Here is a 42,703-nt window from a genome sequence, read left to right as displayed (position 1 = left end):
TCCACTACACCCGAAGTGATTCGAGACGCACTGGCGACGGTTTCTACCACACAAGTCCGGCAGTGGTGCCAGCAGCACCTGGGGCCGTCGCTCCAGGCCCAACGCCAACAGGCCTTCCGCCAGCTCACGCTAGCGGAAGAAAAGCAGGTCCACTTTCAACAGGCAGCGTGAGGCGTCTTTGCACCAGGCCAGTCTGTGGGTGGCAAAAACCACGATATGCGCACGTTCCATCAGCGCGTTCATCCGTCGGCGTGCGCTGTCGATAAACGCGGCGTCTCCTGCTGCCATCACTTCATCCAAGAGGAGAATTTGAGGGTCGACCGCTGTCGAGGTAGCGAACGCGAGCCGTAGTAACATGCCAGAAGAATAACACCGCACTGGCAAGTCAAGAAACTCGCCAAGCCCGGTAAATTGGGCAATATCATCAAGCTTGGTTTCAATCTCGCGGGACGCCATCCCTAGCAACAAGGCACGAGTTCGAATGTTGTCCCAGCCAGTGGCTTCCATCTCGAATCCCGTGGCAAACTCAAAGAGCGGACACACATGCCCTGAGACCTGCACCTCTCCATGCTGCGGTGGATAAATCCTGGCTAACACCTTCAGCAGCGTACTTTTCCCAGCCCCATTGTGTCCGATTAACCCTACGCGTTCACCCGCAGCAATGGAAAAAGTGACCCCACGGAGTGCGTGAATCACACGGGCAGTGCTACGGCGAGGGCGAAAAAGCCGTGCGGCTGCTGACTTGAGCGTCCGCGAAGCTTCAACATCAACCTTGAAGTCAACACCAACATCACGAAGAACGATCTGCGCCATGCTGAGACTCATTCACTTAAAGGAAATACACCACGCGCTGGTGATAATGCCGCGCACATTGCCAGGAGACAAGAGCGAGCCCAAGGATAAAGCCACCTACCACGAGGTAGTTCATCGCCGTAGCCGGTTCAGAGCGGAGCAACGGCTGCCGGACAACTTCGAGGAGATGATAAAAAGGGTTGCAGTCTATCACCCAGGGCATCCCTTTATCACGCAAGGCTTCTGGCGGCCAAATGACCGGAGTCACATAAAATAAGACCTGCAAGACAGCACCGGCAAGATGAACCGCATCACGGAAACGCGCGTTGAGGTACGCGAACGTGGCGACAAAGAGCAGGGCAACACATCCGACTAGTAACAATCCTGGCACCGCCCACAACGCGCCAAGCGAGAAACTCACGTTATATACCACTGCCACGACAAAATAGGCCAGTAAACTCAAGAACATGACCACTGATATACTGACAAAGGAGCGCAGGACATAGATGGGAATCGGCAGTCCAATTTGCTTAATATATCCTTCTGCCGAGATAAAGGCATTTCCTCCTTCGACGATCGAAGCGGTCAAATATCCCCAAGTAATCACGCCAACCGTCAGAAATGGTAAGAACTCATGAAGTTCCTGGCCAAGCAGGTGACTGTAGACGAGCCCTACCGCTCCAATCATGACCGCGAGATTCAAGAAGATCCACGCGACGCCTAGTGTCGAGCGACGAAATCGCAATCTCACATCTTGTATCCCTAGTCGCACCCACACTGGCCAGAGTTGCACCGTGCGGATCATATCAGTCAAGAGCGCTCGGTTTGATCCCCCGGGAAGCGAGGGTTCCACCGTAGCGCGGCTCTTGTCTACCGAAACTGTATTAAGCATGCAGTAGCCCTGTTCCTTACCAGAAAGTGACGAGCTGCGCAGGGGGGCAAGAGCAGGTGAAAGACGAATCGGGGCAACGGAGAGCGCGCAAATCAGAGAAGACAGACCTCAGCTCTTGAGAGAATGAGGTAGGTTGCGTACTCTCACGTCTGAGAGTGAAGAAAAGAGGACACGCTATGCTCCGTACCGGTATCGTTTTAGATTCTCGCTATCAAGATCATAACCCCGGTCGCAACCATCCAGAGCGGCCCGCACGCATTACGACGTTACTTGACCCCATCAGCCAAGCTCAACGTCTGGGACTCCAGCGTATGGCTCCTCGACTCGCGACCCCGGAAGAAGTCGCCCTGATCCATGATACGGCGCATGTGGGTCACGTCGCAGCAACTGCAGAACATGAGCGCTTCTCTTTCGATGCGGATACTCCAGTCTCTTCACAATCCTATGCCACGGCCTTGCTCGCCACTGGTGGCCTCCTTACGCTTCTTGACGCCGTGATGGACCACGAGATCGACAATGGCTTTGCCTTGGTTCGCCCGCCTGGCCATCATGCCGACCGGAATCGTGCGATGGGCTTTTGTCTGTTCAACAGTGCCGCCATCGGTGCGCAATATCTCCGTGAACGCTTTGGCTTGAAACGGGTGTTAGTCATGGATTGGGATGTGCATCATGGCAATGGCACCCAACATAGCTTCGATGACGACCCGGGAGTACTATACGTCTCTACTCACCAATATCCATACTATCCAGGGACAGGGGCCCTCAATGAGGTGGGCCACGGGCAGGGAGAAGGGTATACGCTCAATCTGCCACTTTCATCCGGGTGTGGGGATGCAGAGTATCAAGAAGTCTTCGAGTTCGCTATTGAGCCAATTTGTCGCCAGTTTGATCCCGAATTTGTCATCATTTCTGCAGGGTTTGATGCGCACGTGCGCGACCCTTTGGGTGGAATGCAAGTCACTGAAGCGGGATTCGGCACTATGGCACGGATACTTTTACGTATCGCCCAGGACCATGCGCGAGGCCGATGTGTTGCCCTGCTGGAAGGCGGCTATGATCTAGAGGGTCTGCAAAAGTCGGTCTTTCACGTCATCGAGGAGCTGGGAGGAGAAAATCTCACAGCGAGTGTACCTTCCTACACTCCTCAAGGCATCACTGCACCGGTCCAGAAAGTACACGATCGCTATTGGGAATTGCCAAAGCTCTAACCAAAGACATAGACGTTAGGCTCTAGTGATTCGCCACAGAGATTCTGACAGGTTGAGATTGCTTCGTCGCTCCGCTCCTCGCAATGACGAGGGTGGGAGTCATTGCGAGCGCAGCGCAGCAATCTCGTTGCACCCTTGACTGTTCACCTGTCAAAATTGCTGTGGTCATCTATTAGTCCACAGGCGACAGGAAAAACTTTAAGCAACTGAGGCTTCCACCTAATGAAGGCGTGGGCAGGAGCTGTTTCCCTAGCGCCTATCACTCTTTTCTCATTAGTCAGTTCGCGTTCGGCACTGGCTCCTGGTCACTATCACTGTTTTCGGGCGGAGTCGTGTCGACAACACTTGCCCCTACGTCAGCATTCGCTTCTGGTACGATCGTATCTGGTGTTGCCGTTGTCTCAATAGTCTCTTCCGTCTCAGAGGTCGCATCAGGTTCAGGTGCTTCCACCACAGAGGGTTCAGGTTGTCGCAGAGCGGGCTCGCTTCGTCTCACAACTGTGGCAGAGGGCATTTGCACCTCTGGAGTGATTGACGGAGCTGTCACCACTGCGGGTTCTTGTATCGGACGAGGGGAAGCTGTCCCAATTGGGAAAGGACTATTCGCATCGGCAATTGCCACTGGTGGTGGGGGCGGTTGTGGGAGTTGTGGCTCAGTCCCGCGCGCGAAGATCTCTAAGATCGCCTTCGAGGATGTCGCCGTTGCTCGCTTGCCCGTTGCTGGATTGATATGTGCGAAAGTAATTTCATCCGGCATGTGGAAATCATTAACTGGATGATCAGTCAGCGCTTCTTTCATGAATGCAGTCCAAATAGGTGCGGCGACTTTTCCTCCGGTTTCTCCAGACCCGAGGGGGCGTTTTTGATCAAAGCCAACCCATACTCCACACAGCATCTCAGGAGTATAGCCAACGAACCACGCATCTTCGTAATCGTTTGTCGTTCCCGTCTTGCCAGCAGCAGGGCGTTCAAGTGCAAGTGCCGCTTTTCCGGTTCCCCGCTCAATCACACTCTTGAGCATGCTGGTAACGAGATACGCAGTTTCTTGGGAAATGACCGGGGTTCGAGTAAAGGTCCCTTCATTGACGACAGTACCATTACTATCTGTGATCTTCGAGATAAAGATCGGATCAAAGAGCGTCCCCCCAGTGGCAAACACCCCGTAGGCACGAGCCATTTCCAGCAAAGATACTTCGCCAGTGCCGAGTGCAGCCGATAAATTGGGCGCTAACGGTGTAGTGATACCGATTTTATGGGCATAGGACAGAAGATAGGGGAGACCGATATTGTCGGCGATCCGCACAGTTGGCACATTACGCGAGAACGTTAACGCTTCTCGTAAACGAATTGGCCCCCGATAGGCGCGGTCAGCGTTTGCCGGAGACCAGCGTTTGCCACGACCATCACGAAAACTGACCGGAGCATCTTTGACGATCGATGCTGGAGTATAGCCGTGATCTAGCGCCGCAGCATAGACGATCGGCTTGAAGACTGAACCAGGCTGACGTTTTGACTGTGTGGCGCGGTTGTACTGACTACGATTAAAATCATACCCCCCAACCATCGCTTTTACTTGCCCGGTGGTCAGATCAACCGCAAGCATTCCACCATCAACTCGATTGCCATCTTTCCGTCGACATATCCCTTCTCGTTTACACAACGCGTCGATTCCATTGCGAAAAGCTTTTTCTGCCAGCCGTTGTAAGCTGAGGTCGACGGTAGTGAACACCTCAAGTCCCAGCTTTTCAGGAGCATCAGCTCCATAGCGGCGTTCGAGAATTTGTCGCACATGCTCAACGTAATAGGGCGCCAGTCCAGTATACGAAGGTGGCGGTGCCTGTGTTGGAGTCACCTGTTCTTGCCAAGCAGTCATCCCTTGGGCGTAGGAAACGTACCGCTCTTCCATCATCCGTTCGAGCACATAGCGTTGCCGATGTTTCGCACCTTCCAGGTTCTTGAATGGGTCGTACACACTTGGCGCAGGAGCAAGACCAGCAATCAGGGCAATTTCTGGCAGCGTCAGGTCACCTACACCTTTATTAAAATACTCACGCGCTGCAGCCTCGACGCCATAGGCGCCGCTGCCAAGATAAATCTGGTTGAGGTAGAGTTCGAGGATTTGTTCTTTGTTGAGTTTGCGCTCCAATCGCAGTGCAAGAATCATTTCCTGAATTTTCCGACGATAACTCCGCTCGGGCGTGAGGAGGACGGTTTTCACAATTTGTTGAGTAATGGTGCTGCCGCCCTGCACCGTTTTCCCTTCGTTCCAGTTGGTCAGAAACGCACGGGTGATTGCCGAAAAGTTCACCCCCCGATGTTGGTAAAATTCTTTGTCCTCTGCCGCAATGAATGCCCGTTGCAGCAGGATCGGAATTTTTCCCAGCGCGAGCGGGTAGCGTTTCTGCAGATAGAATTCACCAAGAAGGGTGGCATTATCACACGCATACACACGGGTCACCGCTGGTGGCGCATAACTCGCCAATCCCTCGATCGACGGTAATTCACCGGTAAGATCCTGATAAAATATCCACGCAGCGAATGTCCCGCCAATCAAAGTGACAAGGGCAAGAGAGCGAAACAAGAGACGAAAAAAGCGCCGAAGGCGTCCAGGAGACGGCGCCGATGGAGAAACCGACGAATTTTCCTTAGCCATGGAACAACATGTAAGGAACGCTCAGACCCACCAAGGGAGATAGCAACCTGACACCAGACGTGCGTTCTTTACAAACTTCTCCTTCCTCTTAATACAGGAATAACGCTAAGGTCGCATTGTAGCGACTCTCGCGAGCACATCCAAGGGAGTGTGACATCTCTCCCAAACGGCGGATCATTTACTATACTTCACGGAGGAATTGACCCACGATGCGATTAAATTCGGTGGGACATTCAAAATAGGCGGAATGACCGGCCTGGGGAATTTTTACAAACCGCGCGTGCGGAATTCGCTCAGTCATCCCCTCCATAACCTGCGGGGGAGCAAGCACGTCTTCTTCGCCCACCACAAGGAGTGTCGGAGTCTTGTGCTTTACGATCGGGCTCACATCATGTTTCAGGCTAAAGAGCATAGGCACCAAATTGGAGGCGACATGCGTATTGAGCGCAGAAATCTGTTGATACAGAAAACACAGCGCAGGCTGGCGCTCGGGAAAACTCTTGGCATAGGCATTCGCCAGAATCTGCTTGAGGTTCCCCTGAGAACGCTCTCGGATATTGGCGTGGGACTTCACCGTAGCGGTCGTCTCTACCCCACCAGTCGTATCACAGAGGATCAACGCGGTGGTACGCTCTGGGTGCTTTGCGGCAAAACCACAAACCGTCCAACCACCCATCGATTGCCCTGCGACTGCCGCTTTCTGGATACCGAGATGATCGAGAAGCCCAGTGAGATCATCAACAAAAGCGTTCGGCCCTGGACCGTTCGGAATATCACGAGATTGACCAAAGCTACGATGATCAAAGGTGATAACCGTGTAATGGGAGGAAAAAACTGGCACTTGCTGCCACCAACTCAGATGGCTTCCGCCTCCCCCATGCGCAAATACCAAAGCTGGCCCGCTACCGTGCGTTTCATAGTACAGCTCAATTCCGTTAATTTTTGCGAAAGGCATAGAACCTCCTTTTTTAGGTTACTGGTAACAAGTGACGGGCAAGGGTTCAAGGAACCGCCTGATCTTCACTTCTCACTTCTCATTTTTCCGCTGTTCCCTGTACCCTGTCACCCGTAACCTAAAATGAAACCTGTCATCTACGACGTTTGTCGTTCTGCCATAATCTCCGCATTCGATGCTACCACTCGGTCAGCTTTCAGTTTCTCGATATCAGCAACAGAGTAGCCCAAAAGGTGATGGAGCACTGATTCCGTGTGTTCTCCAAGTAGTGGACCAGGAGCGGCAATGTACCCTGGGGTCACCGAGCATTTTATCGGTGGACCATCAAGAACAACTTCCTCACCTTCAGGAGTTTTGACATGAGCCCAATAGCCACGTGCGCGGAGTTGCGGATCGAGGTCCATGTCCTCAGCATTGGCGACAATACCAGCCGGAACTCCTGCTTGTTGAAGCAGCGTCATGACTTCTTCGGCAGGATGCAGCGTTGCCCAGGCTTCAACATAGCGATCTAAACTTTCTTGATGCAGGATGCGTGAAGGAAGTGTGGCGAATCGTGCATCATGCGTCCACTCGGGGTTTCCCAAGGCGCGACAAAAACTCTGCCACTGCTCTTCCGTAAAAATCGTAATCGCACACCAGCGATCGTCACCAGCACAACGATACACCCCATGCGGCGCGGCGGGTGCTTCCTGAGAGCGATTAGCAAAGGGAGCACTCGCGGTTTTATTGACAAGCATATCGAGCAATGACGGGCCAACTACACTGGAGATAGTCTCAAATTGTGAGAGGTCAACGAATTGGCCTTGTCCGGTGCGTCGGCGATACCACAACGCCATCAACACAGCGAGCGCACCACTATACCCGCCGGACATGTCAGCATACGAATACCCCCATCCAGCAGGTTCTTTGCCTTCATGACGCATGAGCAATGTATAGCCGGACATCCCCTGCAATGTTGGTCCATAGCTGACGTAGTCCTTATGCGGACCAGTATGGCCAAAGCCCGACATGCTGACAGCAATAATGTCCGGCTTTATTTGCTTGAGGCTCTCGTAATCCATGCCCCAGTTGCGCATGACCCGCGCACTGAAGTTGTCGATCACGACATCAGAGACGTTGACCAGTTGCTGAGCGATGTCACGTCCGCGCGGATCGGACATATTGATGACCGTGCTCTGCTTACCACGGAAAAGATTGCCGGTGAATCCACCACGGCGAGAGCCCAGATCAAGCGAATCTCGCCGTTCGATCTTGATGACCTCTGCGCCTTGGTCGGCCAGAATGCGAGTCGCAACCGGCCCCGCGACGACCCAAGTAAAATCAAGAATGCGGATGCCGTCTAAGGCGCGGCGGTTCATCATTTTCCCATCAACCGCGCCGCAATCTCCTGATACCGCGCTGCGGCTTGCGCAATAATCTCCGGCGGCAGATGCGGTGCAGGTGGCTTGCGATTCCAACCTAACGAGATGAGATAGTTGCGAATAATTTGCTTATCGTAACTCTCTTGCGCCGCTCCAGGCTGATAGACATCTGCTCGCCAAAAGCGCGATGAGTCTGGAGTAAACGCTTCATCAATTAACAACACTTTGCCATCGCGCATCCCGAACTCAAACTTGGTGTCTGCCAGGAAGAACCCTTTGGTCTCAGCGTACGCGTGTGCAGCACGATACAAAGCAAGGCTAAGATCACGGACTTGCGCAGCTAACTGTGCACCGACGAGCCGTTCAACTTCAGAGAACGGTATGTTCTCATCATGTGCGCCCGCTTCGGCTTTCGTCGACGGCGTAAAAATGGGTTCAGGAAGTCGCTCACTTTCGCGTAATCCTTTCGGCAACGGAATACTACAGACCGTGCCGCTCGCGCGATATTCTTGCCAGCCAGAGCCAGCCAGATAGCCACGCACGATACACTCGACTGGCAATGGCTGGGCTTTTTTCACCAGCATCGAGCGCCCTTCGAGCATCTCGCGATACGAGCGAAACGGCGCGGGAAAATCCTGCACTTCAGTTGTCACAAGATGGTTAGGAACAATATGCGACAACTGATTGCACCAAAACCGTGAGACCTGCGTCAGTACTCTTCCCTTGTGTGGAATGCCGTCAGGCAAAACCACATCAAACGTAGACACACGATCGGTGGCAACAATGAGGAGGGAATCCTCTAGTTCATAAATATCACGCACTTTGCCGCGACGTGGTGGAGCAAGGCCCTCAATAGCAGTAGACAAAACAACTGACGTACTCATGGATAGCTACTCTCCATTTCTATTTTTGACTTTTTTCGTTCCTTGTACTCACTATTAGTGTAACGCCGTAGACGCAGCCACCCGGGAAGCTGGAGTCGTCTGCGCTGCAATCTCTCGCAGTTCATCACCAGTGATGACTTCTTTCTGCAGCAAGACTTCTGCGGCATCACGAAGAATCTGCTCTTGCGCAGTCAGCAGAGTTGTCACTCGGCTATACTGCTCTTCGATGATCCGTCGCATTTCGGCATCAATAGCTTGGGCTGTGGACTCGCTATAGTCGCCATTACTGGGTGCTGGATTGGTGCGCAAAAAAAGCGGCTGACGTTCCCCATCAAAACTCACTTTTCCGAGCTTCTCGCTCATGCCGTATGCTTTGATCATACTTTTGGCGATCTCTGTGGCTTTAAGCAAATCATCGCGCGCACCCGTAGAAACCTCACGATAAATAATCTCCTCAGCAACACGTCCACCCAAGAGTACGGCAATGCGGTTCTCCAATTCTGATCGCGTCATCAGAAAGCGATCTTCAGTGGGTAATTGCAAGGTGTACCCCAACGCCGCGACTCCACGCGGAATGATCGATATTTTCTGTACCGTATCAGAGCCAGGAATGGCCAGTGCCACCAGCGCATGTCCAACCTCATGATGTGCCACCCGTTCTTTTTCTTTTTTGTTGAGTACACGATTCTTTTTTTCCAAACCAGCGATCACGCGCTCAACTGCTTCTTGCAACTCAGAAAGGCTCACTTTGTCCTTCCCTCGTCGTACGGCCAGCAGCGCCGCTTCGTTGACGATATTCGCTAGATCAGCTCCGGCAAACCCCGGCGTCATTGCGGCAATCACGTCGAGGTCTTCTTCAGAGACCAAGGGTACCTCGCGAGCATGCAACTTGAGAATCGCCAAGCGACCAATTTTATCGGGACGATCAACAAGGACTTGGCGATCAAAGCGACCAGCGCGTAACAGGGCAGGATCAAGAATTTCAGGGCGATTGGTGGCTGCCATGAGGATGACACCGGTACGTGCATCGAACCCGTCCATCTCAACCAGCAGTTGGTTCAATGTCTGTTCACGCTCCTCATGTCCCATTGGACCAACACCCCGCGCTTTGCCTAATGCGTCAAGTTCATCAATGAAGATGATACAAGGCGCTTTCTGTTTCGCTTGCACGAACAGGTCACGGACCCGTGCCGCACCGACGCCAACAAACATTTCGACAAATTCCGAACCACTGATAGAAAAGAATGGAACTGCCGCTTCTCCAGCGACCGCTTTTGCTAGCAGCGTTTTCCCTGTTCCTGGAGGACCGACCAACAAAATACCCTTGGGAATCTTGCCGCCTAAACGGCGGAATTTCTCTGGAGTTTTCAGGAATTCGATAACCTCTTGCAATTCTGTCTTGGCCTCATCCACGCCAGCAACATCACCGAAAGTGACTTTAACATCCTTCTCCATGTAAATTTTGGCTTTGCTCTTGCCAATAGCGAGAAACCCACCTCCCAATCCTTCACGTTGCGCAAAGCGGCGCATGAGGAAGATCCACAAGCCAAAGAACAGGAGTGTCGGCAACACCCACGAAAGCAGGTCGTGAAGGAAGGTATCTTCAATTTCGCCGGAGAACTTGACCTTGTGCGTCGCGAGTTTGTCGGCAAGATTCGGATCTACACGGACAGTAACAAACTGTTTCGGGTGCCCTTCGGGAGCTTCGGTCAGCTTGCCACGGATCGAGTCAGGTCCGATACGGATCTCTTCGATTTTCCCTTGGTCAAGATATGTTTGAAACTGGCTATAGGGAATTTGCTCAACTGGGTTCATATACTGTACCCACAAGCTGTGCAGAATCACTATTCCCCAAATCGCAATAAAGATGTACCAAAGATTAAACTTTGTCTTTTTATCCATAGGCGCGTGTCCCCATACCCAAATATCGCCTGCAAAGTAAACAGGAAAGCCCTATTGTGAACGTCTCCACGGGCTCAAGCAAGGAACCCGCACCCTTCCCTCAGATCACTTCCTCTTGCTCCAGTTCCTTCAGTCGGTCGACGCTGATACCAAGTTCTCCTCGATAAACCTCGGTATTGTGTTCTCCGAGCAAGGGAGGACGACGAGCAATACGCCACGGTGAAACGGTAAAGAAAAACGGGCCGCCAGGGTAACGAATAGTGCGACCTAATTCCGGATGATTGACCTCGGAGAAGAATCCGCGGGCATTGAGCTGTGGATCGTCAACCAGTGCTTCTGGAGGGCGGACCATGGCATAAGGAATGCGACGAAGCTGCGCTCCTTCCATCAGCTCGGCAACACTATAGTTCTTTGCCCAGTCGTCGAGCACATCAAACAGATGTTCAGCATGCTCTTTGCGATAAAACTGATCTTCCCATTGCGGCTCACCTAAGTCCCGCGCCTGGTCGTCAGATTTCACCCATTCAACCAAGGACGTCCAATCGCCCAGCGAGCAGTGCATAATGTAGCCGTCTTTGCACTGAGCGACGCGAAAATATCGGCTCCAATGCAAACTCCCCTGGCGAGTCTGCACTCCTAATCCCTGGTGATAAAATGGTGCGACGTGTTCAACCGCTGCCGCAGCGGCTTCTTGAATACTCACATCTACCCACTGTCCTTCACCGACGGTGTCACGCGCCCAGAGCGCCGACATCGTACCAATAGCCGCAAAGAATGACGCACTGTGATACGCTTGCAAGCCTAACGCCCGGAGCGGCGGATCGTCAGAGAAGCCATTCGTATAAATCATTCCCCCCAATGCCTCGGCAACTGTGTCTGAACTCTTGTAGTCACGGTATGGCCCAGTTTGGCCGAACGGAGAGATTGAAGTCAGCACGAGTTGGGGATTCTGCTGCTTCAGCGTTTCGTAACCCAATCCCCATTTTGCCAGTGTTCCTGGAGCAAAGGACTCAATGACAACATCTACCTTCGCTACAAGTTGTCGAAAGAGGTCTTGCCCAGTGGGGTCTTGCAGATCAAGGGTCACACCTCGTTTGCTGGTGTTGTAAAACCAGTAGAGCAAACTGCGATCACGATGGGGAAGGTTATCGAGGAACGGACCAATGGAACGCATCGCATCACCGCCCGGCGGTTCGATCTTAATGACATCCGCGCCCATATCACCGAACAATTTGGCACACAACGCACCTTTGAGGTCAGTAAGATCAAGCACCCGAAGATCAGCGAGTGCGCGAGGAATTTTCTCAACCATACAATGCACCACCGGGTGTCACTCGACTTCAGACAAGTAAGACTCCTGGTCAAGCTGGTATTTTTCAATCTTGCGATAGAGGCGCTGACGATCGATAGCAAGCAGTCGCGCTGCTTCGTTCTTGTTTCCCTGACTTTTTCGTAATGCCGCACCGATAAGAGACCGCTCCATCTCTTCGAGAGTAGGTAACTCAACGCGATCATGAAACTGGGGGGGCTTCTCCGCAAACCCAGCGATGGGAGCAGGAAGATCGGCAAGCGTAATCTCACTACTCCGCGAGAGCGCAAACATGCGCTCAATCACGTTCTGCAGTTCGCGAATGTTGCCGGGCCATGCGTACGCATTGAGCTTCTCTATTGCTTCTGGAACGATCTTTTTCGGTGCGACTTTATATTCTGTACTGAAGGTATTCACAAAATGTTCGATCAACAACGGAATGTCCTCTCGTCGTTCTCGTAATGGTGGAAGGTGAATGGGGACAACATTGAGACGATAGAACAAGTCTTCGCGAAACATGCCTTTACGAACAGCATCTTCTAAGTCACGGTTACTAGCAGCAATGATGCGAACATCGACCTTTATCGGGCGGCTCGATCCCAGTGGGGTCACTTCTTTTTCTTGGATTGCGCGCAAGAACTTGACTTGCAAAGAAAGCGGAATCTCGGAAATTTCGTCAAGAAAAAGAGTCCCACCATTCGCGGTTTGGAAAACCCCGTTGTGATCGGCGATTGCCCCGGTAAACGCTCCGCGCCGATGACCAAACAGCTGGCTGTCGAGTAACGTCTCAGACATCGCCCCACAGTTAATGGCAACGAATGGACGGTCTGCCCACGGTGCTTGACGATGGATGGTCCGCGCGACCAGCTCTTTACCAGTGCCGCTCTCGCCGGTCACCAACACGGTGCTCTTATTCTCACTCACTGCTGCGATGAGCAAGTAGAGGTTGCGCATCTGCGGGCTTTGACCAATCAACTCACCAAACTTTTTGAAGGCCCGCATCTCACGGCGGAGTTGCTCAACCTCCTCTCGCAAACGTTTCGTCTCTACGAGTTTATCGACCTTGAGTAACAGCTCGTCTGGGTTGCACGGCTTGGTCAGATAGTCCGCAGCCCCGTGCTGCATCGCCTCCACCGCGCTCTCGATGGTACCGTGCCCTGTAAGCACAATGACAGCACAGCCGCGCTCTTTTACATTCATCTCGCGTAGCAGTTGCATGCCATCCATAGATGGCATTTTGAGATCGGTGATCACGACATCGAAGGGATTTTCTCCCAACACACGTAGGGCCTCACGTCCATTCCCCGCCGTTTCAACTACATAGCCTTTCCGTTGCAAGATCTTCGCCTGCGTTTTGGCCATGTTGATCTCATCGTCAACCAGTAGGACCCGCGCGGCCATTATCCACCTCCTCTGGCGACATTAGAGGCGAGCCTCGCTCACCCGCTTCTCTTTCCGACGTTTCTCATTGGCACAGGGACAGGGGAGTTCAATCAAGAACGTGGAACCTTCCCCAACCTTACTACGAACAGTAATGTTCCCGTGGTAGCGCTTCAGTATCGAATGCACGACAGAAAGCCCCAAACCCGTTCCCTGTCCAGGTTCTTTCGTCGTGAAGAAGGGGTCAAAAATCCGATGGACGTGCTCTTCAGCAACCCCGACTCCGGTATCTTGAAAAGCAAGAATCACCCGTTTGTCCGAGTCTCGCTGAGTACGAATCCGCAATTCCCCACCATGCGGCATCGCTTGTACCGCATTCGTAATCAAGTTCAGAAAAACTTGGCGCAACGCGTTTTGATTAGCCGTGCAGTTGCCAATCTTTCCCAATGCCGTGACGACTTTCACGTTGTTGGTTTGGAGATATTTGCCCATGAGCTGTAACGTCTTGCGCAAGAGGTCGTTGAGGTTGACCTCTTCCATTTCGGCGCGACTCTCGTGGGAAAATTCTAACAGGTTCTTGATAATATCTTGGGCTCGCACAATCTCATCTTTGGCAATGCGCAGATCTTCATGCACTTCGGGATTATCGGAGTCGATAATTTCACTCAGGTCATAGAGGGCATTCATAATAATGCCCAACGGATTGCGGAGTTCGTGTGCGATGCCAGCCGCCAATTGACCGATAGCGGCCATTTTTTCTGATTGGATGAGCTGACTCTCCAGTCGTTTCGGTTTTGTCACATCAAGATATATTCCCTGGATAGTTTTCCGATCCCGATGTTCAATACAACCAAAATAGACTGACACAGGAACAACTCCTCCAGCCTGGGTCAACACACGCAGGTTTTCACGGCTCAGGTACCCGTGACTATTGGTCTGTTGACACAGTTGGCGCACTTCCTCTCTTTCATCTTGAGGATGTAACTCCCAGATAGGACGCCCTCTGAGTTCTTCCCGTGAAAATCCGGTTACCTTCTCGGCCTCACGATTCGCATGGAGAATCGTTCCATCATGGCAATTGATACTAAAAATGGGGGCCGGAGAATTATCCACTGCCTTGCGATGGCTCTCCTCTTCGTCACGGAGGGCTTCTTCACGAGCTTCAACGAAGAAGTCAGTGATATGCAACATTCGTTCAGAGAATTCTTGATCTAGCAAGTTGATCAGCTCTACCAAGCGCTTGCGATCTGTTGCGTAGACTTTTCGCAACCGTTCGACGATCAAGTCGCGAATCTTCATCTGACCAGACAAAAAGCGAGACGGGGGTGAATGGGAAATAAATCCATGTCGGGCATGCTCGCGCAGATACACATACGTCTCGATATCACCCGGATTCTCAATGTGCCGCGCCCAACGAAGCAAGGCATCGTATTGATTCTGTTGGGTTTCTGGAATGTGTTCAACCGGAAGAGAAAAAGTCACGGCAATCAACTGCACCCATTCATCGACGACGGCCACAGCATGTCCGCGGATAAACGCCGCAAGTTCGGTCCGTAAAAGACTACGGGTCCGCGAAAAGCGTAACAGCTCGCATCCATCCATATACCGTTCAACGCGGCTCAGATGATCTTCCAGCGATTCTTCAAACAATGGTTGCATATCGTTCCTCTTTCTCTTGTGCCTAGCGTTCGTCCCCAGTTGTGACAATCCCCCTTTTCCTCGACAGAATGACCTCTCTTGCTCTAAGCCCAGGGGTCACTTCATTTTTCGCGCTCTCCTCGATATGGTAGCGAGGGCAGCACCAAAGATTATCCCACCGAGTCAGCACAAACCCTTACGCCACGCGAGACTTTTTGCCCCTACGAGTGTTCAATGGAACAGAAAGAGCAGATTGCCCCACACGAAGATCCGGATGTACAGTTGATGTTGCGTTTCCAGCGGGGTAGTCAGGAAGCGTTTCAGCAACTCTTTCAAAAGTACACACCGTCAGTGGTCAATTTTGCCTTTCATTTTCTCGGCAATCGTGCACGCGCCGAAGAAATTACGCAGGAGGTTTTTTTACAAGTTTATCGCTGGCAACAACGTTATGAACCCAAGGCTAAGTTTTCGACGTGGTTATTCAAGATCGCCCATAACCATTGCTTGAACGAAGTTCGTAAAGGCGAGTATCGTGTCACCGTCGAATCCATTAGCCCCAAAGAAGATAGTGACGGAGATGAACGAGAACGGGAATTACCCGATACTCATCATGATAAAGGCGAAGATGTTCTTGCGGCGAAACAAGCGTCAGCAAGAATCACAAAAATTTTGCGGCGGCTGCCGGAAACCCAGCGGACCGCCTTAACCCTGAGTCGACTTGAGGGTCTGTCGTACCAAGAGGTAGCAGAGGTACTCGGTGTGACGGAGAAAGCGGTCAAAAGCCTCGTCTTTCGTGCGACCCAGAGCCTCAAGGATGGACTCAAAGACATCGTGGATGCTTATGACCTGTGAAGAAATTCGAGAAGAATTAGTCGCCTACTGTGATGGCGAATTACCGGAGGAGGACCGAACACAGATTACTGCGCATCTCAGCACGTGTTCGGCCTGCAGCCGGGAAGTTGCTCAGTTGGCACGGATTAACACATTATTCATCACGCAAGTCGAACGGGTGACACCATCGCCAGAGTTTACCGCCACGTTCTGGCAGCGACTTGAACAAGAAAAACGCCCGGCTCCGGTGCAGGAAGGTCGTCTCGTGCGATGGTGGCGTGAATGGCGTGAGTCAATGAGCGGATGGCAACTCGCCCCGGCCTTGGCTGGTGCAGCAAGCATCCTCATTTTCTTCGGCTATATCGTGTCTGATCGTGGCTCGGAGACAACCAAACCAACGACTGGAACTCAGTCGCAACCAGGACAGACACGACCAATCCTCACACCAGTCCCACCAGGACAATCAACTGATGTCCCTGCACTGGTGCAAGAGAAACTCGAGTTGTTCGTGAATTATCGCGTCATCGCTGATTTAGAGAAGCTGTCGCGCTTTGATGAAATCGCCGCGGTTCAACTTCCTGAGGACCCACCCATGAGTATTGCTGAAAGTGACATTCCTAAGGATGTATTGGACAATCCTGGTTTTTTCGCTAACTATCCGGTGTTGCAGAAGATGGAGGAGTTGAAAAATCTCGAGACCGTGCTCGATGCGCCCCCGGATGGAGATGAAAAACACCGTGGGTAAGATAGGGAGGAACATGCAGTGAGATCCATGCTGGTGAAATTATCGCTGACTGCCGTCCTCGCAGGTGGAATGTTTGCGCTGTGGCCACTCAAGCCGCTAACGCAAGCCCAGAACCTCCCCTCCGTGCATTTCATTGGGCAGGACTGGTATGAACTGTCACCACAAGAACAGTCGCGAGCGCTAGATAACTACCGCCGCTTTCAGAAGCTCCCCCCAGAGCGGAAACGAGCATTGGAAGATCGCTATCATCAATGGCAGCAACTGCCCAGTGAAGAACGAGATCGACTGCGCCGGAATTACCGACGTTATCGCGACATGAACTCTGACCAGAAAGAAGACTTTTCACGTCGCTATAAGCACTGGCGTTCTCAACCACACGAGTAGGACGTACCCCACGGTCCATCTCTGTAACCCTCTGCAAAGTAGGGGCGTCGCATGCGACGCCCCTACGAAAGACGAACCTGTTGGCGAACAATCCTACAAAGACATGCGGCATCGCTCCGAGCATTGTCACGAACATGTCATTCTGCACGAAGTGAAGAATCTCTCATACTGAAAGGGAGTGGAATGAGGAGAGATTCTTCGTCGCGACACTCCTCAGAATGACAAAGACCGGCAGCTTTTTTCCCCATCCGTAACCCAGAGCAACTTTTCCGCTTGGGTCGTGTTTTTCTCACTACTTCTCGCTACACGAGAACCCGTCGCGAGAAGGGAGGAGAAAAGAACACGATGAAACGTTCAGATACTGTGCGAACTGTCTCCGGACTGACCCTCGGTTTCATGCTGACCTCGTCGGTTCCAGTCTTTGCGCAGAGTTACGACTATGAGCGGGGAACTTCGCGCACCTCCGATCGTTATCAAGATCGAGACTATGATCGTTACGATCGGGAGGAGCGTGAAGAACAACCATCGTATCGTACGCCTGAACCTCGAACGCAGTCACCGTACAGCTCGCGCTCCCCAAACGCTTACGGCACGCCTTTTGGCATGAGTAAATCGACGATGGGAGCTATCACTGGTGCTGTTCTTGGTGCGGGAAGTGGTGCCATTATCGGCAGTCATAAAGGCAGAGCTGGTCGTGGCGCCCTCATTGGCGGCGGCCTTGGCGCTCTCGGTGGATATGTGGCGGGACGACAGGTTGAGGGACAAGACGCTACGCTCGACGAACACGATCAGGTGCTCGAAAACCAGCGGCAGGAAATTGCCCGCAACCGACAGTTGATCGAAGAACTGAAACGCAAACGCTTAGACGCCCGCGAGACTGAGCGGGGCGTCGTCGTCAACCTTCCTGACGTGCTATTTGAATATAAAAAAGCGAATCTCACAAATAGTGCACAAGATAAAGTTGCCTACATCGCCAACGTGCTGAAGAAACGTGCAAACAACCGCCGTGTATCGATCGAAGGACATGCTGATGCGATTGGTAGTGAGCCCTTCAATATGACGCTTTCTCAGAATCGCGCTCAGACTGTCGCGCACGAACTCGCGTATAACGGTGTCGCTGACAGCAAGCTCTCCGCACGTGGCTATGGCGAGAAGTACCCGGTTGCTCCGAATACTAACGCTGACGGCTCTGACAACCCCAGCGGACGCGCCAAGAACCGACGTGTGGAAGTTGTCATCGAAAACTAACGCAGACACAACAGCAGACTGATTCAGATAAGAACCGTCTCTCATAGAAAGAGGAGGATACGTCCATGAAACGATTGATTAGCGTACTTAGCCTTGCTGCCTTACTTGGTGGCTGTTCGGCTCCAATGACCCAGCGCGAGCGGTCAACCCTTACCGGTGGTGTCTTGGGTGCGGGAACCGGAGCTATCATTGGGAGTGCGCTCGGACGTCCGGGACGAGGCGCGTTAATCGGTGGTGGACTTGGAGCGCTTGGTGGTGCTGCCCTTGGTGACCAAATGGAAGGACAATATCAACGACAAGAAGCGCAAACACGCGAAGCAGAAGAGCAACGGCGCGAACTTGAGCGACAACGGCGCGAAATTGATGACCTGCGCAGAAATCGGTCGTATGATGACGATTATGATTCGCGCAGTTACGACCGATGTTCCCGTAGTTATGATCGTGACTATGACCGTTACTAACCTCTGCTAAGGGTTTTCCCTCCCTTCTACTTGCTTACACAGGGGCGTTCTAACAAACGCCCCTTTTTTTGCTCTTTATTCTCGCCGAGCGGGTCGATATGATGAGGCCTATGGCAAAATTAGTTACTACACCCTCTTCTTCTACAAGCGCCAAGGATCTGCTCTTACTCATGCGAGAGCGTATTCTTTTGTTTGATGGTGCGATGGGAACCTCCATCTTCGCGAAACATCTTACGGCTGATGACTTCGGCGGCCCGCAATACGAGAATTGTAATGAATATCTCGCTATCACGCGCCCACATATTATTGCCAACATTCACGAAAGCTTTCTCCAAGCTGGTTCTGACATCGTCGAGACCGATACGTTTGGGGCAACACGAATTGTCCTTGCCGAATTTGGCCTTCAAGACAGAGCGTTGGAAATTAACCAGGCAGCCGCTCGCCTTGCCAAAGAGGTGGCTCAACGCTACAGCACCCCAGCGAAGCCGCGCTTTGTTTGTGGATCGATGGGTCCTACCACCAAGCCAATTTCGGTGATCGGTGGTGCAACCTTTGACCAAATGCGCGAGGCTTACGCTGAGCAGGCCGAAGGGCTACTGCTTGGCGGCGCTGATTTATTAATCCTTGAAACTGCGCAGGACACCTTAAACCTGAAAGCTGGAATCATTGGCGTTCACGAGGCTTTCCACAAAACTGGTATCAGTGCGCCGTTAATTATCTCTGGCACGATCGAGACCATGGGGACAATGCTCGCAGGGCAAGGGATCGAAGCTCTCTACGTCTCGTTAGCGCACAACGATTTGCTCGCCTTTGGGCTCAACTGCGCGACTGGTCCAGATTTCATGACCGACCATATTCGCACCTTGTCACAGATTTCACGCTTCCCGGTGTTGTGTATGCCGAATGCTGGTCTGCCAGACGAGGAAGGTCGCTACAACGAAAGTCCGGAAATGATCGCGGCAAAGCTGGAGCGCTTTGTTGATCAAGGTTGGATCAACACGCTTGGTGGTTGCTGTGGCACTACGCCGGAGCATTTGCGTTTGCTCGCGCAGATGCTCGACGGCAAGAAGCCACGCATGACTCAAGCGCCTCGCCGCAGTGTGGTGACAGGCTTAGAGCCGCTCACGATTGAAGAAGACAAGCGACCAGTGCTGGTCGGTGAACGCACCAACGTCATCGGCTCACGCAAATTCAAAGAACTGATCATTGCTGGTGCTTTTGAAGAAGGCACGGAAATTGGTCGACGCCAGGTCCGCGGTGGTGCTCAAGTTGTCGATGTCTGCTTGGCTGATCCTGACCGTGACGAACTCGCTGACATGACCAAGTTTCTCGATCTGTTGGTGAAGAAGATCAAAGTGCCGCTGATGATCGACTCCACCGATGCTCGTGTGATCGAAGAGTCATTGAAACGCTCGCAGGGCAAAGCGATTATCAACTCGATTAACCTCGAAGATGGTGAAGAGCGATTTGAAAAAGTCGTGCCGTTGATTAGAAAGTACGGCGCTGCAGTCGTTGTCGGCTGTATTGATGAAGACCCTGTCCAAGGTATGGCCGTCACGCGCAAGCGTAAACTTGAAGTCGCGAAACGCAGCTACGACTTATTGACACGCAAATATGGTGTTCCCGCAGAAGACCTGATTTTTGATCCGTTGGTATTTCCGCTTGGCACCGGTGACCAGAACTACATTGGTGCTGGTGAAGAAACCATTGAAGGCGTTCGTTTGATTAAAGAGACCTTCCCGGAATGTAAAACCATTCTCGGTATTAGTAACGTCTCCTTCGGCTTGCCTCCGGCTGGACGTGAAGTGCTGAACTCGGTGTTCTTGTACCACTGCGTCAAAGCTGGCCTCGACATGGCAATCGTCAACAGCGAGAAGCTCGAACGCTACGCTTCGATTCCTGAAGAGGAACGCCATCTCTCTGAAGACCTGATCTACTGGCGCGGCAATGATCCAGTTGCTGCATTCGCGGCTCATTTTCGCCAGAAGAACACCAAGGCAAAAACCGATACGCGCAAAGACCTGCCGCTTGATGAGCGCTTAGCACGCTGTATTATCGAAGGGTCAAAGGAAGGCTTAGTTGATGATCTCAACGAAGCCCTACAAGCGCGCAGACCTCTCGAAATCATCAATGGCCCGCTCATGGCCGGGATGGATGAAGTCGGACGTCTGTTTAATAGCAACGAGTTAATCGTTGCCGAAGTGCTGCAGAGTGCCGAAGCCATGAAAGCCGCCGTCGGACATCTCGAACAGTTCATGGAGAAAACCGACGATGCCCTCAAAGGTTCGGTCCTCCTTGCTACTGTCAAAGGAGATGTCCACGACATCGGGAAGAATCTGGTCGAAATTATTCTTGGCAACAACGGCTATAAGGTCATCAACCTCGGTATCAAAGTGCCACCGGAAACGCTGATTGAGGCCTACCGAACCCATAAACCCGACATGATCGGCTTGTCTGGACTGCTGGTAAAATCTGCCCAGCAGATGGTCGTCACGGCACAAGACTTGAAGACTGCAGGAGTCAGTTGCCCGATCCTGGTTGGTGGAGCTGCACTCACTGCGCGTTTTACTGCCACCAAGATCGCCCCGGAATATGAGGGGTTGGTTTGCTATGCCAACGATGCCATGAACGGTCTCGACCTGGCTAATCAGATCGTGGTCCCTGAGAAACGCACGGCACTGAATAACAGGATTCTCACCGATCGCCAACGCCTCAGCGAACAGATACAAAAGCCCGCGGAAAACCCAGTGGTCGTAGAAGTAGTCGCACCACGAGCGTCTTCAATCACGCATGAACATGAGATCCCTCTTCCACCGGATTTACGCTCGCACGTGCTCGATAACTACGACCTGGAAGATGTGTTTGCCTACATCAATCCGACGATGTTGTATGGCAAGCACTTGGGGCTCAAAGGCAACTTAGAAACGCTACTCGAACAAGGCGACAAAAAAGCTCGCGAGTTGGATCGGCTTGTGCGCGGGTTAGAAGATGAGATTCTCGCCAAAAAACTCCTGCGCGCACGTGGTGTCTATAAATTCTTCCCGGCCAATTCCAATGGTGACCAGATCCTGATTTACAACTCAACCGGGACTGAGGTTATCGAAGTGTTCCATTTCCCACGCCAAGCGCATGGAGAAGGATTGTGCTTGAGCGATTTCGTCGCACCACAAAGTTCAGGGAAGCGTGACTACGTCGCGCTGTTCACTGTCACGTGCGGCCACGGTGTACGGGAGTTAGCGGAGCAGTATAAACAAGACGGGCAGTATCCAAAGTCCCATACCCTACAAGCAATTGCTATCGAAGGAGCTGAAGCCTTCGCTGAATTACTGCATCGGCGGCTGCGAGAAATGTGGGGATTTCCCGATGCGGCTGAACTAACCATGCGCGAGCGCTTCAAAGCTCGCTATCGTGGCGTCCGTGTCAGCTTTGGTTATCCAGCCTGCCCGCGACTAGAAGATCAAACCAAGCTCTTCAAGCTTTTGCAGGCGACAGAAACAATTGGTGTGGATCTCACTGAAGGTTTCATGATGGAACCTGAGGCATCAGTCTCTGCGCTAGTCTTCCATCACCCACAAGCAAAATACTTCAGTATCCTGGAAGAAGAGTTGACGGCCTTTGAGCGACAGTTGGCGGGATAATTCGAAAGACTGAGAGAACGGGCGAAAGGGAGACCCGGCGACCACCCCACCGGGTCTTCATCGCCCATTCACCCATTCTCCCGTTCTCCCATTCTTTTTCTCTCCTACAGGTCGTACCCCACCTCTCCATGCTCAGCTAAATCAAGTCCAGAGAATTCGTCTTCTTCATGTACACGGAGTCCCACGAGCACATCAACGATTTTCAAAATGATGAACGATGCCACTATGCTGTACACCGCAGTAAAAACCGCAGCATAAATTTGCACCCCGAGTTGCGAGGCAATGTTCAAATCTTGGACCGCACCGCCGAATGTTGACGACGCAAAAATGCCCACGAGAATCGTTCCGACCAAACCCCCAACACCGTGAACACCGACCACATCAAGTGCATCGTCGTACCCGAGCTGACGCTTCAGCACTGCAACCGCAAAATAGGCAAGGAGACTTGAGACTGCGCCAATAACCATCGCTCCAGCAGGACCAACATTGCCGGATGCGGGGGTAATCGCTGCCAAACCGGCAATTGCTCCGGTTGCCAATCCAAGAGCGCTGGGTTTGCCGATTTTTATCCATTCGATCGCACTCCACACAATCGCGGCAACGCACGGAGAAATCTGCGTTACCACTACCGCCATGCTGGCTTGACCATTCGCTGCCAACGCACTGCCACCGTTGAAGCCAAACCACCCAACCCACAACATGCCAGTGCCGGTTAATGCCATCGTCAAATTGTGCGGTGGCATCGGGGTCTCTGGATAGCCGTGACGTTTTCCCACCAGAATCGCGGCGACTAATGCGGATGCACCAGCAGTGATATGCACGACAATGCCACCGGCAAAGTCGAACACTCCCATGTCGCCGAAGTACGAACCAGCACCAGACCACACCATATGGCAAATCGGCAGATAAACGATTGTCACCCACAATGCAGAGAACAGCAGGATCGCAGCGAACTTCATTCGCTCGGCAAACGCGCCGATGATCAAGCCAGGAGTGATAATGGCAAATGTCGCCTGAAAGATAAAGAACAACACTTCCGGAATCGAGCCCCGCAAGGTGTTGGGAGTAATGCCAGCCAGAAATGTTTTTCCCATACTCCCAATAAAAGCATGCAACCCTTTCTCACCAGCCTGCATCCCGGTGGTATCGAAGGCCAAACTATAACCGTAGAAAGTCCAAATCACCGTCACAATTGCGGTCAACGCAAAACATTGCATATAGAGGGACAGAACATTCCGCTTACGAACGAGACCAGCGTAGAACATCGCTAACCCTGGAATCATCATAAACAGCACCAAAGCTGTGGAGATGAGCACCCATGCGGTATCTCCTGTATTCAACACGTCTTCCGCAAAAGCCGTTGTCGGTATCCGGTAAGGACAATCAATGCTCCGACAATCCGGGCGAATTGTCGTAACTCGCCGGTATGTTTTCCCTCCATAGTGGTTCCCCTCCTGGCAAAAGTCTGCCGACGCGATAGCAATCGCTCACCAAAAAAGCAAGGTTGGTCATCGCCTGAGGGTGAGAAACACCGGTTCTCCGGCTTTTCTGCATGATCCGGTTCAGCGAGTAAACACTCGGTTCATATCCTTGAAGGACTTAAACTCAAGCGCGTTGCCGCTGGGATCTGTGATGAACATCGTCGCCTGTTCACCGACTTCGCCTTTGAAGCGAATATGGGGAGTAATGACAAAATCAGCGTTTTGGCGTTGCAGGCGATCAGCCAGTGCCTGCCAGGTGTCCCACTCTAGGATCACACCGAAATGCCGGACTGGCACGTCGTCGCCATCTACCATATTGGCGGCTGTCGATTCATTTGCACTCTCTGTGAGGTGTGCAGTAATTTGATGGTCGAAAAAGTCAAAATCGATCCATACGTCGCTTTCACGCCCGACCCGACACCCGAGCAGGTCGACATAAAACTGGCGTGCGGATTGTAAGTCCGTGACGGGAAACGCGAGGTGAAAACGATGTCGCATAGTCCTTCTTTCCCTTGGTTACGCTTCACGGGGCGCAATCACTGCTCGCAATGATGCATACGGTTCACCGCCGTTGTCTTCAACCTCGAACCACCACACGGCACCTTTTTTGACGTCCCACTCTGCACCCTCGCCAGTCAAGAGAAATGCTGCGACTTGACCGAGTGTCGGCTGGTGACCAACGACAATCACTGTTCCTTCCGCGTTGGGGCAACCTGCTACGCGCAAGAGTCGCTGCACCGATGTACTTAAGCCCACTTCACTACTGGTTTCGAACTTACTTGTGAGCGCATTTGCAGTTTGCTGGGTGCGTACCGCAGGGCTCACGAGGATTCGTACTGGCGACTCAATCCGGTCTTTGAGCCAAGCAGCAACTTTTTGCGCTTGTTTTTCGCCTTTTGCAGTCAGCTTTCGTGCAGTATCAGGCACACCATCTTCAGCTTCGGCGTGTCGCCAGAGAATCAGGTCCATTCCATTCCCCTCTTTCTGCGATCCTTCACCTAAAGAGTTACCAGAAAATCTTTTGCTCGACAAAATTCGACCACACACGTTCCAGGTCCTTGAGCTGCGCTTGACTCTTGCCGCCAGTCCACCCGAGCACAAGACTCTGCGCTTGCGACTGTGGGAATTCTTCAATCGTCTTGACAACCTCGCTCAACAATAATCTTGCAGTTGCTGCATCATTCAATGATCCCAGGATCTCTTGCACTTCGGCTAAAGTTTCAAGGTAGCGTCGCAGGTGCTTCTGCTTTTGTGGATACAGAGAAGCAAAGAATTCGGCGGCATAGCGGAGTTTTTTCGCGACTATTCTCACCTGATGCTGCTCTTCTGGAGAACTCGTCGTCACATCTTTCCCCTTTTTTTTGAGACGCCGACGCCATTTTTTCAGAACTCGTGTAGCAAACGAGGAAATCTTTTCTTCGCCCTCCCCGCCATCAGGCGTATCGGTGTCCCGCCACGATTGTAAAGACAACCACGCACCAAGGTTCAGGAGTAAGCGTTGATAGCGACTTGACGTTATTGCCTCTCGCGCCCGCTGGGTCTGCTGCTGACGAAGCCCTTCGCTCTTCATTTTCAATGAGACTAATTCTTGGTGATCAGGAAATGCCGCAAGAATGGGTGGTAACGTATCAAGCGTAAATACATCCCAGTTCCGCACTGCATCGAATTCGCCAGTCAACCAGCGTAACTCTGCTCGGATCGATTCACTTTTTTCGCGCGGGACGAGGGCAGAAAACACGCTCAAGGCTGAACGTATGCGACGCAATGCCACCCGCATCTGATGAACAAACTCTGGGTCTTCTTCTCGCAATACGCCCTCTTCATTCGCTTGCAAGTGCATCAATTCGCTTCGCAAAATATCAACAAGCGCAGCACTCACCGGAAGATCCGGAGGCAATTCAATCGCTCGCGCTTTCACCGGGACCAGCGCGACAGGAACGAGCAGCCGATACCCACGTTCTGCTTTACTAATGTTCTCCAACTTCAGGGCAAGCGTTTCTTGCAACGCCAGCGCAAGCTCAAAAAGTCGAGCCGCATTGCCCGCCTTCAGTTCTAATTCAACTTCACAGAGCGGTACCTGTTTCCCTTCAGCGCGAATCTCGCCTTGGTCAAGAGACAGTTCGATAACCTCACCATTGGCAAACTCCAAGAGAGAACTCGTCCGCACGAACTCAGTCACAAAGACAGGGCGCAGGGTGTTACGGATTTTCTCAGCAAGAAAAAACTCACGAACCGTTGGCGCACTGATAGCAGCAAGGTCGGGGGTGCCTTCAACGGTTTCGTTTTCCCACTCTGGTCGCTCATGTAACCCACCAGCGACCTTGCCTTCTGTCTTCACCGTCTGTATCCAGCGACCATCAACGTGACGCAAACGTAGGGCGATACGATGCCTCTTCAAATCAAGGTCAGGTGTGTCGTAGTAGACACTGAGGAGTTGTTGAGGTGGCAATTCGCGACGAGCGACCGTCTCAAATACGGGGTGATGAAACAGCCGCTCGCTCTCGTCTGGAGGGACCAGCAGTTTGAGTTCAACTTCGTTAGCCATTGTCGCTAGATCACTCCGCGTTGTCGGAGTTCTTTCACCCGCTCCTCTTCAAAGAGCACGGCGGATTGCGTGAGTTGCGTAATGTGTCCTTCGTCATAGTTGAGGTAACGTTTCAGCACCTCGGCATTGTGTTGACCAAGAAACGGGGCTGGCCCTTGGATGTGACGCGGTGCTTCGGACATCGCAAAAGGTGTATTGACGATTGGCATCGTTCCATACACCGGATGTTCGATCTGCGTGACCATCCCACGCGCAAGTGTCTGTGGGTGACTGAGCGCACCACCGAGATCAAGTATAGGAGCGCAAGGAACGCGTTGCTCTGCCAGCGCATTTAGTGCCGCTTCATTATTGGGAAACGATTGTAACCAATCTTCGATGATCTTCGCTAGCTCCACTTTATTCTCCAGTCGCTTGGCGTTGGTCGCAAATTTTGCATTGGTGAGTAAATCTTCGCGTCCGATCGCTTTGGCGAATTGTGGCCATTGATGTTCAATCGCTTGCAGAACGACGTACCCGTCATTTCCCTTGAAAACACCAAGCGGAGCAACTGCGTAATGATACGCGCCAAAGCGTTTCGGATTAAATGCGCCATGAGAAAGTGCGTAATAGGGAAGGTTGCATAAGTCGAGATAGAGCAGCGAATCGACCTGCGCGATATCGATGTATTGTCCTTTGCCGGTGCGGTCGCGATAGAACAGCGACGCACAAATCGCTAGCGCAGTATGTACGCCAGCGTTGGGATCACCGATGCCATTCCCCACATATTGTGGCGGGCCATCGGGTTCGCCAGTCATGTGCATCACTCCACTCATGGCCTGACCAATAATATCAAAGCTGGTGCGATCAGCCCACGGACCAGTCTGGCCAAATCCTGAAATCGACGCCATGATGATTTTTGGATTGATCGCTTTGAGCGCAGCGTACTCCAGGCCAAGCTTCTTCATCACTCCTGGTGCAAAATTTTCGACCACAACGTCGAACGTCGCAACCAGGTCTTTGGCAATTTGCAGGCCTTCCGGTTTCTTCAAGTCCACACAGAGACTCTTCTTACCAGCGCAGGTATACAAGAACATCGCGCTCAGGTTCTCTTTGACATGAAACATGCTACGTGCAACATCACCATTTGGCGCAGACTCGATCTTCACCACTTCTGCTCCCAGGTCAGCAAGGATGCGGGTGCACGTCGGCCCAGCCAGAACATGGGTAAAATCTAACACCTTGATCCCAGCGAGTAACGAATCGCGTGGCTGTTCATCGCTCATGAGATTGGTCCTCCTGCCTGCTGCTCATAGCAGAGTCAGTCACCCCTGAGCAAATTTCTTCATTGGCGCGAAATTTGCCTTCTTGCTTCGTTCTAGCGTTTTCAGCTACAAGGGGAGCAGTTGAACTTTCAGGATACACCGTGCGCGACGGACCGCGACTCTACTTACGATTGGGCGACCGCGTTGCTCACCTTCGCTACGAAGAGTGGGGCAATGGTGTTGTAGTCGAAGAAATGACCTCGACTTTGATTGGTGGCACCTGCCTTGTACGGATTCTGTTCGATGACGGCCAACAACGGACCTTCAGCAACGACCTCGATAGTGACATTTGCTGTTATTATTTTGGCATCCGCCGACAATCACACTCGCTGTTTGGTGGCGAACGTAAACGTTCAAGCCGTTCTTCCTTGGCGAAACGGCTGCCGCACGAGTAAATCTATTTCATACGCTACGACGAATTGTCTTTTGAGGTAGCGTGCGCTGTGCGCACGATGTCGCGTCACTCTACAAGGTTCGTGCGCATAGCGCACGCTACGGACTGTCGGGGCGTGCAGCTATACGCCCCGATCACGACACAATGTCTAGTATCGTGTCTCATAACTTCGTGAGCAGTTGTAGGGCGGGCGAAGCGCGCCAACTGACTGGCGCGTGGTACGCACCCTACGATTTCACCGCTCATGAACGTGCGAGATACGGTACTAGTAGTCAGTTATGTTGATTCTGCCGGGTGAACGTAGTGGCGTCATTCCCGCGAAAGCGGGAATCCAGGGAGGTTAAGTCGCGGCCCCTGCTTGAAGATCCTGGATGCCCGCCTGCGCGGGCATGACGAAATCGACCCCTCAAATTCAGTGTGACTGACTACTAGTGCCGTAAGAGCTAAGCCTTCCTCTGCTCCGACAGCGGCTCACCTTTCGGGCCAGTTCGACGGATCTTCCGTTGTTCAAGCGTGCTGAGCGTGTCAGGATTCACCCACGGAATTCCCATAGCACAGGGTTTCGGCATGCCTTCTTCTTCGACGTCTTCGTACTGGTCAGCACCTGGTCGTGCGAAGTTAATCATCTTTCGTTTGCCCATTGCGATCAGCTCTCCTGTTTTCGAGTGGATGTCGAGTATTTTTTCATGCTCATGGCAGGGGTCAAGAGCCATTCCTCTCGCTCTTTGCCTACTAGCCAAACCGAGCCTCAATCGATAGCCTATGAAATTCTTTTGTAGTGAAAATTCATTGCTAGGGATAACAACAACATGGAAGCGGTGGCAGAAAACGTTAAACTCGCTGAGCTGGAATTAGCCGTCCTCAAATTCTGGGACGAGAAGGATATTTTCGCCAAGAGCCTGGAACACACTCGGCATCTGCCACCGTTCATTTTTTATGATGGCCCTCCGTTCGCCACTGGCCTTCCACACTACGGCCATCTCTTAGCTGGCACGATTAAAGACATCATTCCCCGCTTCTGGACCATGCGTGGTCGCTATGTGGAACGTCGCTTTGGTTGGGACTGCCACGGTCTCCCAGTCGAAATGGAAATCGAACAGTCTTTGGGATTGAACGGCAAGAGTGAAATCGAACGGTTCGGGGTTGCCAATTTCAACAGTGAATGCCGTAAGATCGTGCTGCGCTATACGCAAGAATGGGAAAAGACAGTCCGGCGTATGGGTCGCTGGGTCGACTTCCGCAACGACTATCGTACGATGGACATGTCGTTCATGGAGACGGTGTGGTGGGCATTCAAACAGTTGTGGGACAGCGGCTTGGTTTATGAAGGTCACAAAGTGTTGCCATACTCTACTCGTCTGGGCACGGTACTTTCAAACTTCGAAGCCAATCTGAACTACAAAGATGTCCAGGACCCGGCTATCACCGTGCGTTTTGCCGCTGAAGGAGAAGAAAATACCTTCTTTACCGCCTGGACAACCACTCCTTGGACGTTACCGAGTAATCTCGCGTTAGCGGTCGGGCCCGAAGTCGATTACGTCAAAGTCCGCGACCACAGCGATGGCACCCACTACATTCTCGCTGACGCACGCATAAAAGCGTATTTCCCCAAGGCTGACACCTACACAGTCGAGGCACGATACAAAGGAACCGACCTCGTCGGGCGTCGCTTTACTCCGCTCTTGCCCTATTTTGCTGACCGCAAGGACGTTGGTGCCTTTCGTGTCATTCCAGCTGATTACGTCACCACCGAGGACGGTACGGGTATCGTTCACATTGCTCCAGCATTTGGTGAAGAGGACTTCTATGCCTGTCAAAAAGCAGGCATCGACATGGTGAACCCAGTCGATGACGAAGGAAAGTTCACTGCACCAGTGAGTGATTTTCTTGGCCTGCATGTTAAAGAGGCAGATCCAAAGATCATCGAGCGACTGAAACGCGACAAAACACTGATCCGCCAAGCAACGATCGATCATAGCTACCCGTTCTGCTGGCGCAGTGACACCCCGCTGATCTATCGTGCGGTCAACACATGGTTCGTGCGTGTGGAAGCGTTTCGCGACCGCCTCGTTGCGAATAACAAACTCACAGAGTGGGTTCCTGATCATTTGCGTGATGGTCGCTTTGGCAACTGGCTTGAGGGTGCACGCGATTGGGCTATCAGCCGCAACCGTTACTGGGGCACCCCGTTGCCGATCTGGCAGAGTGACGATGGCAAAGACGTAGTCTGCCTCGGCAGTGTCGAGGAACTCGCGCAGCGCACGGGCACAAGAGTGTCAGACCTGCATCGCGAGTTTGTCGACGACCTCACATTTCCTGCCTCATCAGGCAAGGGCATGATGCGACGCGTACCACATGTCTTCGACTGTTGGTTTGAAAGTGGCTCGATGCCCTATGCACAGTTGCATTATCCGTTCGAACACAAAGAAGATTTTTCACGATCGTTTCCTGCAGATTTCATCGCCGAAGGACTCGATCAAACCCGTGGGTGGTTTTACACACTCATGGTGATGGCGTCCGGGTTGTTCGATAAGCCTGCTTTTCATCACGTTGTCGTCAACGGCCTTGTTCTTGCCGAAGACGGCAAGAAGATGAGCAAACGGCTCAAGAATTATCCCGAGCCAGAAGAAATCTTAGCCGAGCACGGGGCCGATGCGTTACGGCTTTATCTCATCAACTCACCACTTGTGCGAGCTGAAGAGTTACGGTTCAGTGAACAAGGCGTGCGCGATACCGTGCGTCGTTTGCTATTGCCGTGGTGGAATGCCTATAAATTTTTTGTCACCTACGCTCTGGTCGATCAATGGAACCTAGCCCTGACACCGGCAGGCTCCTCACCCAACATTCTTGATCGCTGGATTCTGTCGCGGCAGCAGACGTTGATTCAGCGCACCAACGCCGAGATGGAAGGATACCGGCTCTACAACGTCGTCCCAGCACTGGTTGATTTTCTTGATGAACTAACCAATTGGTACATCCGTTTCAACCGTCGCCGCTTCTGGAGTGAAGGCGCAGATGCTGACAAGTTCTACGCCTATCGTACCTTGTATGAGGTGTTGCTCGGCTACGCCAAACTGATGGCACCATTTACACCGTTTCTTGCTGACGCCATCTATCGCAATCTCGTCACCCTCCACGCCGGGCAGGGCAAGGACAGTGTCCATCTTGAGCCGTTCCCGACGTACAATGAGCAATTAGTGAATCCTGAACTCGAAGACGCCGTCGCGCGTATGCAGCGTGTTGTGCTGCTGGGACGGAGCTTACGTAATGAACGCAAAGTCAAAGTCCGCATGCCACTGCCGCAACTGACAATTCTTCATCGTCAGCAATGGGTTCTCGATGAGATCAAACCGCTGGAAACGTACATCCGTGAAGAACTCAACGTCAAAGAGGTGGTGTACAGCACAGCAGAAGAGGCAAAGGTTGCCCTCAGCGCGAAAGCTAATCCGCAACTGTTAGGTCCTCGTTTTGGCAAGAACTTTGGTACCATTGGCAAGAAGATCACCAACCTTTCGCTCGACCAAATGCTGGCAAGCGAAGAGGGCAAGTCCATCACACTCGATGCAGAGTCATTTCAACCCAACGAAATTCAGATCTTGCGTCAGGCTCGCGATGGCGCCCCTGACGTACGTTCGGATCGTTTCATTTCCATTGAATTTCCGTGTACGCTCACTGATGAATTGATTGCTGAGGGCTTAGCACGCGAAGTCGTCCATCTCATTCAACAAATGCGTAAAGATGCCGGGTATCAAGTGGAAGATCGCATTGCCGTCACCTATACAACCGAATCTGCCCTTGCATCAGCCATTGAGCGACATCAGGCGTACATTCAGCAAGAAACGCTGGCGCGGTCGCTGCGACCGGTTCAAGCCCAAGGAGATCGGGTTGATACAGTCGACATCGAAGGCATGAAACTCACGCTCGGCGTGCAACGCGAAGGATAATCGAGGGAAACCCATGTCCAACAGAATACTGCTCGCGGCTGTTATCGCAGGAATCATTCTTTTTCTCGATCAATTGACCAAGACCTTGATTGCGCAAAACGTAGAACTCCATCAGCGTATCCCGATGCTTGCTGGGTTTTTTGATCTGACGCACATGCGGAACCCAGGCGCTGCTTTTAGTTTTCTTGCGCAAGCACCGGACTGGTTCCGGCAGCCATTTTTCCTGATCGCGACCAGCGTGGCGATTGCGGCGCTGATCTTTTTTATCCTCTATGCACAAGAAGAAGGAGCCTTTTTCGTCATTGCAGCAGCAAGCATCCTAGGGGGGGCAATTGGCAACCTCATTGATCGTCTCCTCTATGGTGAAGTGATCGACTTTCTGCTTTTTTACTGGCACGATTGGGCGTGGCCAGCTTTTAACGTTGCTGATAGCTGTATCACGATTGGTGTGATCGGTCTCTTGTGGGCGTCATGGAAACAGCCCTCAACCGCTCCGCACGAACACGCATCCACCTGACACACTATTGTTGAGTCGACAGACTACGTCAGGTAACATACCTCTTGTTCAACAGCACGTCGCAAACGAGGAGGTGATTATGCGAATAATTCGAAAATCAACCGTGATGGTGGGAATAGTGGTGTTGGGAATGGCGCTCAGCAGCTGTTCGCAGCCGCTAAGTACACGTGAAAAAAGCACGCTTGGTGGTGTCGGACTCGGTGCAGCAACTGGAGCTATCATCGGTGCAGCGGTGGGAAATCCTGGAGCGGGAGCCGCCATTGGTGGCGCAATGGGAGGACTTGGTGGTGCAGCGATCGGCAATTCCATGCAAGGCCAGGAAGTACGTCAAGCAGAACAACAGCGAGAGATGGAAGAACAACGACGAGAGATCGAGCAACAACGGAAAGAGCTGGAACAACTGAAGCGCAAGCAAAGAAGAACAACCGAGGATGACGAGTATTAAGAGGTGGAGATCATGAAGCGGTATGATGTTATTCGTCAGATAGCAGTCGGCATTGGCATTGTTTTCCTGGTTGGCTGTTCGCAGCCGCTCTCGACACGAGAAAAAAGCACGATTGTTGGCACAGGACTGGGAGCAGCAACCGGGGCAATCATTGGTGCTGCTGTGGGTAACCCTGCCGCTGGTGCGGCGATTGGTGGTGCCATGGGCGCCGCAGGTGGAGCCCTCGTTGGGAACCAGTTACAGAATCGCGAACAGGTAGCCAACGAGAATGAACAAGTCATTGCGCAACAGCGACAAGAACTCGCCAAGAACCGTGCTCTTCTCGATGAACTCAAAAAGCAGAATCTTGAAGCGCGAGAAACGGAACGTGGCGTCGTCGTGAATTTGCCAGATGTCTTGTTTGAGTTCGGCAAAGCGAATCTGACCAGTGGCGCACGCGATAAAGCTCGTGATATCGCCGAGGTGCTCAACAATCAAGCAAAAGATCGGCGCGTGTCGATCGAAGGACACACCGACTCCATAGGCACTGACGCAGCTAATCAAACTCTCTCTGAACGTCGAGCAAGTAGTGTCGCCTCGGCTCTCGAGAATGAAGGTGTAGGCCAAGACCGTATCGCCACCAAAGGGTACGGGAAACGCTATCCAGTTGCGCCGAATAAGAACACCGACGGCTCGGACAACCCATCTGGCCGAGCCAAGAACCGTCGAGTCGAAGTGATTATTGAGAATAAGTAGCAGTGCCAACTATTCAGGGTTGTCATTGCGAGGAGCGCAGACGACGAAGCAATCTTTGTCTGAAACTGAGATTGCTTCGCTCTGCTCGCAATGACGGATTGCCCAACCTTCTCAGATAATTGCTTCAACTACTCTCCTCCGTTCATTACAATCTCTCCAACTGTTCCTTTGCATCCCTTGTGTGGCGTGATACGTCGTCACGAGTAAAGGGGACCGAACCGTCTATGCAGTGTACCCAGTGTGGAGAGACGAATCCCGAGCACGCTCAGTTTTGTATCGAAGGCGAGACACCGTCTCCTACCCGCACTAGCTGAAACAAAACAATCGGGGTAGAAGATGTTCCCGTAACTCAGTCTCAACGGATATGTTGGGAGGGGCTGAGTTGCAGAACTCTACCATGCGAAGGGGAGACGCATGAAACAATTACGGATCATTCCTGATAAATGTACGAGTTGCTTGCAATGTGAGCTGGCATGCTCGTTTGTCCAAACTGGCACGTTCCAACCGTCACGCTCTGTGATTCGGGTCTATATCTTTGACGAACAAGCCAGTTATGCACCGTATACGTGCTTTCAATGCAATGAAGCCTGGTGCATGACAGCCTGCCCGGTCAATGCGATCGCAATCGATTCACAAACCGGCGCGAAAGTCGTCATGGATAATGTCTGCGTCGGTTGCGCGGTATGTACGATTGCTTGCCCGTATGGCACGGTTTTTTACAATCCAGACACACATAAAGCCTTCAAGTGCGATCTGTGCGGCGGTGACCCGGCGTGTGTCACGGCTTGTCCCACTGGGGCAATCGAATATGTCGATATGCAACAACCTGATTGGCTCGCAGCATGGGCGCAAAAGGTCAATGCTGGGTTACAAACGATGCAGGAAGGAGACCACTCATGATGTACGGTTGGACCGGTACGGTCTTACGTATCAATCTCACTACTCGACAGGTCACCAAAGAACCATTGCACGAAGAATGGGCCCGAGATTACATCGGTGGCCGTGGTCTCGGTGCGCGCTATTTGCTGCAAGAAGTCGATCCGCAAGTCGAACCTTTTAGCCCAGAGAACAAGTTGTTGGTGGTGACTGGTCCGTTAACCGGCACCAATGCCTCGTGTGGCTCACGCTACATGGTGGTCACCAAAGGTCCTCTCACCAACGCCATTACCACATCGAACTCAGGTGGCACCTGGGGACCCGAACTCAAAACCGCTGGTTACGATATGTTGATTCTTGAGGGGAAAGCGTCGACTCCTGTTTATCTATGGATCTACAATGACCAAGTTGAAATTCGTGAAGCGAACCACCTGTGGGGTAAAACCGTCTGGGAAACAGAAGAGCTGCTACGCACCGAGGTTGGTGTCCCTGACACGGTGATTGCCAGCATCGGTCCAGCCGGAGAAAAGTTGGTGCGCTTTGCTTGCATCATGAATGATCTGCATCGCGCTGCCGGGCGTTCGGGCGTCGGTGCCGTAATGGGCTCCAAGAACCTGAAAGCCATCGTCGTGCGTGGCACAGGTGGTGTCCGTTTAGCTGACCCTAAAGCGTACATGCAAGCACACTGGGAGATGAAAACCAAGCTGCGGGAATCGCCTGTCACCTCACAGGGCTTGCCGATCTATGGCACAGAAGTGTTGGTCAACGTTATCAATGAACACGGTGCACTACCCACGAATAATCATCAGCAAACTGTCTTCGACAAAGCTGAGGACATCAGTGGAGAAACCCTCACCGAAACACGATTGGTGGCAAATAAAGCATGCTTCTCGTGTGCGATTGCGTGTGGTCGCGTGTCGACGTTGCCCGGTGCTGCCGCAGGAAAATACTCGGTCACAACTCATCCGCATAACTGGAAGATTGCTGGCGAAGGTCCAGAGTACGAAGCCGCATGGGCAATGGGGGCAGAGTGTGGCGTGGGTGACTTAGACGCACTGATCAAAGCTAACTGGTTGTGCAATGAACTTGGCATGGATTCCATTAGTTTTGGCGCGACAGTCGCTGCGGGAATGGAGTTGTTTGAAAAAGGCGCAGTCTCCGCGCAACAGACTGGTATGCCACTGAACTTCGGCAGTGCCGAAGCACTGATCGCAATGGCCGAGAAAACTGCCTACCGTGAAGGTTTCGGTAATGAACTCGCGGAAGGCTCGAAGCGAATGACGGAAAAATTTGGCCGACCCGAGCTGTTCATGGGCGTCAGAGGGCAAGAATTCGCCGCGTATGAAGCCCGGGCAATTCAGGGTATGGGACTGGGTTATGCCACGTCGAATCGTGGCGCGTGTCATCTCAAGGCCTATACGGTCGCGGCTGAGATTCTCGGCCTGCCGCGGCAAATGGACCCACGTGCGACCGAAGGTAAAGCTGAGATCACCAAGCTGTTCCAAGATGCAACGGCAACCGTTGACGCCACTGGTCTTTGTCAGTTCCTCACTTTTGGTATTGGTCTCGAAGAAATTTTGCCGCAGCTCTCGGCAGCAACTGGAGTTCCTTACACCTTGGAAGGACTGCTGAAAATCGGCGAACGCATCTGGACCGTTGAACGCTTGTGGAATGAACGCGCAGGTTTTACGGGGAAGGATGACACCTTACCGAAACGTATCCTCGAAGAGCCAATTCCTACTGGTCCGGCGAAAGGTCAGGTGAATCGCTTAGGCGAGATGCTCCCGGAGTATTATCAACTGCGCGGCTGGACTGCCGACGGGAAGATTACGCCGGAGAAGTTAAAGGAACTCGGGCTTGCGTAAAGACTAGGGGCTAGGGGCTAGATTTTCCTCCCCACAAGCCCCTAGCCCCCAACCCCCTAGCCCCCTCTTCGCTACTGACTACCTTTGTGGAGCATTTATGTCACGACATGTCATTCTTGGTGGTGGACCAGCAGGGATAGCAGCAATCGATACGATCCGCGCGGTCGAAGGCTCTAACGCATCGATTACCCTAGTCTCTGATGAACCTGCTTACTCGCGCATGGTTCTGCCCTATTATCTGGCGCAAGAGATTCCTGAACCGCATGTCCTCATCGGTGACCAGAATTACTTCACCCGTCAAAAGGTCGAAACGCACCTTGGGGTGCGGGCTCAGGCCGTAAATGCGCAAACAAAAACAGTCACGCTTAGTGACGGAAAGACTCTGACCTTCGACAATCTACTGATTGCCACTGGTTCTTCTGCGCAGCGACCGCCATTTCCTGGCGCCAACCTTGATGGTGTTCATACGTTCTGGACACTCGATGATGCTCGCAAGACGATCGCCAAAGGACAGGGAACTCCTGAAGCCGTCCTGGTCGGTGCCGGGTTCATCGGCTTCATTGTTCTCAATGCTATGGCTAAACGTGGGTGGAAACTTTCCGTTGTCGAGATGGAACAACACGTCTTGCCGCGTATGCTCGATCAACAAGGAGCGACCGCGGTCGAAGGCTGGCTGCGTAACCGTGGTGTTGCGTTGCATACTGGCGCCCAGGTCCAGGGCATCACACGCGACAACAGCGGCAAGTTGACACTGACATTGAGCACTGGGGCGACGATTCGTGCTGACTTAGTTATCCTCGCGACTGGTATCAAGCCAAACATCGAGTTTCTCTCTGGCTCTGGGCTCACGATGAATGGTGGAGTAGTGGTCAACGACCGGCTACAAACCAACATTCCCGGTATTTATGCTGCGGGTGATGTCGCCGCGGGTATCGACCTACTCTCGGGAACGTCAGCAGTCCATGCAATCCAGCCAACTGCAGTCGATCATGGTCGCGTCGCTGGTGCGAACATGGCCGGTAAAGAAACCCATTATCCAGGCAGCTTACTGATCAACGTACTTGATGTCGTTAAGCTACACTGCGCAAGCTTTGGTCTCTGGCGAGCGGAGGGACGTGAGGTCACAATCGTTGCCAATCCAACACGCCCACTGTACCGCAAGTATGTATGGGAGGGAGATCGTTTAGTTGGCGCACTATTTGTTGGCCCAATCGACGATGTGACAATGTTAAACGACGTGGGAATGGCAAAAGGCTTCATCCAGACCAAGAAGCCTCTAGGAATATGGGCGAACTATATTCGATCGCATCCGACTGATCTGCGTCGCGCTTATGTCGCTACTGGTGTCGCGAACGCATTGATACCGCAGACCCTGTTAGGAACCGCTTCACGCGAGCGAGATTATCGAGTGAATGGAGTGACCCCAGCAGCGTGGAACAAAGCTCCCCATGCAACACTCGTTCAGACGCGACCAGCGAAATACGCAGAACTCAAACCAACACCGACACCTGGCATTGGAAAGAGCCAATGATGCAGATCAACGTCAAACTCTTCGCTAACCTGCGAAAGAACTTGCCACCGGGTTCGTCTGGTGGCAAAGCCACGCTCACACTCGAGGATGGTGCGACGATTACGAGCATCATCAACCAGCTCAACATTCCCCTCGAACTGGCGCAGATGGTGCTCGTGAATGGGGAGCAAACGCGGGAGTTTGCTCAGCCACTGAAGGATGGCGATGCAGTCAGTATTTTCCCACCCGTTGCAGGTGGGTAACTTCTACGATTCGTGTTCTTCTGCAGTCTCCACCTCGCCCCCATTGTCGTGAAAAGTGCGCTTATCAAGTCCATAGGAGCGCATCTTGCGGTAGAGGGTCTTGGTATCCACTCCACACTGTGCTGCGGTCCGACTGATTCTGCCTTTGCAGAGTTCCAGCTGTCGGGTCAGATAGTACTTTTCTTGTTCGTTGAGCCATTCCCGTAACGGTAGAGCAATCGGAGTCGCAGGAATGCTTGCAGCGGTAGCAATCTCCATCTGCGGCAGGTCCACTTCCTCGATCATGTTACCATTGGTCAGGACAAGCGCTCGCTCCAACACGTTTTGCAGCTCCCGCACATTGCCCGGCCAGGCATAATGAAACAACTGATGCATCGCTCGCGGAGCCACTTTATTAATGCGCTTTTGTCGAGCCACAGGGTGATGCCGGAGGAAATCTTGGACGAGCAACGGCACATCATCGCGGCGTTGCCGTAATGGCAATAAGCGGATGGGCACGACTTTGATCCGGTAATAAAAGTCACTGCGCATCTGGCCCTGCGCTACCAAGTCTTCCAGCGGGACGTTACTGGCGGCAATTACGCGCATATCGATGGGTTTTCGCTGGCCATTACCCAACCGTTGTACCTTGCGGTCTTGCAACACCAACAGCAGCTTCGCCTGCATCGCCAGCGACATACTTTCGATTTCATCGAGAAAGAGCGTGCCGCCATGGGCGAGTTCGATCTTTCCTGGGCGAGATTGTTCGGCACCGGTAAACGCACCACGCTCGTAACCAAACAATTCACTCTCAAGGAGTGATTCTGGCACCCCAGCGCAATTAATGGTAATAAAGGGGCCCTTTTGTCGCGTGCTGTGATGGTGAATGGCGGTAGCGACAAGTTCTTTACCGGTTCCGGTCTCTCCTTCCACCAACACCGTCACATCGGTTGTTGACACCATATGGATGATTTCAAAGACCCGATGCATTTCTGGGGTCTTACTCAGCATGCCACCAAAATCGTAACGGTCTTTCAACGTCCGGCGGAGATGACGAATCTCAATAAATGGCCAGACCTTTTCTAAAACGGCACGCGTCGATTCTTGGATCGCATCTGGCGTCACCGGCTTGACAATGTAGTCTGTAGCCCCGAGTTTGAGCACTTGCACGGCAGTCTCAACGTCAGCATATCCAGTACGGGCAATAATCGGGATATCTGGCGAGCGTTTCGCGATCCGCTCGGTCAAGTCGATACCACTGAGTCCGGGGAGACGCAGATCAGTCACGACCAAGTCTATATCGTCGTCCTTCTCAAGACGGGTGAGTGCAGCTTCTGCCGAATCAACGCCCACAACGTCGTACTCAGAGAACCGATACTGCCGTTCCAGTTGTCGACGCGCCAAATCGTCATCATCGACGACCAAAATGCGAGGGGTCAACTTATGTGTTCGCGCATTCAGGCTAGCGACAGTAGTTTTTCGTGATCGTGCAGAGAGCGAACCGTTGTGAGTCTCGGTTGACTGATGTTGCATAAGTAATGTCACACCCTTTCATTCAGGAAGACTCATCCTATGGGTTATAGCGACAGATGTGAGTTTTACCAAAAACGCAGTAAGGACTTCGATGCCCGACTGAGGAAAGATCGTCATTCATTGTCCACACTCCACCTGGGAAAACACTACAAACACTGGTCAGGATTGAAAGAACGCGTTGGGGAAAGCGAATTTCTCCCTACCTGAACTCAAGATGTAAGCAGCATAAGATATTCGATACACATTGGGAAAGTCTCAAATTGCAGTAAAATTTGGGACCGGTGTAACTATGTAGCCTATCTACCATTCTTTCCCTGCACTTATGCAGAAAATTCTGGTAGCTACGGCAGGAAAAATTCGCCAGTTGGCCGCTATCCCCATGGCTTTACCGAGTAAAGAATCCACCCGCCGCATGAGGCCAGTCGACAAACAGATACAGTGAGGCACTGGCGAACGCGAGGGCTAGCAACAGTACTCGTTCGACGTCACCAGCAATATGTCGTACCCCAAGAGCCATGACGATAGCGAGAGCAGGGAATAAGGGGGAAAAATAACGCGGACCAGGAAGCGTTAATAACAGCGGGAGCGCAACGGCAAGGATCCACCCTATTAAGAGATAATCAGAACGTTGACGACGATACAGCAGGTGCCAAAAGCCAACAGCCAAGATCGGAAGATGCGCGACGCCAATGCCAGACGGTAAACGAAAGACGAGTACCTGGAGGAGCCACCATCGCCCTTTCGTCGATGAGGTCATGTTCTTGGCATAGCGAGAGAGCAATGCCTGCTGGCCAGCAAAAATACCTTCCTGCATAGCATATCCAAGCCAGAGGCAGAAAATCCCCAGCGAAACAAGAAAGACGATAGCAAAAACAGGCAGTAATGGACGAACCCGATCACTCCCCAACCACACAAGGAGGATGACTGGATACACCAAAACCATTGTATATTTGCAAAGCAATCCAATGCCGATACAGACTCCGACGAAAGCTGCTCGCCACAACGATGGTTGTTTCACTAATTGTAATGTCAGAAAAATTGCCAAGACAAAACAAAAAGTGACTTGCATGTCAGTCAATCCTACCGGTGCCAGGCGAAAGAAAAATGGCATGCAAAGAAACCACACCGCCGCTACCATTCCGGTCGTACGCGTCGAGAGTTCACTGCCAATGCGATAAGTCAGCCCCAACGCTATCAATGCAAAACAGAGCGAGACCATTCGTACGACAATGAGTTCCGCTCCACAGAGACGCATCACGAAGCCATAGAGAAGAATAACAAGTGGCGGGTGTTGCTGCCCAAGCCCAGGAATCTGCTCATACTGGTCAAAGAACGGACCGATACCCTGCTCGGCCACGATTTTCGCCGCTGCAAATACGTAAAGTTCGTCTGGCCATCCGAGGAATGTGCTAGCATACAGCCAGCCAGCCGTGAGGAAGAGGGCCGCACCACACCCCCATACTCGCGGTCCACTTTGTATGAGTGCTCGTTGCAACCGTTTCAGGCTATCGAGTGCTGTCCGTGGAAGACAACCAATAACTACAGCAGCCACCAGACTGTACAGTACGAGTGGAAGTAACTTTTCAGGGCGAGGGGCTGTTCCACTCCACCAGATAAGCACTAACCACAGCATCTGGAGAGTGGTCATCAACGAGATGACTGTTCGAGTGGTCACGGAGCCACTCCTGGGGAAACGTGACGCAACGGAAGCTGGGGATATAGGAGTCCTATTTGAGATGGGGAACGGCAAAACACAACCACCCTTCGACAAGCTCAGGGTGTACGGGAAAGACAAGCAGCCAGGATAATTTCCCTGTTCGTGCTGAAATCCTGAGCCTGTCGAAGGATCGAAGCATGAACGGGCTATGCATCCACAAATGATTTCGGAAACCTACAAGCGGAGTACATACGGCGTCAAGCGTGTGGCTCTTGGTCCTTCCTGTCAATCGGGCTTGAGCTTTCACGGTAGGCTGCTAGGGTGCAGAGTGACAAGAACAGCAACGTGAAGATAATAGACAGTCATGATCTCGCCGGCTCTCCCTCTCTCAACGGTATCGCTTGTTATTCCAGTCTATAACGGTGGTGCTAGTTTTCGCGCTTGTTTAGCAAGCGTGTTACAGACAAGACCACAGCCACTGGAACTTATTGTTGTTGCCGACGATGACACCGATGGCTCGGGAGCGTTCGCACAGGCTTCTGGTGCCCGTGTCATGACCCTCCCTGTTCGCGGCGGTCCTGCACGCGCTCGCAACATCGGTGCGCGCGCCGCACGAGGTGATCTCGTTTTTTTGTCGACGCAGACGTTACCATTCCGCCTCAAGCCATTGCACAGGTCGCTGAGAATTTTCATTCCCATCCAGACATCGTCGCGTTGTTTGGCTCCTATGATGACACACCAGCAGCAACGAATTTCTTGTCACAATACAAGAACCTCTTGCATCACTATATACATCAAACATCGAGTGATGAAGCGATAACATTCTGGGGTGCTTGTGGCGCCATTCGGCGTGAAGTGTTTCTTGCCCTTGAGGGCTTCGATGAGCGATATCGCATTCCTTCCGTCGAAGACATTGAGCTCGGCTATCGCCTCACTCGTGCCGGGTATCGCATTCGCCTCTGCAAAAAGCTACAAGTCAAGCATTTAAAGGCTTGGAACGTGTCTTCTTTACTCAAAACTGACTTCTGCGCTCGCGCGTTGCCGTGGACGGCTCTCATCTGGAAGGAAGGGCAGATGCGGAATGATCTCAACCTGGGAGTTGCCAGCCGGTTGAGTGCGATCTTCGTTTATGCCCTAATGGCAGCCGGTATTGGAACATTTTGGCTACCGTCGCTCGTCGTGATAAGTGGAGTCTTGGTCATCGCCTTGCTCATCAGTAATGCACCACTGTATGTATTCTATCTACAGAAAAGCCGTTCATGAGGCGAGGCCTCACCTTATCCGATGAAAACCCGAGTGCCGCGCGCTACACTACCGCCGGTTCTGGCGTAGCCGAGGTCGAGTCCCCTTGGTGCTTGCAGCCCGTCGATAAGCCGG

General features: G+C 52.4%; 34 protein-coding genes and 1 pseudogene. 17 read left to right on the top strand and 18 right to left on the bottom strand.

Annotation, left to right across the window (positions count from 1 at the left end):
• Window positions 1–129: 129 nt before the first annotated feature.
• The gene (locus FJ147_06390) at window positions 130–813 is read right to left on the bottom strand and encodes an ABC transporter ATP-binding protein (protein ID MBM4255512.1); all 684 of its coding nucleotides are present in this window, start codon (window positions 811–813) and stop codon (window positions 130–132) included.
• A gap of 16 nt (window positions 814–829) precedes the next feature.
• On the bottom strand, window positions 830–1,684 hold the full coding sequence (locus FJ147_06385) for an ABC transporter permease (GenBank protein MBM4255511.1): 855 nt from the start codon (window positions 1,682–1,684) through the stop codon (window positions 830–832).
• A 176-nt stretch (window positions 1,685–1,860) separates the two neighbouring features.
• On the opposite strand from FJ147_06385, the gene FJ147_06380 reads away from it, so the two are divergent.
• Window positions 1,861–2,892, top strand: a complete 1,032-nt coding sequence (locus tag FJ147_06380; protein ID MBM4255510.1) for a histone deacetylase — start codon at window positions 1,861–1,863, stop codon at window positions 2,890–2,892.
• A gap of 277 nt (window positions 2,893–3,169) precedes the next feature.
• Here FJ147_06380 and FJ147_06375 read toward each other — a convergent pair whose 3' ends face one another.
• The 8 genes from FJ147_06375 to FJ147_06340 all read right to left on the bottom strand — a co-directional run bounded on the left by FJ147_06375 (window position 3,170) and on the right by FJ147_06340 (window position 14,995).
• Complete coding sequence (locus FJ147_06375; GenBank protein MBM4255509.1) at window positions 3,170–5,545, bottom strand: PBP1A family penicillin-binding protein; 2,376 nt, start codon at window positions 5,543–5,545, stop codon at window positions 3,170–3,172.
• 181 nt (window positions 5,546–5,726) lie between these two features.
• Window positions 5,727–6,500, bottom strand: coding sequence for an alpha/beta hydrolase (locus tag FJ147_06370; GenBank protein MBM4255508.1), 774 nt, complete (start codon window positions 6,498–6,500; stop codon window positions 5,727–5,729).
• Window positions 6,501–6,637: 137 nt separating this feature from the next.
• The gene (locus FJ147_06365) at window positions 6,638–7,861 is read right to left on the bottom strand and encodes a CoA transferase (GenBank protein MBM4255507.1); all 1,224 of its coding nucleotides are present in this window, start codon (window positions 7,859–7,861) and stop codon (window positions 6,638–6,640) included.
• A complete protein-coding gene (locus FJ147_06360) occupies window positions 7,858–8,745 on the bottom strand; it encodes a phosphoribosylaminoimidazolesuccinocarboxamide synthase (GenBank protein MBM4255506.1) in 888 nt (295 codons plus the stop codon). The genes FJ147_06365 and FJ147_06360 overlap by 4 nt, the downstream gene beginning before the upstream one ends.
• A gap of 54 nt (window positions 8,746–8,799) precedes the next feature.
• Complete coding sequence (gene hflB, locus FJ147_06355) at window positions 8,800–10,647, bottom strand: ATP-dependent zinc metalloprotease FtsH (GenBank protein MBM4255505.1); 1,848 nt, start codon at window positions 10,645–10,647, stop codon at window positions 8,800–8,802.
• Between the two features lie 100 nt (window positions 10,648–10,747).
• A complete protein-coding gene (locus FJ147_06350; protein MBM4255504.1) occupies window positions 10,748–11,959 on the bottom strand; it encodes a CoA transferase in 1,212 nt (403 codons plus the stop codon).
• 18 nt (window positions 11,960–11,977) lie between these two features.
• Window positions 11,978–13,357, bottom strand: a complete 1,380-nt coding sequence (locus FJ147_06345) for a sigma-54-dependent Fis family transcriptional regulator (GenBank protein ID MBM4255503.1) — start codon at window positions 13,355–13,357, stop codon at window positions 11,978–11,980.
• Between the two features lie 21 nt (window positions 13,358–13,378).
• Window positions 13,379–14,995, bottom strand: coding sequence for a PAS domain S-box protein (locus FJ147_06340; GenBank protein MBM4255502.1), 1,617 nt, complete (start codon window positions 14,993–14,995; stop codon window positions 13,379–13,381).
• Window positions 14,996–15,208: 213 nt separating this feature from the next.
• Here FJ147_06340 and FJ147_06335 point away from each other — a divergent pair, with 213 nt between their 5' ends.
• The 6 genes from FJ147_06335 (at window position 15,209) to metH (ending at window position 22,281) form a co-directional block, all read left to right on the top strand.
• Entirely contained in the window at window positions 15,209–15,826 is a 618-nt protein-coding gene (locus FJ147_06335) for an RNA polymerase sigma factor (protein MBM4255501.1), read from the top strand.
• On the top strand, window positions 15,789–16,550 hold the full coding sequence (locus FJ147_06330; protein ID MBM4255500.1) for a hypothetical protein: 762 nt from the start codon (window positions 15,789–15,791) through the stop codon (window positions 16,548–16,550). Before FJ147_06335 ends, FJ147_06330 begins: the two co-directional genes overlap by 38 nt.
• A 27-nt stretch (window positions 16,551–16,577) precedes the next feature.
• The gene (locus FJ147_06325) at window positions 16,578–16,934 is read left to right on the top strand and encodes a DUF3106 domain-containing protein (GenBank protein MBM4255499.1); all 357 of its coding nucleotides are present in this window, start codon (window positions 16,578–16,580) and stop codon (window positions 16,932–16,934) included.
• 345 nt (window positions 16,935–17,279) lie between these two features.
• Window positions 17,280–18,182, top strand: a complete 903-nt coding sequence (locus FJ147_06320) for a hypothetical protein (GenBank protein MBM4255498.1) — start codon at window positions 17,280–17,282, stop codon at window positions 18,180–18,182.
• A gap of 65 nt (window positions 18,183–18,247) precedes the next feature.
• Window positions 18,248–18,643: a glycine zipper 2TM domain-containing protein gene (locus FJ147_06315; GenBank protein ID MBM4255497.1), complete on the top strand. Its 396-nt coding sequence runs from the start codon at window positions 18,248–18,250 to the stop codon at window positions 18,641–18,643.
• Window positions 18,644–18,753: 110 nt separating this feature from the next.
• Window positions 18,754–22,281, top strand: coding sequence for a methionine synthase (gene metH / locus FJ147_06310; GenBank protein ID MBM4255496.1), 3,528 nt, complete (start codon window positions 18,754–18,756; stop codon window positions 22,279–22,281).
• Window positions 22,282–22,385: 104 nt separating this feature from the next.
• Here metH and FJ147_06305 read toward each other — a convergent pair whose 3' ends face one another.
• From FJ147_06305 to FJ147_06285, 5 genes are all read right to left on the bottom strand, one after another.
• Window positions 22,386–23,567, bottom strand: coding sequence for an ammonium transporter (locus tag FJ147_06305; protein ID MBM4255495.1), 1,182 nt, complete (start codon window positions 23,565–23,567; stop codon window positions 22,386–22,388).
• A 276-nt stretch (window positions 23,568–23,843) separates the two neighbouring features.
• Window positions 23,844–24,260, bottom strand: coding sequence for a glyoxalase (locus FJ147_06300; protein ID MBM4255494.1), 417 nt, complete (start codon window positions 24,258–24,260; stop codon window positions 23,844–23,846).
• 18 nt (window positions 24,261–24,278) lie between these two features.
• Window positions 24,279–24,731 carry a histidine phosphatase family protein gene (locus FJ147_06295; GenBank protein MBM4255493.1) on the bottom strand — a complete coding sequence of 151 codons (453 nt, stop codon included), beginning with the start codon at window positions 24,729–24,731 and terminating at the stop codon, window positions 24,279–24,281.
• A gap of 37 nt (window positions 24,732–24,768) precedes the next feature.
• The gene (locus tag FJ147_06290; GenBank protein ID MBM4255492.1) at window positions 24,769–26,307 is read right to left on the bottom strand and encodes an inorganic triphosphatase; all 1,539 of its coding nucleotides are present in this window, start codon (window positions 26,305–26,307) and stop codon (window positions 24,769–24,771) included.
• 5 nt (window positions 26,308–26,312) lie between these two features.
• The gene (locus FJ147_06285) at window positions 26,313–27,569 is read right to left on the bottom strand and encodes a CoA transferase (protein MBM4255491.1); all 1,257 of its coding nucleotides are present in this window, start codon (window positions 27,567–27,569) and stop codon (window positions 26,313–26,315) included.
• A gap of 140 nt (window positions 27,570–27,709) precedes the next feature.
• Here FJ147_06285 and FJ147_06280 point away from each other — a divergent pair, with 140 nt between their 5' ends.
• Window positions 27,710–28,003 (top strand): DUF3553 domain-containing protein, encoded by a 294-nt coding sequence (locus tag FJ147_06280; GenBank protein ID MBM4255490.1) that lies wholly within the window; start codon window positions 27,710–27,712, stop codon window positions 28,001–28,003.
• A 442-nt stretch (window positions 28,004–28,445) separates the two neighbouring features.
• Here the strand turns inward: FJ147_06280 and FJ147_06275 are convergent, their stop codons facing one another.
• Entirely contained in the window at window positions 28,446–28,715 is a 270-nt protein-coding gene (locus FJ147_06275; GenBank protein MBM4255489.1) for a hypothetical protein, read from the bottom strand.
• A 96-nt stretch (window positions 28,716–28,811) separates the two neighbouring features.
• Between FJ147_06275 and FJ147_06270 the strand changes: the two genes are divergently transcribed.
• From FJ147_06270 to FJ147_06235, 8 genes are all read left to right on the top strand, one after another.
• The gene (locus FJ147_06270) at window positions 28,812–31,946 is read left to right on the top strand and encodes an isoleucine--tRNA ligase (protein MBM4255488.1); all 3,135 of its coding nucleotides are present in this window, start codon (window positions 28,812–28,814) and stop codon (window positions 31,944–31,946) included.
• 13 nt (window positions 31,947–31,959) lie between these two features.
• A complete protein-coding gene (gene lspA / locus FJ147_06265) occupies window positions 31,960–32,463 on the top strand; it encodes a signal peptidase II (GenBank protein MBM4255487.1) in 504 nt (167 codons plus the stop codon).
• Between the two features lie 106 nt (window positions 32,464–32,569).
• Window positions 32,570–32,908 carry a hypothetical protein gene (locus tag FJ147_06260; protein ID MBM4255486.1) on the top strand — a complete coding sequence of 113 codons (339 nt, stop codon included), beginning with the start codon at window positions 32,570–32,572 and terminating at the stop codon, window positions 32,906–32,908.
• 12 nt (window positions 32,909–32,920) lie between these two features.
• A complete protein-coding gene (locus FJ147_06255; GenBank protein MBM4255485.1) occupies window positions 32,921–33,643 on the top strand; it encodes an OmpA family protein in 723 nt (240 codons plus the stop codon).
• A 414-nt stretch (window positions 33,644–34,057) separates the two neighbouring features.
• On the top strand, window positions 34,058–34,543 hold the full coding sequence (locus FJ147_06250; protein ID MBM4255484.1) for a 4Fe-4S dicluster domain-containing protein: 486 nt from the start codon (window positions 34,058–34,060) through the stop codon (window positions 34,541–34,543).
• The gene (locus FJ147_06245; GenBank protein ID MBM4255483.1) at window positions 34,540–36,384 is read left to right on the top strand and encodes an aldehyde ferredoxin oxidoreductase family protein; all 1,845 of its coding nucleotides are present in this window, start codon (window positions 34,540–34,542) and stop codon (window positions 36,382–36,384) included. The genes FJ147_06250 and FJ147_06245 overlap by 4 nt, the downstream gene beginning before the upstream one ends.
• A 97-nt stretch (window positions 36,385–36,481) precedes the next feature.
• Complete coding sequence (locus FJ147_06240; protein ID MBM4255482.1) at window positions 36,482–37,915, top strand: NAD(P)/FAD-dependent oxidoreductase; 1,434 nt, start codon at window positions 36,482–36,484, stop codon at window positions 37,913–37,915.
• Complete coding sequence (locus FJ147_06235) at window positions 37,912–38,157, top strand: MoaD/ThiS family protein (GenBank protein MBM4255481.1); 246 nt, start codon at window positions 37,912–37,914, stop codon at window positions 38,155–38,157. Before FJ147_06240 ends, FJ147_06235 begins: the two co-directional genes overlap by 4 nt.
• A 3-nt stretch (window positions 38,158–38,160) precedes the next feature.
• On the opposite strand, the gene FJ147_06230 is transcribed toward FJ147_06235, so the two are convergent.
• Together FJ147_06230 and FJ147_06225 are read right to left on the bottom strand one after the other, a co-directional pair.
• Window positions 38,161–39,681: a sigma-54-dependent Fis family transcriptional regulator gene (locus tag FJ147_06230; GenBank protein ID MBM4255480.1), complete on the bottom strand. Its 1,521-nt coding sequence runs from the start codon at window positions 39,679–39,681 to the stop codon at window positions 38,161–38,163.
• A 373-nt stretch (window positions 39,682–40,054) separates the two neighbouring features.
• Window positions 40,055–41,344: a hypothetical protein gene (locus FJ147_06225; GenBank protein ID MBM4255479.1), complete on the bottom strand. Its 1,290-nt coding sequence runs from the start codon at window positions 41,342–41,344 to the stop codon at window positions 40,055–40,057.
• A gap of 346 nt (window positions 41,345–41,690) precedes the next feature.
• Between FJ147_06225 and FJ147_06220 the strand changes: the two are divergent.
• Window positions 41,691–42,589: pseudogene (locus FJ147_06220) on the top strand (glycosyltransferase).
• Window positions 42,590–42,703: the final 114 nt, after the last annotated feature.

Source organism: Deltaproteobacteria bacterium (genome assembly GCA_016874775.1).
Classification (GTDB): Bacteria; Desulfobacterota; Binatia; order Bin18; family Bin18; genus VGTJ01.
Note: the sequence above shows the minus strand (reverse complement) of the source record. Positions and strands in the feature narration are given on the sequence as shown.

Bases quoted from the DNA above. Each gene is read 5' to 3' on its own strand.
- FJ147_06370 (MBM4255508.1), bottom strand. From the start codon at position 6,500: ATGCCTTTCGCAAAAATTAACGGAATTGAGCTGTACTATGAAACGCAC.
- FJ147_06290 (MBM4255492.1), bottom strand. From the start codon at position 26,307: ATGGCTAACGAAGTTGAACTCAAACTGCTGGTCCCTCCAGACGAGAGC.
- FJ147_06385 (MBM4255511.1), bottom strand. From the start codon at position 1,684: ATGCTTAATACAGTTTCGGTAGACAAGAGCCGCGCTACGGTGGAACCC.
- FJ147_06330 (MBM4255500.1), top strand. From the start codon at position 15,789: ATGGACTCAAAGACATCGTGGATGCTTATGACCTGTGAAGAAATTCGA.
- FJ147_06235 (MBM4255481.1), top strand. From the start codon at position 37,912: ATGATGCAGATCAACGTCAAACTCTTCGCTAACCTGCGAAAGAACTTG.
- FJ147_06250 (MBM4255484.1), top strand. From the start codon at position 34,058: ATGAAACAATTACGGATCATTCCTGATAAATGTACGAGTTGCTTGCAA.
- FJ147_06295 (MBM4255493.1), bottom strand. From the start codon at position 24,731: ATGGACCTGATTCTCTGGCGACACGCCGAAGCTGAAGATGGTGTGCCT.
- FJ147_06365 (MBM4255507.1), bottom strand. From the start codon at position 7,861: ATGATGAACCGCCGCGCCTTAGACGGCATCCGCATTCTTGATTTTACT.
- FJ147_06275 (MBM4255489.1), bottom strand. From the start codon at position 28,715: ATGGCTCTTGACCCCTGCCATGAGCATGAAAAAATACTCGACATCCAC.
- lspA (MBM4255487.1), top strand. From the start codon at position 31,960: ATGTCCAACAGAATACTGCTCGCGGCTGTTATCGCAGGAATCATTCTT.
- FJ147_06300 (MBM4255494.1), bottom strand. From the start codon at position 24,260: ATGCGACATCGTTTTCACCTCGCGTTTCCCGTCACGGACTTACAATCC.
- FJ147_06375 (MBM4255509.1), bottom strand. From the start codon at position 5,545: ATGGCTAAGGAAAATTCGTCGGTTTCTCCATCGGCGCCGTCTCCTGGA.
- FJ147_06380 (MBM4255510.1), top strand. From the start codon at position 1,861: ATGCTCCGTACCGGTATCGTTTTAGATTCTCGCTATCAAGATCATAAC.
- FJ147_06345 (MBM4255503.1), bottom strand. From the start codon at position 13,357: ATGGCCGCGCGGGTCCTACTGGTTGACGATGAGATCAACATGGCCAAA.
- FJ147_06335 (MBM4255501.1), top strand. From the start codon at position 15,209: ATGGAACAGAAAGAGCAGATTGCCCCACACGAAGATCCGGATGTACAG.
- FJ147_06255 (MBM4255485.1), top strand. From the start codon at position 32,921: ATGAAGCGGTATGATGTTATTCGTCAGATAGCAGTCGGCATTGGCATT.
- FJ147_06240 (MBM4255482.1), top strand. From the start codon at position 36,482: ATGTCACGACATGTCATTCTTGGTGGTGGACCAGCAGGGATAGCAGCA.
- hflB (MBM4255505.1), bottom strand. From the start codon at position 10,647: ATGGATAAAAAGACAAAGTTTAATCTTTGGTACATCTTTATTGCGATT.
- FJ147_06325 (MBM4255499.1), top strand. From the start codon at position 16,578: ATGCTGGTGAAATTATCGCTGACTGCCGTCCTCGCAGGTGGAATGTTT.
- FJ147_06350 (MBM4255504.1), bottom strand. From the start codon at position 11,959: ATGGTTGAGAAAATTCCTCGCGCACTCGCTGATCTTCGGGTGCTTGAT.
- FJ147_06270 (MBM4255488.1), top strand. From the start codon at position 28,812: ATGGAAGCGGTGGCAGAAAACGTTAAACTCGCTGAGCTGGAATTAGCC.
- FJ147_06245 (MBM4255483.1), top strand. From the start codon at position 34,540: ATGATGTACGGTTGGACCGGTACGGTCTTACGTATCAATCTCACTACT.
- FJ147_06390 (MBM4255512.1), bottom strand. From the start codon at position 813: ATGGCGCAGATCGTTCTTCGTGATGTTGGTGTTGACTTCAAGGTTGAT.
- FJ147_06315 (MBM4255497.1), top strand. From the start codon at position 18,248: ATGAAACGATTGATTAGCGTACTTAGCCTTGCTGCCTTACTTGGTGGC.
- FJ147_06340 (MBM4255502.1), bottom strand. From the start codon at position 14,995: ATGCAACCATTGTTTGAAGAATCGCTGGAAGATCATCTGAGCCGCGTT.
- FJ147_06320 (MBM4255498.1), top strand. From the start codon at position 17,280: ATGAAACGTTCAGATACTGTGCGAACTGTCTCCGGACTGACCCTCGGT.
- metH (MBM4255496.1), top strand. From the start codon at position 18,754: ATGGCAAAATTAGTTACTACACCCTCTTCTTCTACAAGCGCCAAGGAT.
- FJ147_06260 (MBM4255486.1), top strand. From the start codon at position 32,570: ATGGTGGGAATAGTGGTGTTGGGAATGGCGCTCAGCAGCTGTTCGCAG.
- FJ147_06285 (MBM4255491.1), bottom strand. From the start codon at position 27,569: ATGAGCGATGAACAGCCACGCGATTCGTTACTCGCTGGGATCAAGGTG.
- FJ147_06305 (MBM4255495.1), bottom strand. From the start codon at position 23,567: ATGATGATTCCAGGGTTAGCGATGTTCTACGCTGGTCTCGTTCGTAAG.
- FJ147_06360 (MBM4255506.1), bottom strand. From the start codon at position 8,745: ATGAGTACGTCAGTTGTTTTGTCTACTGCTATTGAGGGCCTTGCTCCA.